General features: G+C 47.0%; 42 protein-coding genes (2 of these 42 only partly in view). 12 read left to right on the top strand and 30 right to left on the bottom strand.

Going from position 1 to position 57,671, the window contains the following annotated elements; translation table 11 throughout:
- From dnaK to G493_RS0125120, 5 genes are all read right to left on the bottom strand, one after another.
- Window positions 1-1,612, bottom strand: the 5' portion of a protein-coding gene (dnaK, locus tag G493_RS0125150) for a molecular chaperone DnaK (RefSeq protein WP_028582560.1). 320 nt of this gene lie to the left of the window's left edge; only the first 1,612 of its 1,932 coding nucleotides appear in the window; its start codon is at window positions 1,610-1,612; its stop codon lies off the left edge, out of view.
- Between the two features lie 117 nt (window positions 1,613-1,729).
- A complete protein-coding gene (locus G493_RS31285; RefSeq protein ID WP_161629891.1) occupies window positions 1,730-2,308 on the bottom strand; it encodes a nucleotide exchange factor GrpE in 579 nt (192 codons plus the stop codon).
- A 460-nt stretch (window positions 2,309-2,768) separates the two neighbouring features.
- Window positions 2,769-4,079, bottom strand: a complete 1,311-nt coding sequence (locus tag G493_RS0125130; RefSeq protein ID WP_028582559.1) for a pyridoxal phosphate-dependent aminotransferase — start codon at window positions 4,077-4,079, stop codon at window positions 2,769-2,771.
- A gap of 265 nt (window positions 4,080-4,344) precedes the next feature.
- Window positions 4,345-7,035 carry a sensor domain-containing protein gene (locus G493_RS0125125; RefSeq protein ID WP_028582558.1) on the bottom strand — a complete coding sequence of 897 codons (2,691 nt, stop codon included), beginning with the start codon at window positions 7,033-7,035 and terminating at the stop codon, window positions 4,345-4,347.
- 192 nt (window positions 7,036-7,227) lie between these two features.
- Window positions 7,228-8,589: a sigma-54-dependent transcriptional regulator gene (locus G493_RS0125120; protein WP_028582557.1), complete on the bottom strand. Its 1,362-nt coding sequence runs from the start codon at window positions 8,587-8,589 to the stop codon at window positions 7,228-7,230.
- Between the two features lie 76 nt (window positions 8,590-8,665).
- Here G493_RS0125120 and G493_RS0125115 point away from each other — a divergent pair, with 76 nt between their 5' ends.
- The 4 genes from G493_RS0125115 to G493_RS0125100 all read left to right on the top strand — a co-directional run bounded on the left by G493_RS0125115 (window position 8,666) and on the right by G493_RS0125100 (window position 13,642).
- Window positions 8,666-9,949, top strand: coding sequence for a class I SAM-dependent RNA methyltransferase (locus G493_RS0125115; RefSeq protein WP_028582556.1), 1,284 nt, complete (start codon window positions 8,666-8,668; stop codon window positions 9,947-9,949).
- A gap of 79 nt (window positions 9,950-10,028) precedes the next feature.
- Complete coding sequence (gene lysS, locus G493_RS0125110) at window positions 10,029-11,516, top strand: lysine--tRNA ligase (protein ID WP_028582555.1); 1,488 nt, start codon at window positions 10,029-10,031, stop codon at window positions 11,514-11,516.
- Between the two features lie 229 nt (window positions 11,517-11,745).
- Window positions 11,746-12,972: a lipoprotein-releasing ABC transporter permease subunit gene (locus G493_RS0125105; RefSeq protein ID WP_028582554.1), complete on the top strand. Its 1,227-nt coding sequence runs from the start codon at window positions 11,746-11,748 to the stop codon at window positions 12,970-12,972.
- Window positions 12,965-13,642: an ABC transporter ATP-binding protein gene (locus G493_RS0125100; RefSeq protein WP_028582553.1), complete on the top strand. Its 678-nt coding sequence runs from the start codon at window positions 12,965-12,967 to the stop codon at window positions 13,640-13,642. The genes G493_RS0125105 and G493_RS0125100 overlap by 8 nt, the downstream gene beginning before the upstream one ends.
- Window positions 13,643-13,787: 145 nt before the next feature.
- Here G493_RS0125100 and G493_RS0125095 read toward each other — a convergent pair whose 3' ends face one another.
- Window positions 13,788-14,213: a gamma-glutamylcyclotransferase family protein gene (locus tag G493_RS0125095; RefSeq protein ID WP_028582552.1), complete on the bottom strand. Its 426-nt coding sequence runs from the start codon at window positions 14,211-14,213 to the stop codon at window positions 13,788-13,790.
- A gap of 645 nt (window positions 14,214-14,858) precedes the next feature.
- Between G493_RS0125095 and G493_RS0125085 the strand changes: the two genes are divergently transcribed.
- Window positions 14,859-16,559 (top strand): sensor domain-containing diguanylate cyclase, encoded by a 1,701-nt coding sequence (locus G493_RS0125085; protein ID WP_028582550.1) that lies wholly within the window; start codon window positions 14,859-14,861, stop codon window positions 16,557-16,559.
- Between the two features lie 141 nt (window positions 16,560-16,700).
- Here the strand turns inward: G493_RS0125085 and asd are convergent, their stop codons facing one another.
- The 6 genes from asd to mutL form a co-directional block, all read right to left on the bottom strand.
- Window positions 16,701-17,819, bottom strand: a complete 1,119-nt coding sequence (asd, locus tag G493_RS0125080) for an aspartate-semialdehyde dehydrogenase (protein WP_028582549.1) — start codon at window positions 17,817-17,819, stop codon at window positions 16,701-16,703.
- Window positions 17,820-17,840: 21 nt separating this feature from the next.
- Window positions 17,841-18,764: a ribose-phosphate diphosphokinase gene (gene prs / locus G493_RS0125075; RefSeq protein WP_028582548.1), complete on the bottom strand. Its 924-nt coding sequence runs from the start codon at window positions 18,762-18,764 to the stop codon at window positions 17,841-17,843.
- A 12-nt stretch (window positions 18,765-18,776) separates the two neighbouring features.
- Window positions 18,777-19,853: a 3-isopropylmalate dehydrogenase gene (gene leuB / locus G493_RS0125070; RefSeq protein WP_028582547.1), complete on the bottom strand. Its 1,077-nt coding sequence runs from the start codon at window positions 19,851-19,853 to the stop codon at window positions 18,777-18,779.
- 441 nt (window positions 19,854-20,294) lie between these two features.
- Complete coding sequence (rsmG, locus tag G493_RS31280) at window positions 20,295-20,951, bottom strand: 16S rRNA (guanine(527)-N(7))-methyltransferase RsmG (RefSeq protein ID WP_051309929.1); 657 nt, start codon at window positions 20,949-20,951, stop codon at window positions 20,295-20,297.
- Complete coding sequence (gene hisD, locus G493_RS0125060) at window positions 20,935-22,242, bottom strand: histidinol dehydrogenase (RefSeq protein WP_035275919.1); 1,308 nt, start codon at window positions 22,240-22,242, stop codon at window positions 20,935-20,937. The genes rsmG and hisD overlap by 17 nt, the downstream gene beginning before the upstream one ends.
- Before the next feature lie 477 nt (window positions 22,243-22,719).
- Complete coding sequence (gene mutL, locus G493_RS0125055) at window positions 22,720-24,627, bottom strand: DNA mismatch repair endonuclease MutL (protein ID WP_028582545.1); 1,908 nt, start codon at window positions 24,625-24,627, stop codon at window positions 22,720-22,722.
- Between the two features lie 170 nt (window positions 24,628-24,797).
- Here mutL and G493_RS31275 point away from each other — a divergent pair, with 170 nt between their 5' ends.
- The 4 genes from G493_RS31275 (at window position 24,798) to G493_RS0125035 (ending at window position 28,436) form a co-directional block, all read left to right on the top strand.
- Window positions 24,798-26,582, top strand: coding sequence for a penicillin-binding protein 1A (locus G493_RS31275; protein ID WP_153306671.1), 1,785 nt, complete (start codon window positions 24,798-24,800; stop codon window positions 26,580-26,582).
- Between the two features lie 3 nt (window positions 26,583-26,585).
- Window positions 26,586-27,113, top strand: a complete 528-nt coding sequence (locus G493_RS0125045; RefSeq protein ID WP_028582544.1) for a hypothetical protein — start codon at window positions 26,586-26,588, stop codon at window positions 27,111-27,113.
- Window positions 27,114-27,295: 182 nt separating this feature from the next.
- Window positions 27,296-27,847, top strand: coding sequence for a methylated-DNA--[protein]-cysteine S-methyltransferase (locus G493_RS31270; RefSeq protein ID WP_051309926.1), 552 nt, complete (start codon window positions 27,296-27,298; stop codon window positions 27,845-27,847).
- Window positions 27,848-28,163: 316 nt separating this feature from the next.
- Window positions 28,164-28,436 carry a hypothetical protein gene (locus G493_RS0125035; RefSeq protein ID WP_028582543.1) on the top strand — a complete coding sequence of 91 codons (273 nt, stop codon included), beginning with the start codon at window positions 28,164-28,166 and terminating at the stop codon, window positions 28,434-28,436.
- Window positions 28,437-28,490: 54 nt separating this feature from the next.
- Here the strand turns inward: G493_RS0125035 and G493_RS0125030 are convergent, their stop codons facing one another.
- The 15 genes from G493_RS0125030 to G493_RS0124960 form a co-directional block, all read right to left on the bottom strand.
- The gene (locus G493_RS0125030) at window positions 28,491-30,851 is read right to left on the bottom strand and encodes an FAD-dependent oxidoreductase (protein WP_028582542.1); all 2,361 of its coding nucleotides are present in this window, start codon (window positions 30,849-30,851) and stop codon (window positions 28,491-28,493) included.
- An 11-nt stretch (window positions 30,852-30,862) separates the two neighbouring features.
- The gene (locus tag G493_RS0125025) at window positions 30,863-32,503 is read right to left on the bottom strand and encodes a glutamate synthase-related protein (protein ID WP_028582541.1); all 1,641 of its coding nucleotides are present in this window, start codon (window positions 32,501-32,503) and stop codon (window positions 30,863-30,865) included.
- Window positions 32,461-33,606, bottom strand: coding sequence for a class II glutamine amidotransferase domain-containing protein (locus G493_RS0125020; protein ID WP_028582540.1), 1,146 nt, complete (start codon window positions 33,604-33,606; stop codon window positions 32,461-32,463). Before G493_RS0125020 ends, G493_RS0125025 begins: the two co-directional genes overlap by 43 nt.
- Window positions 33,607-33,929: 323 nt before the next feature.
- Window positions 33,930-34,175 (bottom strand): Sec-independent protein translocase subunit TatA/TatB, encoded by a 246-nt coding sequence (locus tag G493_RS0125015; protein ID WP_028582539.1) that lies wholly within the window; start codon window positions 34,173-34,175, stop codon window positions 33,930-33,932.
- Window positions 34,176-34,237: 62 nt separating this feature from the next.
- Window positions 34,238-34,420, bottom strand: a complete 183-nt coding sequence (gene tatA / locus G493_RS0125010) for a twin-arginine translocase TatA/TatE family subunit (protein WP_028582538.1) — start codon at window positions 34,418-34,420, stop codon at window positions 34,238-34,240.
- 75 nt (window positions 34,421-34,495) lie between these two features.
- Entirely contained in the window at window positions 34,496-35,827 is a 1,332-nt protein-coding gene (locus tag G493_RS0125005; RefSeq protein WP_028582537.1) for an amidohydrolase family protein, read from the bottom strand.
- Between the two features lie 2 nt (window positions 35,828-35,829).
- On the bottom strand, window positions 35,830-36,654 hold the full coding sequence (locus tag G493_RS0125000; protein WP_232363836.1) for a purine-nucleoside phosphorylase: 825 nt from the start codon (window positions 36,652-36,654) through the stop codon (window positions 35,830-35,832).
- A 5-nt stretch (window positions 36,655-36,659) separates the two neighbouring features.
- A complete protein-coding gene (gene thrC / locus G493_RS0124995; RefSeq protein WP_028582535.1) occupies window positions 36,660-38,051 on the bottom strand; it encodes a threonine synthase in 1,392 nt (463 codons plus the stop codon).
- Between the two features lie 36 nt (window positions 38,052-38,087).
- A complete protein-coding gene (gene rsfS / locus G493_RS0124990; RefSeq protein ID WP_028582534.1) occupies window positions 38,088-38,480 on the bottom strand; it encodes a ribosome silencing factor in 393 nt (130 codons plus the stop codon).
- Between the two features lie 46 nt (window positions 38,481-38,526).
- A complete protein-coding gene (locus G493_RS31265; protein ID WP_035275918.1) occupies window positions 38,527-40,998 on the bottom strand; it encodes a DNA topoisomerase III in 2,472 nt (823 codons plus the stop codon).
- 23 nt (window positions 40,999-41,021) lie between these two features.
- Window positions 41,022-41,615 (bottom strand): alpha/beta fold hydrolase, encoded by a 594-nt coding sequence (locus G493_RS0124980; RefSeq protein WP_028582533.1) that lies wholly within the window; start codon window positions 41,613-41,615, stop codon window positions 41,022-41,024.
- Between the two features lie 657 nt (window positions 41,616-42,272).
- Window positions 42,273-43,163, bottom strand: coding sequence for a hypothetical protein (locus G493_RS0124975; protein ID WP_028582532.1), 891 nt, complete (start codon window positions 43,161-43,163; stop codon window positions 42,273-42,275).
- A gap of 42 nt (window positions 43,164-43,205) precedes the next feature.
- Window positions 43,206-44,984, bottom strand: coding sequence for a hypothetical protein (locus G493_RS0124970; RefSeq protein WP_028582531.1), 1,779 nt, complete (start codon window positions 44,982-44,984; stop codon window positions 43,206-43,208).
- A gap of 482 nt (window positions 44,985-45,466) precedes the next feature.
- A complete protein-coding gene (locus G493_RS0124965) occupies window positions 45,467-45,688 on the bottom strand; it encodes an EF-hand domain-containing protein (RefSeq protein WP_035275916.1) in 222 nt (73 codons plus the stop codon).
- Between the two features lie 243 nt (window positions 45,689-45,931).
- Complete coding sequence (locus tag G493_RS0124960; RefSeq protein WP_051309924.1) at window positions 45,932-49,309, bottom strand: transglycosylase domain-containing protein; 3,378 nt, start codon at window positions 49,307-49,309, stop codon at window positions 45,932-45,934.
- A gap of 320 nt (window positions 49,310-49,629) precedes the next feature.
- Between G493_RS0124960 and G493_RS31260 the strand changes: the two genes are divergently transcribed.
- The 3 genes from G493_RS31260 (at window position 49,630) to yhbY (ending at window position 54,104) form a co-directional block, all read left to right on the top strand.
- The gene (locus G493_RS31260) at window positions 49,630-51,369 is read left to right on the top strand and encodes a LysM peptidoglycan-binding domain-containing protein (protein ID WP_051309922.1); all 1,740 of its coding nucleotides are present in this window, start codon (window positions 49,630-49,632) and stop codon (window positions 51,367-51,369) included.
- A 943-nt stretch (window positions 51,370-52,312) separates the two neighbouring features.
- Entirely contained in the window at window positions 52,313-53,509 is a 1,197-nt protein-coding gene (locus tag G493_RS31255) for a TraB/GumN family protein (protein ID WP_035275915.1), read from the top strand.
- A 235-nt stretch (window positions 53,510-53,744) separates the two neighbouring features.
- Complete coding sequence (gene yhbY, locus G493_RS31250; protein WP_084813769.1) at window positions 53,745-54,104, top strand: ribosome assembly RNA-binding protein YhbY; 360 nt, start codon at window positions 53,745-53,747, stop codon at window positions 54,102-54,104.
- 194 nt (window positions 54,105-54,298) lie between these two features.
- On the opposite strand, the gene G493_RS32770 is transcribed toward yhbY, so the two are convergent.
- The 3 genes from G493_RS32770 to G493_RS0124925 form a co-directional block, all read right to left on the bottom strand.
- Window positions 54,299-54,802, bottom strand: a complete 504-nt coding sequence (locus tag G493_RS32770; protein WP_051309920.1) for a gamma-glutamylcyclotransferase family protein — start codon at window positions 54,800-54,802, stop codon at window positions 54,299-54,301.
- Window positions 54,803-55,395: 593 nt separating this feature from the next.
- Complete coding sequence (locus G493_RS0124930) at window positions 55,396-56,700, bottom strand: DUF58 domain-containing protein (protein ID WP_035275914.1); 1,305 nt, start codon at window positions 56,698-56,700, stop codon at window positions 55,396-55,398.
- A protein-coding gene (locus G493_RS0124925; protein ID WP_028582527.1) for an AAA family ATPase crosses the window boundary here: on the bottom strand, window positions 56,700-57,671 show its 3' portion. Its footprint extends 15 nt past the window's final position; 972 of the gene's 987 nt are visible here — the last part of the coding sequence; the start codon falls outside the window, past its right edge; the stop codon is at window positions 56,700-56,702. The genes G493_RS0124930 and G493_RS0124925 overlap by 1 nt, the downstream gene beginning before the upstream one ends.

The raw sequence follows: 57,671 nt of genomic DNA, 5'->3' as shown, positions 1-57,671 counted from the left end.
CCATGGAGTCAGCATTATTTTTTGCTTCGACCAGTTCTTTGCGTTTTTTGTCCTCTTCTGCATGCAGTTCAGCATCCTTTTTCATCCTTTCAATCTCTTCTTCGGACAATCCTGAAGAGGCTGTAATACGAATGGACTGCTCTTTATTGGTTCCGAGGTCCTTCGCAGATACATGCAGAATACCGTTGGCATCAAGATCAAAGGCTACTTCGATCTGAGGAACACCTCGCGGCGCCGGAGGAATATCAGCCAATTCGAATCGGCCAATGGTTTTATTATCCTGGGCCATCTCACGTTCACCCTGGAGCACATGGATGGAAACTGCAGGCTGGTTATCGGCAGCTGTGGAGAAAACCTGGCTCTTTTTGGTGGGAACCGTGGTGTTTTTCTCAATAAGTTTGGTCATTACACCACCCAGCGTCTCAATTCCCAGAGACAATGGGGTGACGTCAAGCAGGAGAACATCCTTTACATCACCCTGTAGTACACCACCCTGAATAGCAGCGCCAATGGCAACCACTTCATCCGGGTTTACGCCTTTATGAGGCTCTTTGCCAAAAATAGCTTTGACCTTCTCCTGCACTTTTGGCATACGGGTCATACCACCCACAAGGATAACCTCATCAATGTCGGAAGCACTTAACCCTGCATCTTTTAAAGCTGTCATACAAGGACCGGCTGTACGCTCGATGAGATCTTCAACCAGTGCCTCAAGTTTAGCACGACTCAGCTTGATGTTCAGGTGTTTGGGTCCTGAAGCATCTGCGGTGATAAACGGCAGGTTTATATCGGTCTCCATGGCAGAGGAAAGCTCTTTTTTAGCCTTTTCCGCTTCCTCTTTCAGGCGCTGCAACGCCATTTTGTCATTGCGCAGATCAACACCCTGCTCACGCTTGAATTCATCTGCAAGCCAGTTAACAATGCGCATATCAAAGTCTTCACCACCGAGAAAGGTATCGCCATTGGTGGATTTCACTTCAAAAACACCATCACCAATCTCCAGGATGGACACATCAAAGGTACCGCCACCCAAGTCATACACAGCTATTTTTTCTTCGCCTTTCTTGTCCAGACCGTAAGCAAGAGATGCAGCTGTCGGCTCATTGATGATGCGCTGTACATTCAGTCCGGCGATTTTACCAGCGTCTTTAGTTGCCTGGCGCTGCGCATCATTAAAATAAGCGGGCACTGTGACAACAGCTTCGGTCACCGGCTCACCGAGATACTCCTCAGCAGTCTGTTTCATTTTACCAAGGATCATGGCTGAAACTTCCGCAGCGGTGTATGTTTTACCTTCTACCTCAACGACGGCATCACCACCAGGGCCCTCAATGATCTTAAACGGACTTACGTCAACAGATTTCCTCACTTCAGCATCGGTAAACTTTCTTCCGATCAGTCGCTTGATTGCAAAAAGTGTCCTGGTAGGATTGGTTACAGCCTGGCGCTTTGCCACCTGACCAACCAACCTCTCACCATTATCAGTGAAAGCAACGATGGATGGAGTAGTTCTGTTGCCTTCGCTATTTTCGATGACTTTGGGATCACCACCCTCCATGATGGATACACAAGAGTTGGTTGTACCCAAGTCAATTCCTATGATTTTTGCCATAATTCGTTCTCCTGTCTCCTATATAATAAAATCTAACGATATATATATTAATGATGTGTCCACACCGCGACCACTTACCTGAAAGGTCCCTGGTAAAGCAGCAGATGAAATGTATTTTTAGGCTGCCGGACCGCTCGATACTACAACTTGTGCGTGGCGCAGCACGCGATCCTTGAATCGGTATCCTTTTGCATATTCCCGAACCACGTGGTTCGCTGGGATTGTGTCATGAGCTTCCATGGTCAGGGCATCCTGCTCATCCGGATTAAAAGGTTGCCCTACGGAATCCAATGCTTCAACACCAAATTTTTCCAGAGCTGCCACCAACCCTTTTTGGGTGAGATCAAGTCCCTCAAGCATGGATTGAAGCTTCGCTGTATCATCACCGGCATCAGCCTGTCCCTGCTCTATGGCACGATCAAGATTATCAAGCGTTGTAAGCAACTCCCGTAAGATATTTTCTCCGGCATACTTAATGAGTTTAGCCTGTTCCCGCTCCATCCGCTTTTTGAAATTTTCAAACTCGGCTGCAACCCTAAGCAGTTTATCCTGTGTTTCGTCAAGCTTCTGTTTCAAATCCTCGCCAGAAGGTTCAACTGCCTCCTCTGCAGCACCGTTCACGTCGTCCGAGTCTTCAGAAACACGCGTTGCTCCTTCCTCTTCCACAGGTTGTTGTTCTTTATGCTCCTCTACCACCTCTATCTCCCTTTTCTACAAACTCACAACTCAATTGAATATTTGTCTTCCATGAACACTCAGCCCTGCTGTCGATTCACTCGTGAGTTCTCAAATAACAAGGCCGGGTCAAATCTGCTGGCAACATTAAGTATGGTAAAAAGAGGTGTCAAGGGGAGCAAAAACCCTTTTACCAAGGAAAAACCCTCTGCAACTCCAGATAAATAGCTCCTCATTATTCCGTCGGAACCTACTCTTCAGGCAGAATTTGTTTTCTTCATGCCCACAGCCGGTTATTCGCTTTTCAGGAACGATAAAGGTAGCACTGAAAGATGACCAGGAAAAGGGCAAGCCTGTTAAGCATTACAATGAAAAAAACTTGCAGGCACATTTACAGCACCTGCCGCACTACCAGGGTCAGATACGGCTTTATTCCGGGCAAACGGCAGATGCAACAGAATATGCTTATAAGAACGCAAGATTAAGCAGATTCCAGATATCTTTGAATACATTCACTTATCGTCTCGAAGATTTTCCTGAATTTTTCCTCACAGGGCTCAAGCAGTGTTATACGGAAGCCATGCAGTTCAGTGGCAAATGAAGATAAGGGGACGACACAGATGCCTGTAGAGGCAAGAAGGTAATATACAAATCGTTTATCGGGCTCCACGCCTGGACCGGACACAAGGGTTTCCACCAGTTCACGAGCATCTTTGTTATCAATGGGCAGAAACTGCTGACTGTTGAGAATTCCCTCTTCAAAAACAGCACTCATGTAAAAAGCTCCATTTGTTTTGTTGACCAAAAGACCTTTTACATTTTTTAAAATATCGTATGCAATGTTGGAATGTTTCTCATAACGTTCAATTCGCTCTTGCAGATACGAATGATACAGAGGGTGCTCCTTGATCCTGGGCAGCACAATCTGTGGCAATGTTGTGGAGCAGACCTCCAGCATTTTTGCATTCAGGATAGACTGTACATACATATCAAACATGGGATCTTTGTGGCTGTTATACACTTCTATCCATCCACAACGGGCACCAGGCCAGGGCATTTCCTTGGAAATACCACGCATGCAAAGCGCCGGGACCTTCTCCCCTATTACCGTACATAGTGGGGCTGCCACCGTACCGTTATAGGTCATGTTTTGATAGATCTCGTCACAAATAATGAAAAGATCATTTTTCTCACAAATTTCAACAATCGAGCGAATCACTTCTGCCGGATATACGGCACCGGTTGGATTATCTGGATTGATAATCAGAATTCCCGCCACTGCAGGATTATATTTGATATGATTTTCAATATCTTCCAGATCCGGGTACCAGTTATGGTTCGGGTCCAGGATATAGGTCACTGGTTCAGCACCTGCATGGGCAGCTTCAGCGGAAGAATGGGTTGTATAACTGGGCGTTGGAACAACTACCCTTGCGGTTCTTTTCAGAAAACCAAAGACCTTTGAAATGGCATCACCAAGCCCATTAAAGAAAATGACATCATCCGCATCAATCTGTACGCCGCCTTTGCTATTGGTCCCTTCAGCTATGTACTGACGCGTTGCCAACATTCCTTTTGTCGGGCTATATGCATAGGCAGCATCCTCCTGGACGGCTTCACTGACAAGATTTTTCATCCAGGCTGGAACTGTTTCGCCTTTGGTTACCGGGTCGCCGATATTTTCCCAGTTGATTTCCACGCCCATTTTCTGGAGGCGTTCACAAACTTGAACGATATTACGGATTTCGTAGTTGAGCTCTCCAGCTCCGATATGAACTATATTGGTTCGCATACTAGCCTGATGTAGAAAAATTGAAATAAAAGGAATACAAACACGACCAGGCCCTGCCACAGATCATTGCAATACTGTAAACCGACCTTACAGGATTCGTGTCCAGATCAATGCACATAGACGTGTGCTCTTACCACAACCTCTGGACAGAGTCAACTGAGCATAAAAAAGATGGCAACGTACGTGAGCTACATCAGTCCCATATATACAATCAGTCAAAGGGAATTTCCCGCGCACAGCCTCCACTTTCCTCCATGGTTTTGTATCAAACACCTTGTTTCAATAACGCATGCAGAACCTTATCACGGGTCACAGGTTGAGAATAATACATTCCCTGTGCCTGGTCACACCCATTGCTGATGGCAAGATTATGTTGTTGTCGGTTGCTTACGCCCTGCGCAACAACTTTCCTGTCAAGCTTATGGGCAAGTGTTGTTATGGTCTCTATCAGGTGCACATCACCATGATCCGCATGACGGATTTCAAGCAGATGAGGATGTAGTTTCAATCCATGCAGGGGGATTTGCTGCAACCGTTGCAACGAAATCTCGCCGAGACCAAAATTATCTACAACCAACCGTACGCCAGCCGCAGTCAGTTCTCGAAGTTCAGCAAGACAGGGCGATTGTTTATCCACAAGAAGCTGTTCCTGGAATTCCAGTTCCAATGCGCCCTTAAGAACTGAAAACTCCTCTGTTTTTTGTTTGACCTTTGCGGCAAACGCTGGATGATGCAGGCTTTCAAGTGTGACATTCAAACTTACAGACATCTGCTTACAGACACCTTGCTCCTGCCAATACTGTAAAGCATGAGCAATGCTGTCCAGGCCTAAACACTCCAGCTCCATTAAAAGATCACTTCCCTGGGCCAGCGGAAAAAACTCTTCAGGCATGAGCAGGCCCCGTTCAGGGTGCATCCAGCATAATAACCCTTCATACCCGACTACTGTAGCCTGCGGCAAATCATGTAACGCTTGAAAAAGCATACAGAATTGATTTTCCTGCAGCGCCTGCCGCAACAATGTAGTTTCCAACTGACGCTGTTCAAGTCGCTGTGAACCCGTCTGCCCTGCATAAAAGCGATAGGCATTTCTCCCGGATTCTTTTGCCTCATACAAGGCGACATCTGCACACTTGACCACTTCGTCTTTATTCTGCGAATCATCGGGGTACAGACTTATGCCGATACTGGTGGACACAGCAAGAGTATGGGAGTTGAGTTCAAAAGGACGGGTTATGGATGCAATTATTTTTCGGGCAACAGTGGCAGCACCATCTTTATTGATGATATCCTCCAGAATAAAAACAAACTCATCACCTCCCAGCCTGGCAACGGTGTCCGCAATCCGGCACAGGTTCTGTAATCTCCGGGCAACCTCGATCAGCAGTTCATCACCAACATCGTGCCCCAGCGTATCGTTTATGGTTTTGAATCGATCCAGGTCCAGAAAAAGAACTGCAACCTTACCCGAGTTGCGTTTTGCTTTATCAATGGAATGATTCAAACGGTCTTTGAAGAGCAATCTGTTGGGCAACCCGGTCAAGGTATCATGGTGGGCAAGTCGATACAGGCGGGATTGGCTTTCCCTGAGTTCCTCCTCCACCCGCAATCTGTCGGTAACATCCCGTGCGACCTCTATGACTCCATACAATTGGCCCTGGCGATCAAGCAGAGGAGATACATCCAGTTCAAAGGTATTGTTCACTCCGTTGCCATGATACTGATTATGGAGCAATTTAATCTGTATGCCATGCTGCCCCATGGCTTGTATCGGACAGGGGTAAGCATCGTTGGTACAGGGCTGCTTTCTTCCACATAGCAGTTCATAACATTTTCTTCCCTGCATACTGCTGGCCGGTATGGCCTTCTGCGCCAGTTTGGCGGCTGCCTGATTGGCAAGCAATACGTTATAGCTGGTATCTATGGCAATAACAGGATCTCCCGCACTATCAATCACTGTCTGCAGGAAGGTACGTTCATTGCTTACGGCATCATGCAGTTGCTGCTGTATGGATGCCATGGCCTGTTCCCTTCTTTTCTGCAAAGTAATATTCTGGTGAGTACCAGTCATGCGGACGGGCTGCCCTTTTTCATCCCGTTCAACCACCCTGCCTCGATCCAAAAACCATTCCCATTCACCACTATCACTTTTCACTCTGTATTCAATGCGATACTCTTCAGAGTTCCCTTCAAGGTGATCATTGAGGATGGAGAGTACCCTCTCCCTGTCATCCGGGTGAATAAACCTCTGCTCAGCTACCGTACCACCTGACAGCCTGCCGTTTTCATTTCGATAGTCCAGGTGACGTTTATGATTCGGACTGGTATACATCTCTCCGGTTTTTATATTCCAATCCCACAGCCCTGCCTGGGAGGCGTAGAGAGCGAGTTCATAGCGTTCTTCCATGAGGAACAGATGCTCTTCACGTTGCCGGGCGGCTTCTTCTGAAACCAATTTTCTTAGAGCGCTCCCCAGAGCTTCTCCAATTTCCCTGTAAAGAGTGAAAACATGTTCATCCACCACAGTAACTGTGGGCTGTATAATAAAAAAACCGTTCAAGGTTTCGTTACAGTGTATGGACACACAAATACTCGCTTCCTCATGTGGCGGCATCATGCTGCAAAAACGACAACCTTCTTTCTGACACTGGAGAGACATGGAATCCAACTTGCCAAAAATCTGACTCCCGCACCATGGCAATTCCCCTGCTTTCAGTGCCTCCATAATGGAAGGAAAATGTTCCTGCAGTCCACATTCGGCGGTAACCATGCCTCCTGATTCAAAATCAACAAGAACAACCAGGGCCCAGAGATGCTGATTGTCAGACACAAAACGATCACAAACCCCCTGCAGCAGGGAGGGGAGATCCCTCTCAGATATCAAGAATCTGCAGATATCGTAAGATATACGCAGGATGTCACTGGAAGAACACGTTGTAATTTCGTTTTGAGCCATGATCCTCAACAGACAAAAAGAGATTTTTTTCAAGTAAATACAAAATATAGCCAGCTACGACACCTGCTGTTCAGAGAACATGGATACGACCAGATACGCAATAAACCTGCCCCTGTGCAGAAATGATCTTTCCGGATTCTCATTCTTTGCCTGCCTAAAAGTGGGTAAAACCCAAAAGTTCTGGACAAGCCACTATGTAATATCATAGCTTTTCAACTTATTTAACAGCGTCTTTCTGGTTATCTGCAGACGCCGTGCAGTTTCACTGCGGTTACCGCCGGTTTCTTCCAGGGTTTTAAGAATGAGTGCCTTTTCAGCTTCTTTCAATGTTGCTGGGCGTTCCACCTCTTGCGGCTCGTTGGTCCCAGCCCACCTTTGAATAGCTTCAGGGAGGCCTGCGGTCTCCAGATATTCACCACGCATGAGAATCACCCCACGTTCCAGGGAATTTTCCAATTCACGAACATTTCCCGGCCAGGGATATCGGTTAAGCACATCCATGCATTCTGGCGTTACGCCACTCACCTGTCGACCATTCTTTGCGGCGAATTTATGCAAAAAATATTCCGTCAACAAGGGAATATCTCCGTGTCGTTCCCTTAGTGGAGGTACTTTCAACACGACTACATTCAGACGATAGTACAAATCTTCACGAAATCTGCCGGCTGCAACTTCATCTTCCAGTCTTCTGTTGGTTGCCGTTATAATTCGGACATCCACATTCACGGTCTCCTGACCACCGACTCGCTGCAGCTCATGTTCCTGCAAAACACGTAACAATTTAACCTGCATGGCCTGGGAAGTTTCTCCAATTTCATCCAGGAACAAAGAGCCGCCCTGGGCCTGTATAAAACGCCCCTCCCTTCTTCTATCAGCACCGGTAAAAGCACCACGCTCATGGCCAAACAGTTCTGATTCCAACAATGTTTCAGCCAAAGCTGCGCAGTTAACCTTGACCAGAGGTCCAGTGTTACGCAGACTGTTATGATGCAGGGCCGCAGCCACAAGTTCCTTTCCAGTTCCGGACTCGCCATGTATAAGCACAGTGGCTTCTGTGGGCGCAACCTGCATAATCATTGTCCACAAATCCTGCATAACCTGGGAGCGCCCGATAATCCTGCTGTTTTCTTCTCCAAAGGGATGTCCCACAGCCGTGTCTTCCTCAACCTGCTGCCTGTGCCCCATGGCGATTTCGAGAGTTCGACGTAATTTATCAAAATCCAAGGGTTTGGTCAGGTAATCATGGGCACCCTCTTTCATGGCAGCCACAGCAGAATCAATGGAGGAAAAGGCAGTCATAATAACCACAGGAATGGCCGGATTAATCGTGTGAATGCGCTTCAAAGCCTCCATACCGTCCATATTGGTCATGCGCACATCCATCAAAATAGCATCAAAAGGCCCCTCCTCAACAGCTGCCACAGCTGTAATTCCGTCATCAGCCTCTTCACTCTCCCAGCCCCAGTCTTTGAAAAGGGAGGTAAGCATGAAACGGTGTACCTGTTCATCATCAACAACCAGCACTTTAACCTTTGGTTCTACAGCCTGACTCATGGTATGTTTTTTCTTTTCCTTTCCCCTCTCTAACCTGTTAAACAGGCTGAGAGAAAGAATTCAGTAGAGGATGCACATGGAATATCACATCAAGATAGAAAAAATTATAACAGGTGGCAAAGGTTTAGGCTACCTTAAGGACGGTATGGTAGCCATGGTCCCCCATGTTTTGCCCGGTGAACAGGTACATATCCGGGAAACAAAACGATTCCGGGGACACATAACAGCAGACCCCATCTCCATCAGCCATCCTTCGCCATTACGAAAAGAGCCGCCCTGCCCTTATTTCACAATCTGCGGGGGATGCAGTCTACAGCATGCGGAATATAACGAGCAACTACGGATCAAACGAGAAATTCTCCTGGAAAGCCTGACACGGGCGGGTATCCAGACGACCGCTATAACTGTACACCCGACACTTCCATCTCCTTTACCATACGGATATCGTAATAAAATACGCCTGCATTGCAGCCAACAGGGTGATATAGGGTTCCACCGCTGTTCCAGCAACCGGATTGTTCCCATTACCGCCTGCCCGCTGGCACCATCTGGTATCAACCAGGCACTGGATAAACTCCTGCACAACGGAGAATGCAGGCAGGTTCTCTCTACATGCAGAGCAGTTGAAATCATACAGTCCCCCGAAAATGGCGACATCTGCATGGTTGTTGATTTTGGCCGGGAAATAACAGCAAGGAAACAACTCCATTCACTGCAGACAATCACCGATCATGTCTTCTCCAAAAAACGGCCCAAGGATGGAGACATTCACAAAGGCGCCCTGCGAATGGGGCAGAAATTTCGTCTTGATACTCTCAGCTACACCCTTTACTGGGACCACAACTGTTTTTTCCAGGTTAACGCATCCCAGAATGAGCACATGGTTAACCTGATTGTCAATATTCTCCGTCAAAAACAGCCAGGTACCCTTCTGGACCTCTTTTGCGGCACAGGAAATTTTTCCATCCCCCTTACCCTTGCCGGCTGCAACGTGCACGGTGTGGAGCATAACAGGCATAGTACAGGGTGGGCCCAGACCAATGCCCAGCTTATGCAGTGCGATGAATCATGTAAATTTACAGCCAAAAATGTTGTCAGTTTTTTACAGACAAAACAACACACCAACTATGACGCAATTGTCTTGGATCCTCCAAGACAAGGGCTTGGCAAAGAAAATGCGCACACATTGGCACAAGGCAATGCTGCTTGCATAATCTACATTTCATGTGATCCGGCCACACTTTCAAGGGACCTGGCGGTACTCACGACATCCGGGTATCATTGCAGGGACATTTTTCCGGTGGACATGTTTCCTCAGACCCACCATATCGAATCGGTGGCAGTTCTGGAAAAAAATTGACATCTGCCTGTTGACGCACTATGTATACTGCTTTTTATATACTCCATACATATTCCCAACGATCCACTATTTTATTCTGATGGAAAAAACAAGTAACCTGCTCAAACAACGACGAGAAAAAGCAGAAACACTTGCAGAAGCAGGCGTTAAGCTTTTCAGCAACAGTTTTACAAATCCCCATCATATTGCTGCAATACTGCCGCAAGGGGAGCACCTGAGCCCTGAGGCCCACGACGAAAGCGGTAAAACCTATCGTCTGGCCGGCCGCATCATGTCCATGCGAAAGTTTGGCAAGGCAGCCTTCTTTCATCTCCAGGACAGCTCAGGACGCATACAGATATATGCCCGCAAAGACCTGCTGGGAGACGAAAACTTTGCCCTGTTTAAGAAATGGGACGTGGGCGATATCGTAGGGGTTGTGGGCAAACTGTTCAAAACCAAAACTGGCGAGACTTCCATTGAAGCCCGCGAACTGGCCATGATTACCAAATCCCTGCGGCCTCTGCCTGAAAAGTTTCATGGTCTCACAGATGTGGAGACCAGATATCGTCAGCGCTATCTGGATCTGATCGTGAATCCCGAAACCAGGGAAACCTTTCAAAAACGTGTTGAAATCATTCGGCTGGTTCGTGAATTTCTCAATAATCGCGGTTTCATGGAAGTGGAAACACCAATGATGCAACCCATCCCCGGAGGTGCGACCGCCAAGCCGTTTAAAACACATCACAATGCCCTGGATATGGATCTCTATCTGCGCATTGCACCTGAGCTGTATTTGAAAAGGCTTCTGGTTGGTGGTTTTGAACGTGTTTTCGAAATTAATAGAAACTTTCGAAACGAGGGACTCTCAACCCGGCATAATCCCGAGTTTACCATGCTGGAATTCTATCAGGCCTACGCCACCTACCATGACCTCATGGACCTGACCGAGGAAATGGTTTCCTGGTTGTCTGCTGAGGTTACCGGCTCCATGGAAATTACTTATCAGGGGACAGCAGTCAACCTCGCCCCACCCTGGAAACGGTTGACAATGGATCAGGCACTGGTTGAAATAGGTAAAGTGGATCCGGCCATCCTTGCCGATGATGCGAAGGTTTTTGAACTGGTTAAAGAAAAAGGCATCGAACTGCAGCCTGAAGCAGGCATTGGTAAAGCAAAAACCGAGCTTTTTGAGCTACTTGTTGAAGAGAAGCTGATCGATCCCACCTTCATCACCTCTTACCCCACTGAAGTATCGCCTTTGGCCAGAAGAAATGAAGAAGACCCCAGTGTCACTGACCGTTTTGAGCTGTTTATCACCGGAAGGGAGATAGCAAACGCATTCAGCGAATTGAACGACCCTGTGGATCAGTTCCAACGTTTTGAAAAGCAAATCAACGAACGTGGTGATGATGAAGAAATTCATCCTGTTCTTGACCGCGATTATGTTCGGGCTCTCGAGTATGGCATGCCTTCAGCTGCTGGCGAGGGTATAGGCATCGATCGCCTGGTAATGCTTCTCACCGATGCACCTTCTATTCGCGACGTCATTCTTTTTCCACATCTCAAACCGGAAGCTCGAGACTAAGCCGCATTTCAAAACCGAGCCAGGAGGCCTCCGAGAATTGGCATTGCTTCTGAAAAGAACACCAATGATGAAAAAACTTCTCCGACAGACTCCAAGTCCTTTGGGACAATACACACATTACGAGTGTATTGTCCCTTCCATTTACAATACAGCAGATATAAAGTTCACAAAACACGTTCTCCGAAGCATGTGTTTTTAAAGATCACTTCCTCCTTCCAGGGCAGCAATAATGGCCTCTTTTGAATGGTTTGTCAGCAGGCGGTATCTGCGGGCCAAAAGAAAACAAAAATTCATCTCTCTGATCACTGTCATATCCGTTCTTGGCGTTGCAGTGGGAGTACTGGCGCTGATAGTTGTTCTCAGCGTCTATACCGGCTTTACAGAGGGACTGCGTGATCAGATAATCGGCCTCAATGCCCATGTGTTGGTTCAATCCTATCATGGTACCATTGCAGAGCCGGAAAAGGCCATCAGTACCATTGAAAAAACAGACGGAGTTATTGCCGCCACACCCTATGTCTACGGGCAGGTTTTGGTCAATTCCCAGGCAGGTTCCAGTGGAATGGTGTTGCGTGGTATCGATCCCGCCTCAGCAGTCAACGTCATTACCATTGACCAGGTCATGAAGCATGGTCATCTAAAAGACCTTGATAAAAATCTGGACTTTCCCGCAATCATCATTGGCAAAGAATTAGCCCGCAGACTGCGCGTGATGCCCGGAGACAAGCTACGCCTTATTTCGCCCAATGGTCCGTTGTCTCCCATGGGGGTGCTCCCAAAGATAAAGACCTGTCTGATTACCGGAATTTTCGAAACAGGCATGTTTGAATATGACTCCACCATGGGATTTACCAATATTACCACAGCCCGCACCCTGGCAGGCATTGACAATGGAGCCCATGGCATCGAGGTCAAGGTCCGTGACGTTGACCGAGCCGACCAGACTGCAGCAGCCATTGGATCTGCTCTGGGAGCCAGTTATAGTGTACGGGACTGGATGCGTATAAACCAGAATCTGTTTGCTGCTCTTAAATTAGAAAAGGCTGGCATCTTCATTGCGTTAGATTTGATCATCCTGGTTGCCGCACTCAATATCATCAGCGCATTGATTATGGTGGTCATGGAAAAGAATCGCGATATTGCCATCCTTAAATCCATGGGAGCAACAACCCGCTCCATTATGCGTATTTTCTTTTATCAGGGCATGGTGATCGGCATTTGCGGTACAACTCTTGGGGTATTGAGCGGCCTGGGCCTGTGTGCTCTTCTCAAGCGATATAAGTTCATTGAACTACCCAGCAATGTGTATCCCATGTCTACTCTGCCTATAAAGGTTGTTCCCTTTGACGTGAGCCTGATAGCCCTATCCGCCATGCTGATCACCTTGCTGGCGACTCTTTATCCTTCCTGGAAAGCATCGCAGGTACGCCCTGCAGAGGCATTGACCTATGAATAGCAACACACTCCTTCAGGCCACAGAGGTTTCTAAATCATACCGCAACGGTGACAACATCATCACGGTACTCAATGGAGTAAACCTCACGCTTCTGAAACGTGAAATGGTTGCCATTGTCGGCGCTTCGGGGTCAGGCAAAACCACTTTGCTGCAAATCCTGGGAACCCTTGATACAGCAGATCACGGAAGTATACTGTTTAAAGGGCAGGAACTCCATCAGCAACCAGAGGCGTCTCTGGCAGCACATCGCAACAGCAACATCGGCTTCATCTTCCAGTTTCATCACCTTTTGCCCGAATTCACAGCGCTTGAAAATATCATGATGCCGGGGCTTATCCAGGGACAGAATAAAGCGATTCTCAGAGATAGAGCAATGGAACTTTTGCAAAGGATACAACTGGCAAAAAGGGCTGATCATCGAAGTGGAGAACTCTCTGGCGGAGAGCAGCAACGCATAGCACTGGCCAGGGCTCTCATCCTCCAGCCGGCATTACTCCTGGCTGATGAACCCACCGGTAACCTGGATGCAGGCAGTGGACAGATGGTTTTTGAACTCCTCCAGGAACTCTCAGACAGCTTTGACCTATCCGTGCTGATGGTAACCCACAACATGGAATTGGCCCAGGCCCTTGACCGTACGCTCACCCTGGAGAGTGGTCATCTTGTTTAACAGTAGCTGCTCACAGCGCGCCTGATCTTTCCACGATCGACCGGGCTTACCTATAATAATCCAATACGCTGTACCTACCTGCTTGTGATAACTTCAGGTACCCTGTAACCAATTCACTGTGGAGTTTCAAGCTGATCCGACTCCCCTATGAATTGTTACGTTCAAATCCTACATACAGCTGCAAGAATTTTTGTATCCCATGTTCCTTGAAACGCTCCACATCCCATGGCCTGTGATCGATTATATGGGTGAAATCCTCGTGCACCACGTATACTTCCGCGGGCTCCACATATCCACCTTCTGACATAACCATCCTGGTCTGCCGTTGATAATACTCGCCCTCAAAGACATCCAGGCGCTGTAAATCCTCTTCACCAACATCTCTATACAGCACCCCTTGTACTAACGACCAGGTATCATCAACAGGATGAATGACGGGATATTCTTCTCCTTTGACACATTTTCGCTCAAAACCTCTCAATGCTACCCGTTGGGCATTGTACCTTCCCTGTACCACACGATTCCAGACCTGGGGGAACATCAAAGAACCGTATGTAAAGACATGACTCATTGGCTACTCTTTGTTTATAGTGTACATAGTTACGTGAGTAACTACCCAGAGGAGAAGCGGCTAGACTTGACAATTTCCCTGTAATTAAAACGTATTATAGGGTGTTTGAAGTTTGCGCAAGCAGGCTGGCGTAAGCGTATGGGATCATACATAAGCCAAGATGACTACAGAGCAGATGCACTCGGGGTAATTACATTGCATATTCTTTTGTTAAGGGACACGGAAAAAATAAAGTATCCAATCTTGCTTGTCTCTCAACTCGGTAACGCCGTAGCGTCAATGGCTCAATACGGCCAGTATGGGACCATTGAAGCTACGACGTTACCAAACCGATATCCTGCGCAATTTTTGGATATGTATTATTTTCCGCGACCCTACAATGCTTCTTTGTATTTACCAGTAAGTCATACTTTCATAAAGAACATTTTCTTTTGTCCCGACATGCCTTTCTATTGCTTTTTCTGTATAACCTTCCAGTAACAGATCAATCGGCAAATAGCCACTACGTAAAATGTACACATATTAACGCATATGAATATTAGGTTATGAATGAATCTTCACACAATTACCTTAATATGATAGCATGGGAAAAACAGCTTGTTTTTCACTGAACCTCATCCATAATGGGATCACCGGAGAGAAACTATGGATCGTAGCAGTGTAGTTGCAAAGCCCCTGAAACCCGATCAGACAAAAGCTGTAGATGACCCTCTCCCCTTCTCGGCTGAACAGTTACTGCAAACTCTTCCTGTTCCAGCTCTTATTCTTGAGCCGAACCTGCATATTCGCCTCATCAACAATCAGGCTGCTGTTCTGCTTCATTTTTCACCAGGACTAAGCTGCTATTTCCCTGACTATCTGCACCACGACTACCGCCTCAGTGCAGAAAACCATATCAGACAACATGCTGATTCTGAAAGTACTCAAGAACTGGACTTTGTAAGCAAACTTGCCAACGGTACCATGCTTAACCTTTGCCTTTCGCAACCTCATACCAAGGTTATATTGCTTGTGCTACAGCAGGAAAATCGCCCCATGGAATGCCTTACCGGCTGCAGGGAATATCATCTTCTCCAAGCGCAGTACCACCATAACCCTGCGGGTATACTCCTGGTAAACGAAAAAATGGAAATGCTGTCGTTCAACCGGCAATTTCTTACAATGTGGTCCATACCCGAACAGATTGTTCAGAACAAAAATAATGAAGAGAGTCTACAGCTGATTCTCGAACAGGTACAAAAACCTGATGAGTTTCTCGAAACCGTACAGAGACTGTACCGTGAGCACAATGTTGTCAGCACAGATGAAATCTATCTGCAGGATGGAAGGGTCTTTTACCGCCACACCTATCCTGTTCGCAGTGGGGGAAAATATCTTGGCAGAGTCTGGTATTTTTTAGATATCAGTCTGCTCAAACAGGCTGAGCAGGAGGTAATGTATCAGCAGAAAGTACAGGAAGCTGTTCTGGACAATATCACAGATGGTATTATTGCCTGTGATGCTGCAGGGAACCTGACGCTGTTCAACCGGGCTGCCCAGGAAATGCATAGATGTACGCTAAAAAATATCCCACTTGAGCAATGGGCCCATCACTATCGTCTACTCCATCCTGATGCCAAGAGGCTGCTCACCGCCAAAGAACTTCCGCTTTATCGTGCGCTTGAGGGACAAACCGTACGAAATCAGGAAATACTGCTAATAAATGAAGATGGAACCAGCAGATCTCTACGAGCCAGCGGATGCCCCATGCAGACCAACCATGGAGAAAATCTTGGTGCAGTAATTTCTCTGCACGATATCACTGACCTCCAGGATATACGCCAGGAACTGGAACACCTGGCACATCATGACTGCCTTACAGGGTTACCCAACCGGCATTTATTCCACAATCTCCTTGAGCAGTGTTTTCGGCGGGCGAAGCGGGAAAACGCTCTTGTCGGCATTCTGTTTCTGGATCTGGATAACTTTAAAAATGTCAACGACCAATTCGGCCATGAAATGGGAGATCAGGTTTTAAGAGTTGTCAGCCTGACCTTGGTTCATTGCCTGCGTGACTCGGACCTTATATGTCGTTGGGGAGGAGATGAGTTTGTTATCGCGCTGCCTGCCATGAAATGGGAGGAAGATGCCACAAGTGTTGCTGACAAAATATGTTATACACTGCAACAGCGAATGCAGGAACTGCAACTGTCAGTGGAGGTAAGTGTCAGCATAGGAATTTCAATTTTTCCCTCGGATGGCACCATGGCAGATCAGCTAATCAGGCAGGCAGACCAGGCGATGTTTCAAGCCAAACAGGATGGAAAAAACAGATATATCAGCTACATGAAAGGGCCTAAACCCTAAGAGTCTTTCGGAGAAAGCACTTTTCCGACAGACTCCTAGCGTGTGTATATCTAGTCGAAAGGTTTGTTTTTATGAAACTTCGTACCCCCCTGTTCCCTATATTGAACGAAAAGAAAACAGGGGGAAAACAACTGCTAAATATCAATCAAGGTATTCGAGAACTATTTTCAACATCCTTCGCAGAGGTTCTGCAGCTCCCCAGAGAAGCTGGTCTCCAACACTAAAGGCGGAAAGATAGGAATTTCCCATACTCATTTTACGGACCCTGCCCACAGGGATATCCAATGTTCCGGTTACCCTTGCCGGTGTCAGATCTTTGAGCGTTGCTTCTTTATTGTTGCTGACCAAAAAAGACCACTGATTGTGGCTGTCAAGCGCTTGCTCGATATCAGCAAGAGGGATGTCCTGTTTGAGTTTGATAGTAAATGCCTGGCTGTGGCAGCGCATTGCTCCAATACGAACGCAGTTTCCATCTACTGGAATGGGTTGTCCAGGAGTGGCGAGGATCTTATTTGCTTCACTCATTCCTTTCCACTCTTCTCTGGTCTGCCCATTTTCCATGGGAATGTCGATCCATGGAATCAAACTGCCTGCGAGTGATGCTCCAAATTGAGAGGTTGGGAAAATAGGTGACCGCAGGGTGTCGGTCACATTGCGATCAATATCCAATATGGCTGTGGCAGGTTCATCTAAAAGATATGAAGCGTTTTCGCCAATTGTTCGCATCTGCTCAACCAGCTCACGCATATTTTTCGCACCAGCACCTGAAGCAGCCTGGTAAGTCTGTGAGCTTATCCATTCCACCCAACCCTGTTCAAAAAGACCGCCAAGAGCCATCAGCATGAGAGAAACAGTGCAGTTGCCACCGATATAATCCTTTATGCCGCCAGCCAACCCCTGTTGAATGACTTTGCTGTTGACCGGATCGAGAACAATGATGGAGTCTTTTTCCATGCGCAGTTTTGAAGCAGCATCAATCCAATAGCCCTGCCATCCTTTTGCACGAAGCTGGGGATAGACTTCAGCAGTGTAATCTCCTCCCTGACAGGAAACAATTACATCCAGATCATGTAACAGATCAACATTCCGGGCATCCAGCAGCTCATAGGTGGTTCCATTTACTGTGGGGCCGGCCTGACCTGCCTGAGAAGTTGAAAAAAAACGGGCTTCATACCCCTGAAAATCATCTTCTGCACGCATACGCTCCATGAGTACGGAACCTACCATGCCTCGCCAGCCAACAATACCAACTTTTTTCATTACTTTTCTATCCTTTTGCAATTATTTCTTTATTCGCAGATAGGATCTGAGTTCTTCGGCAATAAGAGGAGCTACCGAGTAGACCTGCCGCAGATCATCTGTATGAGTTTCCGGGTACGTATCAGCTCCAATGATGCAGTGAATTCCCTTTTCCTTAAACCGCTCTCTGGAGTTCCCTGCCAGAACCAGGTGGGTGGCCATGATAGCCACCCCCACAGCACCTGCTTCCATACAACGTTCAACTGTCTGCAGCATGGAGCCTCCGGTCCGTATCATGTCGTCGCAGATAATGGCTGTTTTTCCTTTTACTGCACTGGAAAGCTGTCCCACGATAGTTTTATCCACATCATAGCGATCCTTATTGGCTGCAGTATGGGGGCAGTCCAAAATACCTGCCAACCTCGCCACCCGCTTGCTGAAACCATAATCCGGGGAAACCAGGACATAATCCTGCAGCTTAAGCTCCCTGATCTTTTCTGCGGCGTACTGCTCAGTCCACAGATGCTGGGTACTTATCTCACCCGCATGGGCATGGAGGACTGCCTCTGAGTGCAGGTCAATAAAGGCTACATAATCTGGGCGGGTACGAAAAATCTGCCGGGTGCGAGTTATCCCTTTCGGGATTTCCCCTGAACCGGGTTTAGCACGTTCCATGGTTGAGTAGCCAAGAAAAGGAATAACCACATTCACAGACAAAGCGTTCCAATATCTGGCACCGGCTATCAGGTCCATCAATTCCTGGTGAGCTGCATCATTAGGAGTGGAACCGATAATGACAATATGCTTCCCGGCAATCTCTTTCGGAAAGGCGTGGTGTACCTCTCCGTCAGCAAACGTTTTGGTAAGCATTTCCGTAAACGGAATACCAAGCTGAGTTGCAACCTTTCTTGCCAAAGGCTCCGAACAGTGGTTGCTGATAAGTATGATATTCTTTTTACTTGCCATGTGTGCCTCTTATTAAATGGCCTGGGCTATGGCATCACCCATTACAACTGTGGAAACAGGTTGCACATCTTGAGTAGCAATATCTTCGGTCATGATACCTTTCTCCAGTGCAGCGGAGACTGCCTGTTCGATGGCATCAGCAGGCTCTTCAAGTCCGAAGCTGTAGCGCAGCATCATTGCGGCAGAGAGGATCTGAGCGATGGGATTGGCCTTCCCCTGCCCGGCTATATCCGGCGCCGAGCCACCAGCAGGCTCAAAAAGCCCAAATTTATCGGCATTCAGACTTGCAGAGGCCAGCATCCCCATGGAACCGGTAATCATGGCAGCCTCATCGGAGATGATGTCACCGAACATATTGCCGCACAACATCACATCAAACTGCTGCGGCCATTTGACCAGCTGCATGGTCGCGTTGTCCACATAGATATGGTTCAATTCGACCTCAGGATATTCCTTGGCAATCTGGTTAACCACCTCGCGCCAGAGCACCATGACAGTGAGCACGTTAGCCTTATCCACAGAAGTTACCTTTTTGTTACGGACCATGGCAGCTTCAAATGCCATACGGGTTATACGCTCAATCTCTGCCCGCGTGTAGACCATGGTATCCCACGCTTTTTCTTCAGGACCACTCCCTTCTCTACCTTTGGGACGACCAAAATAAATGCCTGAGGTCAATTCCCGTACCACCAGGATATCAAAACCATCTCCAACAATATCTTGACGTAACGGACAGGCAGCCGCCAGCGGAGCAAAAACTTTTGCAGGTCGCAGGTTACAGAAAAGATCAAAATGCTTACGCAATGGCAGTAAGGCAGCTCGCTCTGGTTGCTGCTCTGGCGGAAGATTCTCCCATTTGGGGCCACCGACCGATCCAAACAGGATAGCATCGCTCTCTTCACAGGTTTTCAGGGTTGATGCAGGTAAGGCTTCTCCGTGGTTATCAATGGCAATACCCCCAACATCGGCTTGGGTATAGGTGAGACTAAACCCGAATTTCTTTTGCGCAGCATCCAGCACCTTTATGGCCTCAGCCATAATTTCCGGACCAATACCATCCCCTGCCAGTACAGCTATGTTTTTTTCCATGTTTTCCTCTATATGCTATCGTAATTCGCACCGGTTTCCTGTAACTGAACGACTCAGGACAATTTTCTAGGAAAGAGAAACCGACGCAAAACTTTTTTCTTACCAAATATAACGGAAAGTTACCAGTCTGAATTGACACGATTCCGATGGATAAGCTCAACATTCCTGAACCGGGACATGAAGAATATGCGTTAGGGTCGCGAAAAATAATACATGTCCAAAAATTTCGCAGGATATCGATTTGGTAACGTTGTCGCGTCAATGGTTCCATACTGGCCGTATTGAGTCATTGACCCGACGCCGTTACCGAGTTGAAAGACAAGCAAGGTTGGATAATTTATTTTTTCCGTGGCCCTTAACTCAGGTGCAGCAGATCGCCCTCCATGTCACCGGAATAGTTACTTCTGCCATTTCAACAAGGTGCTGATACAGACTGTACCATTAGAGAGAAGCACGTACCAATGCAAGAATTCGCTGAGCACCGCTCAGAGGTAACTGCAGTCGGACGGTCCTTACTACAGAAAAACGGTTCTGCTGATCAGCAAGTTCATTGTAGCGCTCTTCCCTGGCCATCATAACAACAGCCTGACACCCTGTATGCATGAGCGGTTCAACCATCTCCAGAAACTCAAGGGGGGGAGCTACTGCCCTGCTGGTCACATGGGTGACATGCGCGCCCTGAATCTCAGGCACCTGTTCCAGCCGTTTGCCATATACCTGCACATTTTCAAGCTGCAGGGTACGAATAATATGCCGCAGGAACACCACCCTCTTCTGCCTAGGTTCAACCAGTGTGAACTTTGCCTGAGGACAGGAAACTGCAAGAACAAGACCCGGGAAACCACCACCAGTGCCCACATCAAGCAGGTTGGTGTCAGAAGATTGGAAATCGACAAGGGAAAGCAGGGAAAGGGAATCAAGGAAATGGTGTTCAACAATCTGTTGATCACTGCTCTCCCGTGCAATCAAGTTAATTCGTTGACCCCATTTTTTGAGTTCCCGGATATAGATGAGTAACCCGGGAACAGCCTTTTCCAATTCTTTCAGGCCAAGTTGCTCTATCCCCCTGACCAGCAGGGATTCAACCTTTTGCGACACGGATGGCCACCGACTGTCCATGGGCTGTCAGCCCTTCCAGAGCAGCCAAACGCTGGATATGATCAGCATCATCGAGCAACGCCTGCCGACTGTATGAAATAATTGAACTCTTTTTCAGAAAGGTTTCAACACCCAGCGCCGATGAGATACGGGCGGTACCCATGGTAGGCAGCACATGGTTTGGACCAGCCACATAATCTCCTGCTGCCTCTGGTGTATAATTGCCAAGAAAAACAGCTCCGGCATGTCTGATACGGGGCAAAACAAGCCAGGGATCTTCAACCTGCAGTTCCAGATGCTCAATGGCGATCTCATTGGCAAGTTCTATAGCCTGGTCAAGGTCATCGGCAATCATGATTAATCCATGGTTATCAAGAGCCTGGCGGGCAATATCTTTTCTGGGCAGCTTCTGAAGCTGTTTCTCAAGTTCCTCTGCAACCAGAGATCCCAGTTTTTTTGAAGTGGTTACCAGAAGCGCGGAAGCCTGGGAGTCATGCTCGGCCTGGGCAAGCATATCAGCAGCAATAAAGGCGGGATCACCGCTTTCATCCGCCACAATGAGCACCTCGCTGGGGCCGGCAATCATGTCTATGCGTACCCGCCCCATAACCTGACGTTTCGCTTCAGTGACATACTGATTGCCTGGGCCGACAATAACATCCACCCTTGGTATGGATTCCGTGCCATAGGCCAAGGCAGCGATCGCCCATGCGGAACCTGTCTTGTATACTTCTGTAATACCGATCTCTTTTGCAGCCACCAGCAAAGCTGCATTGATACTTCCATCCCTGCCTGGCGGGGTCACCAATATCCGGTGTTCCACACCTGCTATGGCAGAAGGAATACCATTCATCAATACAGAAGAAACCAGCGGTGTCGTTCCCCCTTGTCCGCCTGGCACATAGAGCCCGGCAGAATCAACAGGACGCACCATGCGACCGGTAATGGCTCCATCCTCTCGGGTAAGCATCCAGGAGTCTTCCATTTCCCGCTCATGAAATGTTGTAATCCGCTGAATAGCCAGATGCAAAGTTTCCATGAATTCATCAGAAACCTCTGCTGCAGCACGATCAAATTCCTCTTCAGTGACTTTCATCTGCTCAAGCTGGAGTTCTGGAGCATCAAATTGTCGGGTATACTCCAACACAGCCTTATTTCCCCTGGTACGTACCGCATGGATAATATCCGCGACGATTTTACTGCATTCCGGATCTGCCTCAACAAAACGTTGCAGGAGTTTTTGTCTCCATTGTTTTCCCTGTTCGCTGGATGCTTTTATACCTTCAAGCATGTCCACTTTCCTCCACATGGCTCCTGGCCATGTCTACTATTGATTAAAAAAACTGCTCACAGCGCGCCTGATTTTTCCGCGACCAGGCAGGCTCAGGTATAATCCGATACGCTGCACCAGCCTGCCATAACCTCAAGTACGCTGTAATCAGTTACAAAGAAGGGAGACTTTCAAACTTATCCGTCTCCTCTGTGAGTAGTTACGATTACAAACCGTCCCTATACGGCATTCGCCGCACTTGCGACTAATGGACGGAAAAAAAGATATAAATGAAAAATTATACCTTTCCCTGTGCTATCCGACTACCTAATTATATTCGTAACTGTTCATAGGACTATGAAAAAAACAGGCACAATCCGATAACTGTAACCGTTTATCCAGTATTCCAGGTTCGTTCAACCCGGTCTTCTCGCCATAGCTGGTCAAGGAGTAAAGCCTGATCGTACGATAGTGGATGCTGGTAACGGTGAAATACATTCAGCCGCCATGCCTGTGAAACCATTTTTCAATATCGGCTGCGGAAAAAACCTTCATCACCGGTCGGCCATGGGGGCAATGGGAAAAAAATTCACTTTGCTCCATCCGACTCAGCAGTTCAACAATTTCTCTGGGCGAGAGGCTGTCACCAGCTTTTATAGCCGCCCTACAGGCCATGGACGCCAGTTTTGCGTCCAGCCCGGCAGGAATATGCCCCCGCTGTGGCCCGCTATCTCTCAGTCCATCGAGTATATCGGTAAGCACAGTCACCGGCTCAAGAATACTTACTAAAGCTGGAACAGATGTAATTACCCAGGTGGTATCACCAAAATATTTCACCTCCAGCCCCAAACGTTCTACTTCCGCCTGATACTTTTCCATCATTTCCATCTGGTCTGGACCTAACTCAACAGTCACTGGAAACAGCAGTGACTGTTGGGGAACATCTTTGCTGAGATACGCCTCAAGAAACTGGCCGTAAAGGATGCGTTCATGGGCAGCATGCTGATCTATAACGACCAATTCACCATTCCGTTCACAAAGGATATAAAGCGAAAACAACTGACCGATTACCCTGAGCCCCTGATAACATTCTGATTCGACTCTTTCAGATGAGCCTGATCCTCTACTCTCTGTTTCAATTTCGGCTTTCTGCAGTTGCGGACTCTTTTCCCTGCATGCATTTGTGCCTGTTTCTGTATCTGCAGAAGACATCTTGTGCACAGGTCCGCCTGGCCGGGATGTCAATGATTCTCGTTTTCGCGTATCTGCTCCGGTATGCTCGGGCCAACGCAATAATTGTGGCCGCATTTCAGGAACCTGCTCAGCAACAGTAAATTCTCTTCTGTCTGTTTGATCTGCACGCTCCGTCTGGTCGGGTACGGAAAAAAGTTGTTTGCGGGTCTGCTCCTGGTACTTTGCCAGACTTTTTGCCACCACCAAAGTAATCTGCTTGCGTACATCCTGAGCCTGACGAAAACGAATTTCCCGTTTAGCCGGGTGGACGTTAACATCTACCTGATCCGGTGATAGAGTAAGGGTCACCACACCTGCCGGTTGGTAACCCTTCATGAGGAATCCCTGTAATCCCTCAGAAACTGCATGCCGTATCATACTGTCCTGAACCGGGCGTCCATTGACCAGTATGCGGAGCCGCGCCTTGCTGGAAGGAGTCGACTCAGGCAACAAGATGTAGCCTCCTACAACAACCTGACTATTCCCTGCAGAGGCCCCTGTATGCTCAAGGGATAACAGTGGCGCATCATAGGAAAAAACATCGCGAAGACGAGATTCCAGATCTCCGCCTTCGGGATACTCAAACACGGTTCGCCCATCATGCAGCAGGGAAAAACCGATATGAGGGCAGGCAAGCGCCTGATTTTTCACAGCCTCTTCCACATGAAAACTTTCTGTACGGGCTGATTTGAGAAATTTTTTACGAGCAGGCATGTTACCAAACAGATGGCGGACTTCGACGGTGGTTCCTTTCTGGCATCCTTCTTCATGTACATGGTGCAAAGTTCCGTAACGAATTTCGGCCCTGGTTCCCGTGTCCCGATCATGGGTGCGGCTGATGATGGTCATTCGTGAAACCGAACCTATGCTCGGGATAGCCTCCCCACGGAAGCCAAGCGTGGCTATGGCGGATAACTGGTTTTCCTCCTGCAGTTTTGAAGTCGCATGCCGCTCCAGTGACAACAAAACATCATCCTCCATCATGCCACATCCATCGTCAATCACGCGAATCAGTCGCACACCGCTCCCTTCTATGTTCACATCGATACGATTTGCACCTGAATCAACGCTGTTTTCAAGTAATTCCTTTACCACAGAAGCCGGGCGTTCCACCACCTCACCTGCTGCGATCTGGTTTGCTAACTGCTCAGAAAGAATTCGAATTCGGGCCACGGTGACATCACACTCCGCATATGCAAGCTTTGCAGATGCGCAAAAAAAAGGTTCATGGTAAATACATCTGACAGACTATTACGAAAAAACCACAACACTACAATTTCTCTAATCCGTTGTCTACCAAACGCCCTCGAAAAAAAAAACAGTTTCCAAAAAATTGCAACCATGTGCAGATCAACGGTTTTCTGCTCATCATGGCACTACTCGCGACAACACTTATAGGCAGCGGACTGGCATGGTTTATACTGCTGGACATTCCTGATGTCCGTTCAGCCTACGATTATCGTCCCAAAGTAGCCACAATCATCCTTGATCGCAAGGGCCGACAGATCGATATGATGGGATCAATGAACAGAATCAAGATTCCATTGACGAAAATGCCGGCGCTTCTCCCAAAAGCCTTTGTGTCAGCAGAAGACAGTCGTTTTTATCACCACTCCGGGTTGGATATGTGGTCCATCGCCAGGGCAGCGATAAATAACCTGCGCTCAGGAAAACGCAGCCAGGGTGGTTCTACCATCACCCAGCAAGTAACCAGAGCCCTGATGTTAAGCAGGGAAAAAACGTTTTTCCGTAAGTTCACGGAATCCGTCCTTGCCTACAGGCTTGATACGATGCTGAGCAAGGATGAAATCCTCTACATTTATCTGAATGAAATTTATCTCGGTCAGGGTGCCTATGGTGTGGAAGCTGCAGCACGAACATATTTTGGGAAAAAGGCCGCACAATTAAACCTCAGTGAAATAGCCATGCTGGCGGGATTGCCCCAGTCGCCCAGCCGTTACTCTCCGTTAAAAAACCCGGAAGCTGCAAAAGCCCGGCAGAGATACGTACTCAATCGAATGGCTGAAGACGGTTTAATCAGCCCGGAGATGGCACGGCAGGCCTATGCGCAAAATATAACCTATGCCAATGCGGTTGCGTCACAGTCGAACAACGGATACTTCACACAATATATCCGAGAACTTCTGGCAACAAAATACTCTTCAAGACAACTGTATGAAGAAGGAATGACAGTGATGACCACCCTGGACAGTCAGATGCAGCTGGCTGCGGCAGCAGCCCTTCGCCAGGGAGTAAGTCGTATAAAAAAACGCCATCCGGAAAAATCCAGGCCTCAAGGTGCGCTGGTTGCCCTTGAAGGAAGGACTGGACGCATTCGGGCCATGGCCGGAGGAACTGATTTTAACCAAAGCCAGTACAATCGTGCCCTGCGAGCTAACAGACAGCCAGGATCGGTCTTTAAACCGTTCGTCTTTGCTGCTGCTTTTGAACATGGCATGCGACCGGGAGATACAATCAATGATTCTCCCTTTTCCATTCGTAATAGCAACGGCACTACCTGGAGCCCTAAAAATTACGATAACCGGTATCTCGGGCCAACAACTCTTGCAAACGCACTCGTTCACTCACGCAATATCGTTGCCATCAAGCTGCTGCAAAAGGTTGGAGTCCAGCGAGTAATTCAACTGGCCCAACGTTCTGGAATCAGCTCCGAACTACTTCCTGAACTAACCCTGGCTCTTGGAGCTTCGCCGGTTTCCCTCCTCGAAATGACAGCAAGTTATACCGTATTTGCCAACAACGGTTCCTATATAGCACCGGTGGGAATAACATCCATTCGAACTCACAAGGGGCAACATATACCCTGGCCGCAACCGCACCCTGTCAGAATCCTGCAACCCCGTACAGCAAAAACGATAAACTCCATTCTGACGCAGGTTATTACTCAAGGTACAGGTACCCTCGCAAAAGGCATCAGACATGCCTCCGGTAAAACAGGAACCTCTGATAGAAATACCGATGCCTGGTTCATAGGGTATACACCATATATGTTGGCAGGGGTCTGGCTTGGCCACGACCGAAACGATACACTCGGCAACAAAGAAACCGGAGGCCAAGCTGCTGCCCCTGTGTGGAAAGCATTCATGCAGCAGACCTCTGGGCACTAAACTATGGCCAATAAAAAACAACAATCCCTTTTCTGGGAAAATGAATCCCTCAGTCTTCCCCAGAAATACGCTCGTGCGATTTCGTTGTTTCAGGAATACGGACCAGTTCTACAACAGCAAGCAACCATATCCCCCTTACTTACATCCCTTATTCAGGAAACCTCCGACCTGGCCCAATACATGGAAAAACAGCAGTTGGGGCTGATATGCACCATGTGTGCTGGTAAGCCCGGAGGAAGTTGCTGCAGCATGTTTATGGGGAACAATACAGATATTCTGCAACTTATCTCCAATATGCTCATTGGTTGTATGCCGACGATGCATGAAACCGATGCAGACAGTTGCCCATACCTTGGTCCATGTGGTTGCGAGTTCAAAGTAAAACCTATTTTCTGCCTGAACTACAACTGCCTGCACATAGCCCATCACCTTGGCAATAGTAGACTCGAGGAACTGACATGTGCATCCGGAAAAGTGCTACAAATACAATTGCGGTTGGAGGAAGAATTACTCAAACATCTGAGTAGCTAGGATTGTCAAGGCTGGCAGACCTAACACAGAGTGGTGCTGGTGAAAATTTCTCTAAAACCGTGGGGTGCCAGATAATCGAGCTCAACCCTGTGACATTATAGTTGAAAATGAGTATAGTATTTTATATGCCCACACTTCATGGGATATGACTTTTCCGCAACCACACCTAAAGGGATAAATTCATGATCCACACCTTACTGACATCTCCCATTGGAACTCTGGCTATTGGTGTGGAAGGCCATCGCATTCGTTTTGTGACTCTGGTCGATGCCAATGATGCCCACGCCAACAAATTCATACAACAAAGCAGGCAAGTCTTTGCTGAAGAACAACCTCAACTCATGCAGGCAGTTCGCCAACTTACTGAATATTTTAAAGGAAAACGTAAAGAGTTCTCTCTACCCATTCACTATCGGGGTACAGCCTTCCAGAAAAAAGTCTGGGACCAACTTTTACGTATTCCATACGGACAGACAAAAAGCTATGGGCAGCTTGCCGCGTCACTAGGAGGAAAAAACAAAGCCAGAGCCGTGGGTGGAGCTGCACATAACAACCCATTGCTTATCCTCATTCCCTGCCATCGCCTCATTGGCAGTGACGGCAGTCTCACAGGTTTTGGAGCAGGCATTGATGCAAAACAAAAGCTTCTTGCTCTGGAGGGGTGGAAGCCGTTACCCCAGGGGCAATCAAACAGTAACCAAGAAGCACTTGAAGAAGAACCGCAGAAAGAATAAACTATCCTAACCTGTTGCCTTCCAGCTCTTTCTCATGACTGTTTCAATGGGGCAATGCAGCTTAAAATCTAGCCGTAGCACTCTTGATACGGTATACATTGTCTGACCTTGTTCGCATACACAACATATTTACTTCTATAGTGTGCAGACCAAGGCAGATTGCGTTATTCTCTGCAAAAGATGCACGCCCTGAAAAGCAGAGACACATTATTTTTTGGCATTGAATATGCATTAACTACGTATAAAAGATTACCCTTCAACATGCAATCTCAGGCCAAGTGATAAGTAAGAGAGACAATAGCCCCGGGAGGATTCCATGGTCGACATTATCATAGGCGAAGTACAGCCGGTGGGTACGCCTGTCAACAAACCCACGTCCAGCGCAACAATGCTGGAAGCTGAAATACTCGATATACGTCAGCCTCGTAAAACAATCAGTGGTCCTTCAGGAAAGGAAAGACGGAAACAATTTCGTCAAGATCCTCACAACGGACGGGTTTTGACAATCCTAATTCCAAACGGCATGCATTTGCCTAAAGATCTAGATGTTAGAAAATATAAGATAATGTTACGGTTCATGAAGAAATAAAAAAAGCCCTTCCCGTTAACGGGAAGGGCTTTTCAACCATCTCAGCAACCGGTACTAAAAGGGTTGCATCACCCAGATGCCGCAAGGACATGTATCAGCACAAAAGCCGCAGGCGATACACTTATTGTCATCTGAGACATATTCATAATTTACACCGTCTGCACCGGTAACTTTCTCCTGTCTGGAGATCGCGTTGGTAGGACAGATGGTTTCACAAAGATGACAATCGCGACACGAGCCGCAGCTCAGACAGCGAGCTGCCTGTTGGGCCTCAGTGACACCTCGATCTCTCTCAGGATCATAATGGGCTGTGGTCAATGATTCATATTGAATCAAGCGTTTATTAAACGGCAGCCAGTCTTCGCCGCTGATCGTTGCTACAATATATTCAGCTGTCCGTTTTCCAGCACCCAGAGCATTGGTTGCCAATCCTGGCTTTTCAACATCACCGACTGCAAGTATCCTGTCGTCGCTGGTGCGTCCGGCATCATCGGTTTTGATCCATGATCCGCCGGCAACATCAACGACTTCCACACTTTCCGGAAGAAATGGCATCGTGGGCACATCGCCAATGGAAATAATGACAGTCTGTGCAGGTAACAGGCTGTCATCATCAAGCCATACCCCTTCATCGGTAACTTCACGAGTCATGACTGGCCATTTAAAGACACCGCCTAAAGACTCAACTATATCTCGTTCTTTACCAAAGGCGCTTGGTTTCTGGATATCGATCAAAGTAACCTGATCTGCTCCCAAACGATATGCCTCGGCAGCAACGTCACAGCCAACGTTTCCAGCACCGATAACCACTACCTGTTTTCCTGTGACCATCGGCGTATCACTTTTCGCAGCTTTAAGGTAGTCTAACGCAGGAATAACCTTCTCATGACCGGGGAAAGAAATGGTTCGAGGTTGATGGGCTCCAACAGCGATAACCACGTAATCGAAATCTTTCTTGAGCTCTTCCACTTTATCCTTGGACAAAGTAACACCGAGATTTACATGGATGTTATCGTTCTTAACAAACCTGTCAATTTCCATCTCCCAAACAGCTTTGGAAAGTCTTTCCCATGGGATAGTCTGGGCAAGCTTACCTCCGAGCACATTGGAACGCTCAAAAATGTGAGCCTCCACTCCGTGTAAAGCGAGATGCCATGCCACTGCCATACCGCCGGGTCCACCACCGATTATTGCGACCTTCTTCCCAGTGTCCGGCTCATGCTCGGGAGGATCCACCAAACGAACGGCACGCCCAAGAACTGATACATCAATACTGTAGTCTATCTTTTCACGGGAGCAGTTCTGTATACAGAGGTTTGGACAGATGGTTCCACACACAGATGCTGGAAAAGGCGTGTAACGTAGTAACATTTCATATGCTTCTTCGTTTCGTCCTTCCCGAATCATGCGCAGACGGTCTATGGTTGGAATGTGAATAGGACAGTAGAATGTACAGGGAGCGGCAGAGTCTCTATTTGCCCAATACGGTTTTTTACGACGAAACTCTCCACTCTCGACAACGCCAATCACCTCTCTTTCAAGACCTGGGGCAAGATCACGTAAAGGGTCTCCCCCACCAAAGCCTTGATCCCATATCCTGCGACGAAATTCTTCCATGGGCATGGGCCCGGAGAACATCAATGCACGCTCTTGTGGCGTAATGGCTTCTAATACATTCCACTCTTCGCGTACACTGAGGGTTTCGAGTAATTCTGACCGACCAATGGCTTCCAGATACTCGGGCATATTATCCATCAACCATTGCCAGTCTTCATCTGAAGGAGGGCTCAGCTTGGCATTGGTTTTGGAATAGGAATCATCGGTTTTCCCGCGGAAATAGATTTTGCCACCAACCATGCCAACACATGGCCTGTAGCCAAGCACGTTGTCAGCATTTTTGGGCTCGATACCGCAGACTACTCCCAAACCACCACAGTTGAATTCTGCAAAGGTATCACCAACGGATCCCAACACCCACATCTGGGGACGTGCATATTCAGGATTCCACTTGGTCATGGTTAAACCGCGCGCACCAATCGAACCACCAATCATAACACGCCCGGCAGCCATAGCGTTGCAGACACCATTGGTTGCATCACCTTTAACAATGATGTCAGCACCGATATTCAGGTATCCCACGTCATCGGAGGCTGCACCTTCGCAGACAATGGTTGCTCCCGGCATACCCATGCAGCCAAGGCGCTGTCCAACAGGCCCTCGGACGGTAATATGAATCGGGCGTTCCAATGAGCCGAGTCGCATTCCGACATTATGCTGACCAAAAGACTCAAGGATGAGGCGATCACAGGATTCAGCTGCACCACGTACTTCTTCCTCGAAGATTTTGGAGCTCAGTCTTCGGTTGCGCTCGTCTTTTCCGAGGACGGTAATCGTTTTTGAATTTGCTTCACTCATAATCTTCGCGATCAACAGATATAGTTAATTTTAAGCCGTTCAGCAGCATCGGCATCATCTATTCCAAGAGCGTCAGACATTCCAATGGGCAGACTCTGTGATCTTCCCAACGGGGCCATAATTTTCTTGGTCTCGGTACGGATCATCATGAATGTATCAACAACGCGTTGAGCCACATCATCGGGATCAAGACGTCTGAACAGTTTTTCATTCTGACTGGTTATACCCTTTGGACAGATGCCCACGTTACAGACATTACACCGTCCCATCTCGTTGCCGAGACAACCCGCAGCAGACTGCATGATATATTTACCTATATGCACTCCGGATGCTCCGAGCATAATCATAGCCAGACCATTCTGGGTAACATTGCCGTTTTTGCCTATTCCGCCAGCTGCAAACAGTGGAATCTCATTCTGCCTGCCCTGGGCAACGAGATCGAGATAACACTCCCTTAGATTTGAAGCTATCGGATGGCCTGTTGCCTCCATACTCACATCATAGGCCGCACCAGTGCCACCGTCGATTCCGTCAATAAGCAAGCCACCGGCATACGGATTGCGGACCAGATTGTTCAGCACCGCTTTAGCAGAAGTAGACCCTGAGATTTTCGGATAAACAGGCACTCTGAAACCAAAGGCCATTGACATGGTTTGAATCATCTTCATGACACTCTCCTCAATCGAGTAAAGCGTCTGATGAACTGGAGGAGATGGCAGGTCAACACCTTCGGGTACCCCCCGAAGTCTGGCAATCAGTTTACTGACCTTAAACCACATTAGCAATCCGCCATCACCGGGTTTTGCACCTTGCCCGTATTTGATTTCAATGGCTGCCGGGTCGCACTGCATCTCGGGAATAGCCCGGATAATCTCATCCCAGCCAAAGTAACCGGAAGCAATCTGCAAGATGATATACTTCAAAAATGGGCTTTTGAGGATCCACGGCGGACACCCGCCCTCACCTGTGGCCATGACAACTGGTATGCCAAGTACCTCATTACAGTAGGCAACACCCTGAAGAAGCCCAAGCCACATGTTCGGAGACAGTGCACCAAAAGACATGGAACCGATGATGAAAGGGAAAATCTCCCGCGTAGGCGGAATCCATTCTCCGGAGGCCTTACGTTTCAGATACTCTTCAGGAGGCAGTATTCGACCGAGAATCGTATTGTAGTTAAACTCATGACGCCCTGCATCCAGTGCAGGATCTGTCAGCATGGAAATACGATCAAAAGAAATACGATCCAGAATGGTTTTACCTGGAGCATTTCTACGACCGCCACGCTTAAAGGCGTCACCTTTCTGACTGCGAACAAAGGCTGAGCGGTTTTCATTGGTATTTGGATGTGGTCCAATGGCCTCATTGGGACAAACCATGGAGCACATTCCACAACCTATACAACGTTTGCTGACGTCTGTCTGTTGCCTGATGCCTACAAAATGCCGATACTCATTGCCACGTTGCTTTTTGAGTACATCCAATTTTGGCACTCGCTGCCTGCGATAGGTCAGATAAATTGCACCTACAGGGCAAACAGCTGTACATTGACCACACAGCGTGCAGCGATCTTCCCTGTGCGTAATAATCCAAGGAAGATCATGATAGGTTAAGCTGCTTGGGGTATTGTAAATGGATCGAACTGAGACCATATCTTAAGTTCCTTTCTTTCTGGTGGAATAATAACTGTATGTTCCCGCATAGGTTGGAAGTCAAGGGCAGGATCGCGATCTGGGACTAACGCATCAACACCGCACATCTCGGAAGCTATTGCCCATGCACCAGGACGTCCACCAACAGTTGCAGGGCGAAGTTTTTTCTGATCCATTACCAGCATGCAGGTTTCATCCGGCAGGGTACCGATAATTGCATTGGGACCGTCAATGATCAGACGTCTGCATGCTGTTCTCAGTCCTTTAAGAAAATCCCCTTGAGGATGATGATCCAATTCCTCTGTTTTTAACGGCGTAATAACGTGCTTGTATGCCTCCAGAGGAAGCTTGAGTACCTTGGTTGTATAGTGCAAAATATGGGTAAACACCTCTGAGTCACTGTGATACCCGAGATATCCTGGAATATGACGACCAAGCAGGTACTCCTTGATAGGAATAAACGCTGTATTCTCACCATTGGTCATAGTGGAAATCCCTTGAATGAAAAAGGGATGGCAGGCATACAGATTGATACCGTAATTGGTATTCTGGCGGCCCTGGGCCATTACGACACGGGCCTTGATACGATCATCATCCAGGCCGAGGCCATCACCGATCTGCAGAGGCCAGCCGACCTCTTTAATCATGATGACATCAAACCATAGAGAAAATATTGTTAAATCACCGCCGTGATCCTCTCCGTTTTTACGCAAGGCCAGCCTGGTTTCAGTAAGTCTCAGCTCCTGCTCATCCTGAGTCAGGTTACTCCAGTCGGGCGTCTTATAGACACGCACCACATATTTAAAGCGTTTTCGATTTCGAGTCTCGATAATGCCGGGTCGCATATCGAACTCATGCTGATATTTTAATTCATATCCACTTTCTCCCATGAAATCGGCCATACGCTGCAGAGCGTTTTCTGTATGGGCGATTCCTGAGAGAATGACGTGATTGGGCTTCAATTTGAAGTCGTCAAACTCGATGCCGCGCAGTAATAAACCAAGCCCGCTCCCATCATACCCTTCCTGCATGGCTTCCATAGCCATGAGCATTTCGTATGGAGAAAATGGTTCATCTGCGCTTTTTAGAGCTAATCGGCACATGCGTTACTCCTGAAAAGTCTTTCTTTGTGATGCGGATTTCTTTCACCCAGGACAACTGGAGAAAATCAATACAAGCAGGCGTAATTCCGTGACTGGCGGACGTCACTCGAAACGTATCTGGATTGCAAGGGAAGAAAATTACAGAACAAGTGGCAAGTTGTCAAGAACAAAGGGAAATTTGCCCTCAAAACAACCAGATACCAGATGTCGGGTAATTATGACCCCAAACACGGAGAAAAAAAAAGGACGCACTATGTAGGCGTCCTTGGTCAATCTATGGAGTATTTTAGTGAGAATATTGGAAATTCAACAAAATACCCAGGTCACCTTAACACATTTGTAATTTTTCTGGCTTTTTCCACAGTTCCACGTATTTCAGTAACCTCTTTGACACCGGGCAAGCTGTTTTTTACATCCCGTCCTGCCTCTTCTACGTCATGCAAACCGCGCTTGAAACTCCCGATGGCTTTTCCCAGCCCAGAACCAAGCTCTGGAAGTTTTTTACCACCAAAGACGAGAAAAGCTATAGCAAATATGATAAGTAATTCTGGTGTTCCCAGTCCAAACATTATATCCCTCCAGAAGGAATTCTGTCCTGCCACGCCAAAAAGGCGCTATGGCTGTTCAGCCATCAGGCCTGCTTGTCGGAATCGTTATCTATGGATTTCGGCTCTTCGTCCTGTTTGGTCGCATCTTTAAAATTTTTAATGCCTTTGCCGATACCACTTCCGATTTCAGGAAGTTTCCCGGCTCCAAAAATAATTACAATAATCACCAGAATAATAATTAACTCCGGCATACCAAGTCCGAACATGGGGGACACCTCTACGAAAAAATTAACGTAACTCCACTAAAGGAAGGTAATAATAGCATCAGGAAACAATTGCTGTCAACCGGCTTTACGCAGCTTTCTGATCTCTCGGCCCATAAGTTGCATCTTTTCCAGTAGTTCTCTCTCATCAAGGGTCTGAACTTTTCGGTTTTCCATAACCACCTTTCCCTGAATAACAGAATGCAGCACATCCGATCCCCGTGCTGCATATACGAGATGCGATATCGGTGAGTACAGAGGAGTCAGATGAGGCTGGTTAAGATCCAGGATAATACAGTCTGCCTGCTTTCCCTTCTCCAAACTGCCGATAGCACGGTCAGCATGAAGAGCTTTCGCGCCACCCATGGTTGCGGCATAAAGAGTGGTGTAAGCATCCATGGCTGTGGGATCTAACCTTGCCATTTTATGTATTTTGGCCACGGTGTTCATCTCTCCGAACATATCCACATCATTATTTGAAGCAGCACCATCAGTTCCGATACCGACGGTCAGACCGTTCTCGATCATATCACCGACCGGTGCAAACCCGGATGCTAATTTCATATTGGATTCCGGGCAGTGGGCAACAGCAACGCCTTTTTCAGCCATACGTGCTATTTCACTCGGGGTTACTTTGACACAGTGGGCAGCCAGTACATTACCCTGTAGAAGACCGAGCTTTTCCAAATGCTCCACAGGGGAGCAACCATATCGTTCCTTACAGGTGCGTACCTCGTCATCGTTTTCAGAAAGATGTATATTGTACAGAGCATCGTTCTTCTCAGCCAGCTTCCCCAGCCGCCTGAGTAGATCAGGAGAACAGGTATATACCGAATGAGGATCAATGGTAACAGTGATCAGGTCATGCCCACTGTATTGTTGAAGCAGTTCATCGGTATAGATAAATCCATTTTCCAAGTCTCCGTAGTTGGGAGAAGGAAAATCATATAACACCTCGCCTATCCAGGAGCGCATCCCCGCTTTCTCAGCAGCACGGCCGACTTCACCGGCAAACAGATACATATCACAAAACGAAGTGGTACCTGACTTGATCATTTCACACATGGAGAGCAGACTGGATGTATAGACCATATTACCGGTCAGGGCAGCTTCCACGGGGAAAATATAGTCCTGCAGCCATTCCATCAACGGCAGGTCGTCAGCCAATCCGCGGAAACAGGCCATGGCTGCGTGGGTATGAACATTTACCAGCCCCGGCATGATCAGGCCGTGCTCTTCCTTCAGCAGTCTCGTTGCCTGATACTGCAGCAACAGTTCTTCACGCTTGCCAAGGTCAATGATTTTCCCTTGGTCAATAACCAGCGCCGCATTTTCTATCACCGTTGCCTGCGCATCCATAGTCAAAAGGTAGCGTCCGGTAACTATAAGATCCACAGACTGTGAAGCCATGTCTATATTTCCTCAAGTAATGCAACAATCAGCTGCTTCAATCGTTCACCGGCATCTTGCGCCGCCTGAACAATATCTTCCAGCAGAATGGGTTGAAAATTATCAGGATCATTGACATTGGAAACAACGGAAAGGCCCATTACCTCCATGCCAGCCTGGTTGGCTACGATGACTTCCGGAACAGAAGACATTCCCACGGCATCTGCACCTATCATCCTGAGATAACGCGTTTCAGCTGGTGTTTCCAGACTGGGTCCAGGAATACAGACATAGGTTCCAACAGCTGTATCGGCAAGCTCGATCTTTGTTATAACCTGCTCTGCCAGTTTAAGAAGTCGCGGAGAATATGCCTGAGAAAGATCGGGGAAACGATCTCCCCATTGTTCTATATGGGGGCCGCGCAGGGGATTTTCAGGGAGCAGGTTGATATGATCCTGCATGATCATGATCGTGCCGGGATTAAACCTGACGTCAAGCCCGCCACTGGCGTTGGTGATAATCGCCTTGCCAACTCCAAGCTGCGAAAGGACACGGATGGGAAAAGTGACTTCACGGGTGGAGTAGCCCTCATAGTAGTGAAAGCGTCCCTGAAGAACAGCTACATCAAAACTTCCCAGACGCCCGCAGATCAGGTTTCCTTTGTGACTTTCCACCGTTGACAAAGGAAAATGTGGAATTTCTCCATAGGGAATGACCTGCGGATTCTGCAGCACTTCTCCAAAACCACCCAATCCTGTGCCAAGCTGTATCACAACAGCAGGGGTAAGCTCCAGTTTACCGCGTAAAAAGGCCACAGCCTCTTCAACATGTTGACGATACTGCTCCATATGAATCATTGGATAGCGTTTGCCTCAATATAGGAACGTATGGATGCCTCGTCAGCTTCCATTACCGAACACCTGCTCTCCTTCTCCGCAAGCCCTTTCAGAGCCACAGGCAACTCAGGCTCTTTGCCAATAGCCTGGAGAACGGCCTGACCAAATTTTGCAGGATGGGCTGTTGCCAGACAAACCACCGGGCGATCTGCATCTCTGCAATCCCAGGCAGCTTTCACGCCCACGGCGGTATGGGGGTCGAGGAGATATTTTTCCTGTTCATAAAAAGAACGAATAGTCTCCACCGTCTGTTCTTCGCTAACCGAAGTAGATCGAAAATCACCTGCAACACGCTCTGTTAGCCCTGAAAGATCAAGAGTACCTGTGGCTGTAAACTGTTCCATGTCAGCCTTTACCCTGGAGCCGTCCTCATCCCGGAGATAATACAGATAGCGTTCAAAGTTGGATGCTATCTGAATATCCATGGAAGGGCTGGATGTGGCCTGAACGGTTCCCTTTGAATAGTCGCCGTGCAGAACAAACCGCGTTAACAGATCATTGGCATTGGTGGCCAGTATAAGTGTATGAATACACCCCTGGGGCAACATTTTTCGAGCCACATAACCGGCAAATATATCCCCGAAGTTTCCTGTGGGTACTGAGTAATCGACGTGTTTATGTCCCAGTTTGCGGAGCTTGAGATAACTGTAAACATAATAGACAACCTGTGCCAGCACCCGTGCCCAGTTGATTGAGTTGATCGCCCCAAGATGATAGGCATCCTTAAACGGTAGATCACTAAACAGAGATTTGACTATGGACTGCGCATCGTCAAAAGTTCCTTTTACCGCAACATTGAACACATTGGGATCCAGAACCGTGGTCATCTGCAGGGCCTGTATCGGGCTGGTTCTGCCATGGGGGTGAAGAATAAAGATGTTTATACCTTTTTTCCCTCGAACGCCATAAATTGCAGCACTTCCTGTATCCCCCGATGTCGCGCCGAGGATATTCATAAATCCGCCTTTCTGCGCGAGCTGGTACTCAAACAGATTGCCGAGAAGCTGCAGGGCAACATCTTTAAATGCCAGAGTGGGTCCATGGAAAAGTTCAAGAATATACAACCCTCCCTTTTCCGTCATGGGAGTTACATGGGGATGGTCAAAAGAGGCATAAGATCGCTCCACCATGTCCTCAAGGATATGTTTGGGTATATCATCATTAAAAAGATCAAGGATCTCCGTAGCCAACTGCTGGTATGTCAGTCGTTGCCAGGTATCCAGCAATGTTTCGCTGATCTGGGGAATGGCACTAGGGAGAAGCAATCCTCCATCTCTGGCCAACCCCATCATTACAGCATCACAGAACCCTATGGGCTCGATTTCACCTCGAGTGCTGATATATTTCATCTGCCAGTCTCGTTTATTGTAGTGGTTTTGATACCCTTATAAGTGATCTCGTATTAACGTTTCCGGGTCCAGCCTGGGAGCATCATGCCAGAGCCCCTCAAGATCATAAAACTGCCTGCTTTCATGATAAAAAATATGCACAACGATATCACTGAAATCAAGCAGGACCCATTTCCCTTCCCGCATTCCTTCACTATGCTTACTGCTCACCCGTTTGGACCGCAGTTCCTGTTCAATGGCTTCAGCAAGCCCCTGAACGTGCCGGGTGGAACGTCCATTCATAACGACGAAAAAATCTGTAAAGGAAGCAATACCCCGAACATCCATTACAACCAGATCTTCTGCCTTGGTGTCCAACGCAACCTGAGTTGCAAGAGCGGCAAGCTCCAGACCGCTTTTTTCTCTATGTTCTTTTTTTAACTGTCTCATATGCTCTCTGATAAATTCCTGCGGTCAGCCATCTGCGTGTTTTGCATCACGCCTTATTCTCAGCCTTCTTTTGAGCAGGTTTCTTTTTACCTCTTGGAGGAAACTCAAAACTTATTTTGCCCTTCTTGTCCAGCAAAAGAAAGGCGTCAAAAGGTTTTTTCCTTTTGGATATGAATCCATTTATAAGCTCAGTTTTACCTTTACTGAGCAGTTGTTCGATGTGTTCCCGATCAATTCTCCTGCCAAGGATTACTTTTGAAATTCTCAATCCCTTTTCCTTATCGCCGTTAAGAGCCGATTCAGAAAGAAAACCAACCGGTGTTTCATAAACCTTTGTCTGATCAGCGGGCGAGGTTCCCAAAGAACCCTGTTTTTTAATTTCCTCTATATCGAGATCTTCAGTTGAATCTGCAAATAAAAATTCGACTTTTGAATTATTAACTCTTACCGCGGCAGTAAATGGTTTGCCCTTTTTAGAACGAAAATCATCATACGGCCCCAGGGTTTCCCCCTGTATAAGCCTGACAACCTCATCCTCGCTCATAATGCGGCCCCCAAGCACTTTACGAATCATCAATTTTTTATCTTCAGACTCGAAGGCGGTTGCTGTTTCAAAAAATTTGCGCCCATCAACCGGCGAAAACGCTGCTTCGTGTTTGCTCCCCTCTTCCCCACTTTTAACTTTTTCCACAATACCGGCTGTCATTTTGCGGATTTCAGCCATGAATTGTTCACGGGTCATGCTTCCCTTTAAAATCTGATTGAGTTTATACTCCCACTCTCCAGTAAGTTCAGGGGAGGCCAAAACGTCTATACTTCTGGCAGTGAGAAGAGAGAGAAGTTCGAAAGCCTTTCCCGTGGGAACCAACTCGCGCTGTTCTCGAACAATGTACTTTTCATTCAACAGTTTTTCGATTATGGCTGCCCTGGTAGCGGGTGTTCCCAGACCTCGCTCTTTCATTGCTTCTGCGAGATCCTCATCATCAACCAATTTACCGGAATGTTCCATGGCCGAAAGCAGAGTTGCCTCATTAAACCTCGGTGGAGCCTTGGTTTCATGCTCCTGCATATCTATCTCGCTGCAAACAATTGGTCTGCCGTCCGGAAGAGGCTGAAGTGCTTTATCTTCACCATCTCCACCTGTACTGCCGTAGACTTTTTTCCAGCCAGGCTCTACCAGAATTTTGCCCTCTGTGAGAAATGTTTCCTTTTCTACCAGAGATAGCCTCCTGGTGTTATGAAAAACGGCCGGGGGAAAAAAAACAGCCAAAAATCGCTGTACAACCATCTGATAAATCTTGCTTTCCGGTTCAGACAGGGTCGCAGGCAGATTTGAAGTTGGGATAATAGCAAAGTGATCGCTGATTTTTTTATCGTTAAAAATGCGTTTATCCTTTTTCAGATACTTCTGCTGTAAAATTTCGCCGGCAAAAATTCCAAACTGCCATTTACACTGTTGCCCAAGGACTTCTTTGACAGTTGGGAGGTAATCTTCCGGTAAACAGCGGCTGTCTGTACGGGGATAGGTGATCAGCTTATGCTTTTCATACAGTGCCTGTGCAAGCCCCAGCGTATTCTTAGCAGAAAAGCCAAAACGACTGTTCGCCTCGCGCTGCATCAACGTCAGATCATAGAGAGGCGGTGCTCCCTGCGTTGATTTCTTCTTCGTTTCCTGTATGGCTGCCGGCTTTCCCTTACACAGGGAAAAAATATCTTCAGCCCTGCCCTTTTCCCATATCCGATTCTGTCGACCATGGGGTTCCGCTTCATTTTTTTTGAATTCAGGATCAATCCATACACCCTGGTAGGTAATATCGTCACAGGAAAAAGTAGCATGTAACTCCCAATACGGAGTCGGTTTAAAAATTCTTCGTTCTTCTTCCCGTTTCACCAACATGGATAGCGTTGGCGTCTGCACCCTGCCGCAAGGGGTTTTGCGAAATCCACCAAAACGAGAGTTATAACAGGTTAATGCACGGGTTGCATTAATGCCTATCAGCCAGTCAGCTTCGGAACGACATAATGCCGTATCCTCCAAAGGCTGCATCTCTTCATCATCTCGTAAATCCTGTAATCCCTGACGTATGGCATCCTGGGTCATGGATTGAAGCCATAACCTCTGAATCTGTTTTCCAGTGATCGATCGAGTTGCAGCCTGTTTTAAAATATATTTAAAAATCAACTCACCCTCTCTCCCGGCATCACATCCATTTATAATGACGTCCACGTCGCGTCGCCGAATTAACTTACTGAGGGCATTGTACTGCGCCTTGGTTCCCGGAAGAACTTTCAAAGGAAACTGTTCCGGTAAAATCGGCAGGTTATCCAACGTCCATTTCTGAAAATCAGGGTTGATTTCTTCTGGATAAGCAATGGATACCAGATGGCCAACAGCATAGGATACAATATGGTCATCGCTTTCAAAATGAGTCTTGCTCCTGGTAAATTTACCAGGCAATGCTTTAACGATATCTCCTGCCACACTGGGCTTCTCAGCGATGATGAGTGTTTTTCCCATGAATACTGTCCGTTCTTTTTTTCTTACTGTTTACACAAAAATTTTTTCAACTCTGCATGCCACTTATCTGGTTGATCCAGATAACACGGATGGGGTGCATTTACAAAAAAGATGCGCTCGGAATTAACTATTTCTTTCAGCAAAATATCGCTCATTGCAGGAGAAGATACCTGGTCCTGCTCACCCCAGAGAATAAGTACAGCTTGCTGTATCTTATGAAGTTCCTGACGATTCTCTTCTACCCCTACAGCCCCTACAAGTACCAGTCTGTCAATCAGTCTGCCATGCTGCAGAGTAAACTCCAAAGCGATACGCCCTCCCATGGAAGGCCCTATCAAGGTGACAGTTGGCAAATCAAGGGCCTGTATATATTCTGCAAGAACCTCCACGGGTACCTGATCACACGCCGGACTTTTACCAAAACCTGGCATATCCACAGCCAGAACCTTCAGCCCCAGACCTGCAAGATACTCCAAGGTTCCTAGTTGCTGCCACGTTTCAGCTTTGAACTTCATACCGTGTAATAGAACAACCACAGGGCCATCTGCAGGACCTGCAGAAAGATAATGAATTTCACAATGCTGTAACTTTATAGTATTTTCATGTATCTTAGTCATTCCCGCCTCCTATCAGAGTTGGTTATTCACTGCTCCAAGCGAATAAAGTTGACACAGAAGTAAGCGACACGCTTAACTTTGTCAATGACTGGAAAGCTGCCAACTTCGCTTTCCATCGTTTACCCCTGCATTTTTACCACCACTTTAGCACGCAAAATCAATACGTTCAGACATACTTCATCAATCTCAAAAACTCCATTCAAAAGGGTGCATTCAAAAAAAATCGTCTCTGAAGACAAACCAGGCTAACGAGTGTCTGTCAAGGAATGAGTTTTTTTTCACAAATCCAAGTAAGTACAGACCCCGAATATACGATAAATTAGACTGCATACATATGGTTGTGTAACTGCCCACAGGTGCTGCATATTTTAACAAGCGCGATTTTTCGCAGATAAGCGCAGACTCCATAAGCCTATCTATGGGTGAAATCGCGATCGTTCAGAGAGATAAGTGACTAGCAGGAGACTTCGTGGAGTGTCTGTGATCAGTCACAAGAGATAGCTTCACGGATGGCATTCCACCGATTATGAGGCAAAATACCCACACGAAATATGTACTTTGGAAGGATAAAATAGACAAACAGGAGCATAGTTGCTCCTGTTTGTCTGTATTCTATTGGGAAAAAATCTCCCGCATAATTTCGGACAGGCTGTTTGACTACTCCTGAAGAGGAGTCTGATTAAGCTGGTCCTCCAAGTCGGCAAGTTTCTTGTTTTTGAGAGTCAGCTCCTTTACCAATTCAAGATTTTCCTGTTCCTGCTCTTGAAGAATATCCTGTTGATCTGAAATTTTGCCTAAGAGAACATCCATATTGATCTTAATTCTATCCAGTTCTCTACTGGTTTCTGCAAGGGCTGCATTTTTCTCTTCAACAATTTTTTCCAGTCCGATAATCTGAGCCTGGGCTGTTTCATAGTCAATGGCCAATCTGCTCAACCGTTCTCTGCCGCTGTCCCCGCAGGCATCTGACTGTTCTTCGTTTGCAGCCAAGTTTTCCTGCGCTACTGCAAGTTGTTGCTTCAACTCGGTTACCTGACTCGCCTGCTGGGCCTGTTTGTCCCTGGTTTCCGCAAGCGCGGTGGCACAGGCTGTCAGTTTTTGATTCAGTTGCTCCACCATAGTTTCAGTACTGCTGTCTTTTTCAGACTCAGCTTTCAACGCTTCTTCAAGTTTGCCGATCAAGGCTTCCTTTTGAGTTATAACTGCTGCATGGCGTTGAGATGCCTTACGGAGAGCCACTAATTCTTCACGGGCTTTCTGCATCTGCTTTACCGCATGGTGCATTTTCTTCAATTCGCTGTGCAGTTTTTCATTCTCTTGTTTAAGTTGTTCCAGGGCTTCTTTAGTCAGAGACGAGCCGACCTTATCAACTTCGACGACAGGCGCAGCAGGTTTCGTCTCTGCCTGAAGTGCGGCAATCTCCTGATGGGCTGCCTCTAGTTCAAGCTTATAAGTTTTCGCGTTTCGACTGTTCACACCACCCCAGATTGACCAAATTACCAGCAAGACAATCAGGGCTCCAATCTTCAGATTTCGGTTTTTCTCCATTGTGTGCTCACTCCTTAATTAATAGCTCTCGTCAATGTAGCTTTACTCACCGGATAAAGGACTTTCATCTGCTGCCACAGGTTGTTTCTGTACCTCATTATCGAGGTAGATATCTCCACCGACGGTTGTCGGCATATTGAGAAGGGTCGGATCGATACTTTGAATCTCCTGCTCCACACTCTGCAGATGTCGCTTAACCTTGTCAGACAGCCCGGCTTGTGGATATTTTATCAGAATATCCTGCAGCAATTTTCTTGATGTGAAAAGCAGCTTTTTCTTACTCTCGACATCGTTGGTTCGCTTGGCCCGGACAAAAAGATCAGAAGCTCTGCGACGATCAGCTTCTGCGGCCAGTTTTGCTGCTTCATCGACCTTGGCAGTGGCTTTTTCACCATATGAAGTTGTTCGCAGGGCTGTAAATTTTTCTATGGCCTGATCGTAGTTTCTGGTTTCCAACAGGCCCATCGCATCATTCCATTGTTCCTGGAGTTCCTGTTCCTCGACAAGCCGGCTGGTTTCCACGGCAATGGATTCTGCAGTTATCAGTTGCTCGCTCTTACGACGTATGGACTCCTGCTTATCGGGAGGGATGATATTTCTGGGGACTCTTTCCAGTAACAGTTGGGATTCCTGATATTTTCCCTGCTTGGCCAGGGAATCTGCTTTTTTCAAAACCTGATTCAACCATTTGTCAGCCTCAAGCTGAGCCATTGCCAATAATTGATCAGCACTTGATGCCACAGGAGAATAGGGATGTTTTTCCAGATAGCTCTGAGCCTGCTGCACAACTACATACCCATCACGTTCCGGATTATAAGCAAGAAAATTTTTCAACAGTGCCGCATAGTCACTGACTTCATCACTCTGACGACTCGATAACTCTAGTGCATTCAGTTGCTGTTCAGCCCAATTATTTTTACTCTCCAGATCTTTATAGGTTTTTTGAATCTCACGATATCTTTCCCTTGCCTGAACATACGACCCTAAACCAAATTCCAGATCACCTATCAATTGCTCGAGACGGAACTCCCATAAGGCCTGGTCCTGCCTCCGAATGGTTTCCAGCAGTTCAATGAACACTTCCCTGGCTTTATTTTCCTGTCTGGTCTTCAATAAGGCCTGTCCATATAAATACGTCGCATCAAAGGACGGCTTTTGACCATCATCCAAGGGAAGATCCTGGTACGATGTAACGACCAGCTCATAATCGCCTGCTGCAAATGACTCTTTTAACTGTATTTCCTCTCTATGCAGATTGCGCAATACGGGTTGACTCATTCCCTGTGGTGTCATTTCCGAAGGGCTGACCATCAGTGACTTACAGTCACTTTCCAGAAATGCGATATCTCTCTCGCTGATTCTCAGTAAAGATTCTCCAGCAATAAGTTGAGCAGCCTCTAATTCGGTCTTTTGAAGAAGACGTTGATTCAAAGCATTGTACTCAACCAGAATATCCTTTAGAGACCTGCCGCAACTATCAAGCTGATCAAGAGTATCCTGAGAAACATCTTTCTCTGACAAGCTGCTCTTCAGAGCATTCAAGGCATCAAGTTTTTGTTCATACTCATAAATTCGATCATTTATAAGCTTCATCGTCGGCATCAAAACGTCCTTGATTTTCTCGGCTGACGCAGTTTCCTCATTTTGTTGTTTTGTCTTTATACGGTACTGCTGCTCCAGACCTGCATTTTGCAGAGCAGCTTCTCGCTGCTGCCTGGCCTCATATGGCTGCACCGAACTTTTCTGGGCAACACAACCATTCAAGAGCAGAGAAAAACAAGCGAAAAAGACTATATAACGAACAGTTACAAGAATAGGCATGGCAGATAGTATCTTCTAGTCAACGATTTCTTTGATCAGGTTTCCAGTAGACGACAGCAATCCAATCTCAATACTGGTATTGATTCAGCTTATCAGATCACTATGCAAAACAAAATACAGGAAAAAAAGGAATTACAGCGTCAGCCCACAGGACAGCAGTGAGCCTACAATCTCCACGTACTAACCATTCACGACAATGGAACTAGTCTGAAAATTTGCGAAAGGATATCAGATAATACAAGGAGGGACAATCGCTTTCTGTAAGAAAATACCGAAAAAGCAGCACAGTTCCCGCGGAAGGACCAATGCATAGCAGCTAAGAAACTACGCTACCTGACCGCTTTGGGACAACAGCCACGCAACAAGACCAGAAGGGATGCCTCCAAGCTGACAGCCAGTGAAAGCCGATAGAAAACAACAACTCGCACCGGCTGGCTCAATTTTCCTCGGGATGCTCCCTGCATAGATGAAGAACTATGGCTTTACCCATTAAACAAACTTAATTCAGCTGCATCGAGTTTACCATCCCTGTTGGCATCAAGAACTGCAAACTGCTCTATCAATTCCGGCATAACCTCCGCCTCGTGAGCTGTGACATATCCGTCTTTATCAATATCCAAAGCTGAGTGCAAATCCCCAGCCACGACACTGCCACCCGTGATAAAGAGCAATCCAAAACAACAGCTAAAAAATACTCGTATCATGACAAACTCCTCTTACATTGTTGGTTCATACAACCGGTTGTATCCGTATTTCTCATAGCAATCTGCATTCCAGAGAAACACAACCATACAATTTCAAAGAGTTAGATCAACGTCTTGATATTCTACCTCCCAACATGCCCTTGCTTGTCCCCTTCCTGCGCCAAAAAAAACCGCGTTGAAGATACTTTCCTTTATTTCCAGCGCGTTCAAACGTCGCTCGTCACCAACACCCACAACATCAAATCACGGAGTATTTTTCCAATAAGGAAGAAAGAATCGTTTTGGCTCAAAATGTCCGTCAAGGGTAGCATGACCATATGCCAAACAGCTTGGAACCTGTGGAGCAAGATTCCCTTGAAAAGGTGATGCTCCGTCAACGGGCTTTCCGCCAGCGTCAGGATCAACTACCACAAACACCTGGCCGGAATTGGAATACTGAAGGTTCAATCCATTAAAAGAAAGGTCTATGGGATCGACTTTATCACCTGTCGCCTCTATCTGCAACACAGCATCAGCTATGGCAGACCAGGCAGGAAGAGCACCCTGCGAGCCACTGATTCGGTTATTTTTGCGAACCATTGAGGCATTTTCATCGTAGCCGATATACACTCCTATGGTATATCCCTCATCCACAGTCAAATGAGAACTGTTCGCACCGGTAAGCACAGGAACACCACCCAGAAAGGCAGCATTGCGGTACCTGTTGGCGGTACCGGTTTTTCCCAGCAGGGGAACAGGTACGTCCAGAGCTTCCAACTCCTGTTCTCTGTCAATGTTATCACTGTGCAGGCGAACATGATCACTTGCATACCTGCCAGTGCCATAACGCACAGTATTGTACAAAATATCGGTTATGCCCATAGCAACCTTTTCATCAAAAACCGACCTACTTTCTCCATTATAGGCATAAATAACCTCGCCGTCAGGAGCTTCAATACGCTCAATTATCGCCTTTCCCGGCGCACTTCCACTTTCTCCGGCCAGCTGTTCGGTCATCTCGGCTGCAGCTCCGACCTGATAGCGCTTTCCAGTAATAATGGTTTCGTACATCCGCGTGGCTTCAAAAAGTGTGATTACATTGGAGCCCAGCGGAAAAGATAGGACGGGTTCCAGTTCGCTCTCTATTCCGGACTGTCGCGCGAGGCTGATAAGATAACGGAGCCCGAGCATAACCCTGTAGTCACGAACCTCACTCAAAACTTCCAGGGAATATGCGCGTTTATTACGCAATGCGCTCTCTTCAACAGCTATTTGATTGGTAAACTGAACCAGACTCTCATAGGTGACACTCTCTTCAAGCTGTATCCTCTGCCAAAACCTTTCCTGCTGTTGTCTATCCAGAGAGCCGACATATTCCACTATCCTATCAATGGAAACAATATTCCAATCATCAGGCAAAGGAGAGCGCAACGTATAATGAACTCTACCCGAGCCATCTCTGACCAAAAAACCTTCAGGACGGGAAGGAAGAGGCTGGGAATAGTCAGGAAGAAAAGAATCATGCAGGCGGATCTTTGCTTCTATAAAACTTCTATACTGCTCAAGCCGTATTCTCACCTGGTCAAGAGAAGCATAATTTAAATGCAAAAGCCCCAGCCTTAACGACAACTCTGCTCGTTCTGAAGCGCCTGCCCTCTTTCTCCCCATTGCAGTACGCAAGGACTCCTGATACTGACCAAAGCTGACGCCATCGTGTATCCGAAGTAATCTCTGATAATCTTCAATGCGGCCGTCGAAATAGAAATCAGCACGCAGGGATCTCTTGGCCTTCTCAAAGGCAGCCCTGTAGAACGTATCATTATTCATGACTATACCGTAATGATCGCGGATACGATTGCGAAACTGCTCGTAAGATTCGCTCTTGCCATCTTGAATTCGAGGAGCCATGTCAAGGTGCTGAGCCATTTCCCGCAGTCCCGGCAGGCTCACATGATCAAGCAAATGATATACAAGCCAGACAGCAGCGACATTTTCCGATTTTACCCCTGCCCAGCTCATACTGACAAAGTCATGATCGCTGTGATGATCTGGGCGGGGAAAATATGGCCTGTCCATGAAAACAAACACATCTCTTCTATTATCCAGCAGATCCACTGAACTCCAGCCCAACTGCATGGCAGCTGCAAATAGAAAAGGTTTGAATGTGGAGCCCATCAACCTTTTGGCATCAACAGCTCTGTTAAAATACTGATCGGTCATTCCGCCGGCCATGGCTCGAATCATCCCCTTCTGCAAGACCATGGCACCACCTTCTACAGAGGGATACTTTTCAAGGTCCACCAGCCATGTACCGTCATCGTTCTGCTCTCGCAACCGCACATAAATGCTGTCTCCTGCTACGAGTTGGCCGATCAGTTGTTTTCTATCCCGTGCCGTCGCTTTTTGCCAGCGACCACGGACATGCATAACATAAGCATCTAGAGCTTCATCCAGTCCACTCTGATCGAGCAGAGCACGCTCATCATCGGATAAGGACACCCAGACGACACCATCATCAGGGAGAGGGGCGTCAACGATTTCTCCAAACATGAAAGCGCCTGGCAAAAATTCTTTGTCACCTGAATATTTAAGCTCTTCATATTCGGTTTGCACCGATGTGCGATCATACCCCTCAAGACGTATTCCCAGGTATGATAGCTGCTGTCTTAAGGCTTCCAGTGCTTTTTGATTAAGAGCTTTATCCAAACTGGTATAAACACGGATGCCAGAAGTGGAAACATTTGAGATTCCATGCTGCCTTAAGGCTTGTGTTACCACTGAAGAGCTCAGCCCGTCCTTTACCAGATCCATGGCAGTGTTGACTCGAAACCGCATTTTCCCCTTATTAAATGCCACATCTGTGGCTATGACCCGGTCATAAGCTTCACGGGTTATGGTTCCATTTTCCAACATCTGCCCAAGTACGTAACGCACACGCTTGTCGACTTTTTTGCGAGCCTCTTCAGGATGAGCCTGGTTGTGTTTTGTAAAAGGATTATAATAATTTGGGCGTTGAACGCTTCCTGCAATAAAAGCGCACTCCAGCAGGTTAAGTTCAGAAACATCCTTGTCAAAATAATATCGCGCGGCCACGCCAAGACCATGGCCATTGCCACTTACAAAAAACTGGTTGCAATAAAATTCCAGGATTTTTTCTTTGCTGTATCGGTGTTCCAGGCGCAAGGCGTAGAGAAGTTCCTTAAGTTTTGCCCGGTAACTTCTTGATTCTCTTTTGAAAAGATTTTTAGCTGCCTGCTGCGTCAAGGTGCTTCCGCCCTGAACCACACGACCAGCCTTTATATTGGCAAGCATGGCCCTGCCGATCCCTGTGATATCGATACCGTAATGGGAAAAAAAGTGTCCATCCTCGGCAGCAACAATAGCATAAACAAAATCTTTAGGAATAGAGTCAAATGGGACGTACTGCCGATGGTAATCTTCAAACAGAACTCCAATTTTTGTTTCTCCGTCCCTGTAAAACACAGGGCTTTCTCTTCCTAAAATACTGTTAATGTATTCTTCTTCTATTTCCGGACCGGGTTCTACCACCACAAGGTAATAGAGACCACCGGCGGCTGTGATTGCCGCCAGCAGAAAAAGGATGAAAAAAAACCACAATGTATATTTAAAAAATTTTCGCATTATTCCTGTATTGATTAAGGCACTCTGCTTCAGAATAAAACAGGGGGTTACACGTCGTTCCTCGTAACTTCACTCTGTCTTCTTGTATAACCACTTCCTATGGGGGTGTGTATACGATCTTCTTATACCAGATACAGTATCAGCTTAGAAGGGCAACACAAAAAAGACTTGATAACATCACAATTTTCCTTGAAAAACCACTACGATAAATGGTAATAGAAGCGGAATTATAATTAATTGGCGCAATATCATACTGCTGATTACGAAAAAAACAATACGATTTCAACCTACTAGCCGTTTATTCCCGCCTTCGGATTTTTATGACCATATATGCACGTTTTTGCCTTCAAGCCGTCGTAGTTGTCTGCCTAGCCACCCTTACGGCCTGTTCAGGCCATGCTCCCAACTATCAACCCTGTGCAGGCAAAGACAACCAAACTCTTCAGGAAGAAGAATCCAGCCCTACTGTGGATGAACTGTCCTACCTTACCATGGAGTCAGAGCCATCACTGACTGAAGAATTGCAGGAACTGGATAAAACAGGTTCATGGGATGCTCCTGCCGCAGGAAAGTCAGCAGGAGAAATCACCTATGACTTTCCCGTTATCGTCAACAAGCAGGTCCAGTTTTATATTAACCAGTTCCAGGGCCGCCAGCGTAAAACTTTTGCACACTGGCTTGCCCGTTCAAAACAATACCAGACATTCATAGAAGGTGAACTGGAGAAAGCAGGCCTCCCCAAAGACCTGGTTTTTCTGGCTATGATCGAATCAGGATACAATCCCACCGCATACTCCAGAGCCCACGCTGCAGGGCTATGGCAGTTTATCCCCGGCACTGGGAAACTTTATGGTTTGCGTATAAACAAATGGGTAGATGAACGAAGAGAACCTAACAAAGCGACCCTTGCTGCCATAAAGTACCTCTCCTGTTTATATGATGAATTTGGAGACTGGTATCTTGCCGTTGCAGCATATAATGCCGGAGAAGGGCGCATAGGTAAAGCCATACGCAAATACAATACCAAGGACTTCTGGGAAATTGCCAGCCACAATCACCTTTCCCTTGAAACAAAACGCTATGTTCCCAAACTGCTTGCTGCAATTATTGTTGGAAGAAACCCAGAAAAGTACGGATTTAACGACATAGAGTACAAGAAACCCCAGAAATACGACCTGATAACGATCCCGCCAGGTACTGATCTGGAAGCAATTGCAGTGTCAGCATCCACCACAGTAAAAAAGTTACGAACACTGAATACAGAGCTTCGAAAAAACCAGACTCCACCCGGAAACGAGTCATATGCGATGCGAATCCCGCATGGCACCCATAATCTTGTTGCCAAAAACCTCAAACGTCTTCATCCCGTGGTGACAACAGATTATACAACACACACCGTCTACTCTGGCGATACACTTAGCAGCATTTGTAGAAAATACCGTATCAATAAAACCACATTACTCAAAGCGAACAAACTGCGAACCGCATCTCTGAAAAAAGGACAGCGTCTGCGCATACCCTATAGAGCGACAAAATATATCCTTCTAAAAAAGGGGGAGACACCGGAAAGCAGATTCGCAAAGGCTGGAAGAGAAGGTCAAATGCTTCTGCATGAACTCAAACCAGGGGAAACGCTATCCGGACTCGCAAAAAAATACGATGTTCCTGTCCGCATCATTCAGCAATGGAACAACATCAGAAATGTAAAAAAAATACGGGCTGGTGATCATATAGCATTGTATCTCTCAAATTCCTCTCCAGTTGCTCCGCAAGTGCAGATGGCTGAGTCAGCTTCTCCAGAGTCGCAAGTGGCAGACCTCTCCCAGGCTATAATTGTTCTCCAGGGATCAAAAAAGAAGAATCCACATTCTTCGGAGAAGAACAGTGATGACATACTCCCTGATACGGCTGTTCAACTGGTGTATCAAGTCCAAAATGGAGACTCTCTCTGGACGATTGCCAAAAAATTTCAAGTTTCTGCCTCCCAAATCAGAGAGTGGAATAACCTGGGTAACAACATGATACACCCCGGCACTAAACTGGTTATAAAAAAAGGTTAGGAGGCTGTCTGAAAGATTTTTTTCACAGGTCAAGACAGATTAGAAAAATAAACACGGCCATCCACTCAATAGTGCGAGCACGCTTTTTCCTAAGAAACACCTATCAGGGGAAAAGGGTAATCTCGAACAGCCTTCCTGGAGCATGTCCGTGAATAACTTTTTTTCTCCGATCAATGTATACTTCAAATCGTAACTCCCCATAGTGTAAGTGACTACATCTGGAACCCTTCCTGTATTTGTAACTGCTTTCAGGGTACCTGAGGTTTTCGCCAGCAGGCTGGCGTAATGTATTGTCCCATACATAAACCAGTCTGGTCGCGGAAGGATCAGGGGCACTGTAAGCAGTCACTCCAAATCTTACTTCAGGTATATACCTGATATTCCCAGTATAAAATTTTAGACATACTACAGAAATACAATGCAAAGATCATGTACATGCAAACACTCCGTCGCCACTGCTACACATCTTGCTTTAGCGTCTTTGCTGTGACTATACCCCTGTAAAATTTTTCGTTCTGAAGTGTTGTTTGTACTTTCCGAAAAATCAAGCGTGTCCTGTGATGCCTTGCATATTTCTCACAAACACCAGCCACTCTCTACGACTTGCTTTATTACCAATTCACGCCTATATTCTTGCGGACGTATCCTGTTTTCACTTCTCCATAGAGACGAATATATATAGGCCTGCCACTGACGCATGTATAAGAAAAACATTCTTCCTAACGTAAAGAGGAATCTTGCCCTAGAGACACGGAAAAAATAAATTATCCAATCTTACTTGTCTCTCAATTTGGTAAGGTCGTCGTGCCAAGGGCTCAATAGGGCCAGTATGGAACCATTGACGCGACGACGTTATCAAACCGATATCTTACGTTTTTTTGGATATGTATTATTTTCCGCGACCCTTAACTTTCGCAAATGATCATTTATTAAAAAGTAGAATATGACGCACGAACCTCAACACCATAACGACTATCCACAAGACGTCACCTGCCATGATATCGACGGGAAAACTATACTTCTCGTTGGTACGGCACATATTTCCCAGCAGTCAGCGGATTTGGTAGCGTCCATTATTGAGCATGAACAACCTGATCGAGTATGTATTGAGCTGGATGAAAAACGATACACGGCACTTTCTGAAAGCAAAAGCTGGAAGAATCTGGATCTGAAACAAATTATCCGCAATAAGCAACTGGCAACCTTATTTGTAAATCTTGTGCTTTCCGCATACCAGAAAAAACTCGGCAGTCAGATCGGCATAGCACCAGGCACGGAACTTCTTACTGCCGCCCGGGCAGCAGAGACATTTTCCATCCCTGTGGATCTATGTGATCGCGATGTGAGGGTAACCCTGAGAAGAGCTTGGAGAGAAACAGGATTATGGAAAAAAATGTATCTCCTCTCAACCATGGTTGCAAGTCTCTTTGACAGTACCACGATTGATGAAGAAAAACTCTGTGAGTTACGCCAGAAGGATGTTCTCTCCGAGCTCATGGAAGAACTTGGCCAAACTTTTCCGGACACAAAACGTGTTCTCATTGATGAACGTGACATATATATGGCGGAAAAAATCAAGTCTGCCGAGGGGTCACGTATTGTTGCCGTCGTAGGGGCCGGACATGTAGCTGGTATCTCACGACGGCTCCATGAAAACAATGAAGAGCGAATGGCAGAGATCAACACCATTCCCCCTGTCTCTCGCAAGTGGAAAGTTGCAGGCTGGTCCATTCCACTACTCATTATTACCTCTATTCTACTCATAGGTTTAAAACAGGGTGCGACTGAAGCGGGATCCAATGCACTTTACTGGATACTGGCAAATGGTATCCCCAGTTCCATTGGCGCTATCTTTGCTTTAGCCCATCCTGCAACGATATTTTCAGCCTTTGCAGCAGCTCCTATCACCAGCTTAACCCCTGTCATCGGTGCTGGCTACGTCTGTGCTTTTGTACAGATTCTCACCCAGCCGCCAGTGGTCAGGGAATTTGAAGAAGTGGGACAGGATATCTCCAAATTCTCGGGTTGGTGGAAAAACAAACTGTTGCGGGTTTTCCTGGTGTTTTTTCTCACAGGTCTAGGTTCAAGTATCGGCACATGGGTTGGAGGTTATCGCATCGTCAGTAATCTTTTCGGTTAGGGTCCCTGAAAATACTACATGTCCAAAAATTGCGTAGGATATCGATTTGGTAATCGTCGTCGCGTAAATGGTTCCATACTGACCGTATTGAGCCATTTACGCGACGACGTTACCAAGTTGAGAGACAAGCAAGATTGAATAATGTATTTTTTCAGTGCCCCTTAATCCGGATTTTTCCACAGTGTACCTGTGGGAAGTTCCTTACTATAAAAAGTTTTAACATACCTACATTCAGATGGATAACGCATTAAAAAATAGTCATGACGACTCTACCGCAGCCCAAAATCCTCCAGATACCCGACTCTCAAGTCAGCAAAGGAGATCACTTCGCAGCCTGGGCCATCATCTTGTTCCGGCAGTGTATATAGGTCGTGAAGGAATCACAGCTCCTGTAATCAGATCTGTTTCCACATCACTGGATGCCCATGAGTTGATAAAAGTAAAAATAGGACAGAATTGTCCCATAGGAAAAAAAGAAGCAGCTGAAAGCCTGGCAATGGATACCAGCAGTGAGCTGGTCCAGTTAATTGGCAAAATGGTGCTGTTATACAGAGCCAACCCAAAACTTAAGGCTGACAAAAGAATTGCCGTTTAACCTATAGTTCCCATGATTTTTCAGAATGCCAAAATCGGTACGCATCCATGGCTTTTCTTGAGCAATCATGAAACATACTTCTCAGGGCAATTCGCAAAGGTCACTCACCTGGACCAAAGTAAAAAAGTCATCCCGGAACATCATTCCAGGATGACTTTATAACGCGTCTGATCTACAAATTGCCGAAGGAAATTTTACAAATCTCCCCTGTCGAAAAGATCTCTACGATCTTCGACAAACCAATTGATCCATCGTTCCAGGCCATTTTGCAGGAACCTGTCGAAATCCCAAGGGTCACCAGAAAGAAGTTTGCGATACTCTGGCTTGATGGCATAGGCGTAGGCATCGATCACCTCACCTCCAGCGACAGTTACCTTTACCGGAACCCTTTCATATTTATCCCCTTCGAAAGCGTCCAACTTGGCAATGGCATCCTCATCAAGATCCCAGTACATCTTACCGTTGACGGAAGACCCTTCTTCAGCCGTAATTGCAGGGTATTCAGTTTTTTTAATGCGATACCGTGCAAAACCGTGCAAAACTGCTTCCTTGCCAGAAAAAGCAGCCCCAACGACTGCCTTCATGACCATGGGTGACTGCAGGGTGCCATAACAAAAAAGTGATTGTACTCCCATAGCGCTCCTTACCCTTTTACTGTTCCAGCTTTCAAACTCTTCACCTGCTCTCAATCTGCTCATACCCCTTAACATCTTTCCAAGGAGTAGAGAAAACTTGCCAAATGAAGACCATTCTGATTGATTACGCTTCCTGCATTGTCCCGAATAAATCCGACATCTGCTTTGTACATTCAGCCAAGCAAACTCCCGGGTACCACATATTACCTCTCCCCTAAGAACAAAAAGCAACTCAACCTGGGATATCTAACATAACGCAAGTTGCTGTTTTTTCCAACCCCGGAAAAGAAAAAAGCATTCCATACGACATAAAAGGGCTAAGAAAATAAATACCTAAGGGAGCACTTTTCACGTCCTGAAAAGAAGAAATAGCAGTTTGGCAGCCCGTATGAAATCAGCTCTCATTATCAAGCGTGTAACCAGGAGCACTTCACATTGCAATACCAGCCCTGCACCAGCGTTGTTGCTTACCTGTGCTTGAGTCTGCCCATATCCGAAATTTGCAGTTCAAATGCATGGCGGGCAGAAGAATATACAGCAGACATATGGTTGACATCAGAGCCTTTTACCAGCCGCCATAACGTATAGGGACCGCGGAGTTGAGAAACAGTATCTCAAAAACAGGCGCCAACCAGAAGCGGCAGCATTTCATCAGTCTACAGCGCTCCAGCACTTTTAATTTCCAAATAGGTATTGACCAGAGCCGGAGGTAATCTATCGGGTGTGACATCCAGTGCATGACACCCGAGCTGCTGCAGTTGAAGTTTGAGCAATTTTCGGGTATTTTTATACTGAACCAAGGCCTGTAAACGTAATGCGTCCTGCAGGCTGAAAACGGGATGAACCAGGCACTTATCCAACTCCTTTTCATACAGATCAGCCACCACAACCAGATGCTGACGCCGCAGTTGCCTGACCATGGCATGTACGTCGTCATGTTCCTCCGCACGACTATTGGTGACAACAACCATAAGAGCCCTTCTATGCTGCCGGGAGAGCAGATCGCTGGTTGCTTTACGGTAATCTGCCGAATCTGCGGTTGTATATAGATCGTACATGGCTAACAGGAGAGAGCGTACTGCATCTTCTCGTTTTTGAGGAGGATACCAGGTCGTCTGCCGGCCAAAAGCAAAAAGGCCGACGCTATCTCCCTGCCGAATAGCTACATGTGCCAGCAGAAGAATACTGTTCAAAGCGTAATCAAAATGACTTCTCCCCTGCTCTTTGTGGCGCATACGACGGCCACAATCCAGGACAAAAACAATCTGTTGATCTCGTTCATCCTGATATTCCTTGGAAATAGGTTTTCGGTATCTGGATGTGGCTTTCCAATCTATCTGCTGCAATGAATCGCCAACACGATATTCTCGCAGTTGATGAAATTCATTGCCTTGACCACGACGTACCAGCTTTCTGATACCCATCTGGCTTAATTGATGGTGAGTGGCCAACAGCGAATATCTGCCGAGTTCACGAAAATTTGGAAACACACGCACCTTATCCAGACAGGAAAAATGCCGCCTTTTTCTCCACAACCCAAAAGGCGAATCAATCAAGGTATCAATGCCTGGCACACTATACTCTCCCCTTTGCTGAGGTTCCAGCGAGTACGTGACAATAACCTTTTGTCCCTGATGCAGGATCAGGGCAGGAACTGTTTCTGCAACAAAAACCTGGGGCCAGCGATCTTTACACTGTATCGTCAACGATCTCCGGTCGTTATTGGTTAACTCCAGTTCCACCTTTGTTTTTCCGGAAACCGAAAGACTATGACGCACATGTCTCTGTACACCCAAGTCTGCAGGTTGCCACCCCTTCCATGCATCAAGGAGCACTAAACCACTGCCAAAAGCGGCACAAACAGCCCAGAAATTTGCAACTGCAGGCCAGAAATCAGCCAGGCATGCTCCAGATAGAAGGAAAACGAGTATAACAGCGAGTCGTCTGGTTGGAAAAAACATCAGATACGTGGCGTTTCTATGGAATCAAGAAGTTCAATAAGAATCTGATCAGGCGTATAGCCCTCTATTTCAACATCTGCGGAGAGTTTCACCCTATGGCGGAGAACTGGCAGCGACATCTCCTTCACATCATCCGGAGTGACAAAATGACGACCATTCAACAAAGCACACCCCCTGGCTGCCCGCAAGAGATTGATCCCTCCCCTTGGTCCTGCGCCATATTCAATACCATTCCATTTTCTGGTGGCACGCACAATGCGAACTATATAGTCAAGCACCTGTTGATCAATGGTCATCCGGCTGAGGCAGTTCTGCAGTTCAAGTAAGGTGGAAGAATTGAGAAGGGGTTTGGCTTCTTCTGTCTGCAGCCCATCCCCACGAACACCAAAAGTTGCAAGTTGCACAATGTCCTTTTCATCTTCAACCTCAGGATAATGAATATAAATTTTAAAAATAAAGCGGTCGATCTGTGCCTGCGGTAAAGGATAGGTGCCTTCCTGTTCGATTGGATTCTGCGTGGCCATTACCAAAAAGGGTTGCTGGAGGGCAAAGGTGTTCCCTTCTATGGTGACCTGCTGCTCTTGCATGGCTTCAAGCAAGGCTGCCTGAGTCTTTGCAGGTGCACGATTAATTTCATCAGCAACAACCACATGGCTGAAAATCGGTCCTTTGCGGATGGTAAAACGATTGTTCTGCACATCAAACAGGCTATGCCCAGTAATATCACCGGGCATAAGGTCCGGTGTAAACTGGATACGTCTGAACTTTGCCCCCAGAATGGTGGCCATAACTCTGGCGAGTAAAGTTTTTCCCAATCCTGGTACTCCTTCCACCAGGATATGGCCTGATGCCAATACACCTATGAGCATTTCACGGACAACCCTGTTTTGGCCAACCACATGTCTGCATATTTCTTTTTCAACTTGGGCAATGATGGGAATGTGCTGTTGGATTTGAACCTCCAACGGCTC

It is taken from the genome of Desulfogranum japonicum DSM 18378 (assembly GCF_000429945.1).
Lineage (GTDB): Bacteria > Desulfobacterota > Desulfobulbia > Desulfobulbales > Desulfobulbaceae > Desulfogranum > Desulfogranum japonicum.
The sequence above is the reverse complement of the archived record's forward strand: the minus strand, read 5'-3'. Positions and strand labels throughout refer to the sequence as shown.

Coding starts and splice junctions, on each gene's coding strand:
- G493_RS0125130 (WP_028582559.1), bottom strand. CDS start 4,079: ATGCGAACCAATATAGTTCATATCGGAGCTGGAGAGCTCAACTACGAA.
- G493_RS0125125 (WP_028582558.1), bottom strand. CDS start 7,035: ATGGCTCAAAACGAAATTACAACGTGTTCTTCCAGTGACATCCTGCGT.
- G493_RS0125120 (WP_028582557.1), bottom strand. CDS start 8,589: ATGAGTCAGGCTGTAGAACCAAAGGTTAAAGTGCTGGTTGTTGATGAT.
- G493_RS0125115 (WP_028582556.1), top strand. CDS start 8,666: ATGGAATATCACATCAAGATAGAAAAAATTATAACAGGTGGCAAAGGT.
- lysS (WP_028582555.1), top strand. CDS start 10,029: ATGGAAAAAACAAGTAACCTGCTCAAACAACGACGAGAAAAAGCAGAA.
- G493_RS0125105 (WP_028582554.1), top strand. CDS start 11,746: ATGGCCTCTTTTGAATGGTTTGTCAGCAGGCGGTATCTGCGGGCCAAA.
- G493_RS0125100 (WP_028582553.1), top strand. CDS start 12,965: ATGAATAGCAACACACTCCTTCAGGCCACAGAGGTTTCTAAATCATAC.
- G493_RS0125095 (WP_028582552.1), bottom strand. CDS start 14,213: ATGAGTCATGTCTTTACATACGGTTCTTTGATGTTCCCCCAGGTCTGG.
- G493_RS0125085 (WP_028582550.1), top strand. CDS start 14,859: ATGGATCGTAGCAGTGTAGTTGCAAAGCCCCTGAAACCCGATCAGACA.
- asd (WP_028582549.1), bottom strand. CDS start 17,819: ATGAAAAAAGTTGGTATTGTTGGCTGGCGAGGCATGGTAGGTTCCGTA.
- prs (WP_028582548.1), bottom strand. CDS start 18,764: ATGGCAAGTAAAAAGAATATCATACTTATCAGCAACCACTGTTCGGAG.
- leuB (WP_028582547.1), bottom strand. CDS start 19,853: ATGGAAAAAAACATAGCTGTACTGGCAGGGGATGGTATTGGTCCGGAA.
- hisD (WP_035275919.1), bottom strand. CDS start 22,242: ATGCTTGAAGGTATAAAAGCATCCAGCGAACAGGGAAAACAATGGAGA.
- G493_RS0125045 (WP_028582544.1), top strand. CDS start 26,586: ATGGCCAATAAAAAACAACAATCCCTTTTCTGGGAAAATGAATCCCTC.
- G493_RS31270 (WP_051309926.1), top strand. CDS start 27,296: ATGATCCACACCTTACTGACATCTCCCATTGGAACTCTGGCTATTGGT.
- G493_RS0125035 (WP_028582543.1), top strand. CDS start 28,164: ATGGTCGACATTATCATAGGCGAAGTACAGCCGGTGGGTACGCCTGTC.
- G493_RS0125030 (WP_028582542.1), bottom strand. CDS start 30,851: ATGAGTGAAGCAAATTCAAAAACGATTACCGTCCTCGGAAAAGACGAG.
- G493_RS0125025 (WP_028582541.1), bottom strand. CDS start 32,503: ATGGTCTCAGTTCGATCCATTTACAATACCCCAAGCAGCTTAACCTAT.
- G493_RS0125020 (WP_028582540.1), bottom strand. CDS start 33,606: ATGTGCCGATTAGCTCTAAAAAGCGCAGATGAACCATTTTCTCCATAC.
- G493_RS0125015 (WP_028582539.1), bottom strand. CDS start 34,175: ATGTTTGGACTGGGAACACCAGAATTACTTATCATATTTGCTATAGCT.
- tatA (WP_028582538.1), bottom strand. CDS start 34,420: ATGTTCGGACTTGGTATGCCGGAGTTAATTATTATTCTGGTGATTATT.
- G493_RS0125005 (WP_028582537.1), bottom strand. CDS start 35,827: ATGGCTTCACAGTCTGTGGATCTTATAGTTACCGGACGCTACCTTTTG.
- G493_RS0125000 (WP_232363836.1), bottom strand. CDS start 36,654: ATGGAGCAGTATCGTCAACATGTTGAAGAGGCTGTGGCCTTTTTACGC.
- thrC (WP_028582535.1), bottom strand. CDS start 38,051: ATGAAATATATCAGCACTCGAGGTGAAATCGAGCCCATAGGGTTCTGT.
- rsfS (WP_028582534.1), bottom strand. CDS start 38,480: ATGAGACAGTTAAAAAAAGAACATAGAGAAAAAAGCGGTCTGGAGCTT.
- G493_RS31265 (WP_035275918.1), bottom strand. CDS start 40,998: ATGGGAAAAACACTCATCATCGCTGAGAAGCCCAGTGTGGCAGGAGAT.
- G493_RS0124980 (WP_028582533.1), bottom strand. CDS start 41,615: ATGACTAAGATACATGAAAATACTATAAAGTTACAGCATTGTGAAATT.
- G493_RS0124975 (WP_028582532.1), bottom strand. CDS start 43,163: ATGGAGAAAAACCGAAATCTGAAGATTGGAGCCCTGATTGTCTTGCTG.
- G493_RS0124970 (WP_028582531.1), bottom strand. CDS start 44,984: ATGCCTATTCTTGTAACTGTTCGTTATATAGTCTTTTTCGCTTGTTTT.
- G493_RS0124965 (WP_035275916.1), bottom strand. CDS start 45,688: ATGATACGAGTATTTTTTAGCTGTTGTTTTGGATTGCTCTTTATCACG.
- G493_RS0124960 (WP_051309924.1), bottom strand. CDS start 49,309: ATGCGAAAATTTTTTAAATATACATTGTGGTTTTTTTTCATCCTTTTT.
- G493_RS31260 (WP_051309922.1), top strand. CDS start 49,630: ATGACCATATATGCACGTTTTTGCCTTCAAGCCGTCGTAGTTGTCTGC.
- G493_RS31255 (WP_035275915.1), top strand. CDS start 52,313: ATGACGCACGAACCTCAACACCATAACGACTATCCACAAGACGTCACC.
- yhbY (WP_084813769.1), top strand. CDS start 53,745: ATGGATAACGCATTAAAAAATAGTCATGACGACTCTACCGCAGCCCAA.
- G493_RS32770 (WP_051309920.1), bottom strand. CDS start 54,802: ATGAGCAGATTGAGAGCAGGTGAAGAGTTTGAAAGCTGGAACAGTAAA.
- G493_RS0124930 (WP_035275914.1), bottom strand. CDS start 56,700: ATGTTTTTTCCAACCAGACGACTCGCTGTTATACTCGTTTTCCTTCTA.